The sequence below is a fragment of the Amnibacterium sp. genome, from assembly GCF_036559085.1.
GTDB lineage: Bacteria > Actinomycetota > Actinomycetes > Actinomycetales > Microbacteriaceae > Amnibacterium.
The window spans coordinates 1-54,554 of record NZ_DATBTU010000023.1 but is presented as its reverse complement, the minus strand read 5'-3'; the positions used below and the strand labels follow the sequence as shown (position 1 = coordinate 54,554).

The following is a 54,554-nucleotide window of genomic DNA, read 5'->3' as shown; positions in this document are numbered from 1 at the left end:
ACGCCGACGAGCCGACCGCGACCGAGAAGCGCGACCGCGGGCTGATCAACTACCTGATGCGCGACCGCCACGGCTCGCCCTTCGAGCACAACTCGATGACGTTCTACGTGCAGGCGCCGATCTTCGTCTTCCGGGAGTTCATGCGGCATCGCATCGCGTCCTACAACGAGGAGTCGGGCCGCTACCGCGAGCTGCGGCCGGTGTTCTACGTGCCGGGCCGCGACCGCGACCTCATCCAGGTCGGCAAGCCTGGCGCCTACGAGTTCCTGCCCGGCGACGACGCGCAGCACGAGCTCGTCGACCGCCTCACGCGGGAGCGCTCGCTCGCCGCCTATGAGGCGTACCGCAGCATGCTCGACGCGGGTGTCGCCCGTGAGGTGGCCCGCATCGTGCTGCCGCTGAACCTGTACTCCTCGATGTACGTGACGCTGAACGCGCGCAGCCTGATGAACTTCCTGTCGCTGCGCACGAAGCATCCGGCGTCGACGTTCCCGTCGTTCCCGCAGCGCGAGATCGAGCTCTGCGCGGAGGCGATGGAGGCGCACTGGGCGACCCTGATGCCGCACACCCACGCGGCCTTCACGGCGAACGGCCGCGTCGCGCCGTAGCCCCAGCCGAGCACTACGTCACTGCGCAAACGACGGAGCTTCTGCGCCGATCCGGCCCGGATCCGCATGAACCGGTCCGGTGGATGCGATTTCTCCGTCGTTTGCGCAGCGCGCTCGGCGCGTCACGCGGCGAGATGGTCGCCGCGGCTGATCGCGGCGAGGACCGCCTCCTCGACCTCGGGCCAGGACTCGTCGACCTGCTTGGCCATGAACCGGAGCACGCGGTACCCGAGCGCGGAGAGCAGCGCGTCCCGATGCCGATCAGCAGTGGGATCGCTGTGGTGCGCGATGCTGTCCAGCTCGATCACGAGCCGTTCCCCGATCAGGCAGTCGACGAATCCGACCCCCTCGATGGCCACCTGCTGCTGCACGAGCACGCCCAGCTTCGCCATCCGGTAGCGGAAGACGCTCTCCGTCCCGGAGTCCGAGGCACCCGATGCCTCCGGACCGCTCGAGGGAGGCGATCGAGCACGGCCCACCATTCGAGCAGGTCGATCCGGCCGCGGTTGAGGGCGGATTCCGCGACGGCGAGTGCGACCTCCGGCGGCGCGCATCGAGCCAGCTGTCGGAGGCAGCAACCGACGGACACGACGGTGCGGCTTCCGCCCGGATCGATGCCGGTCCAGTGGATCTCGACCCCGGCCACCCCCTGCAGACGCGTCCGGTAGCTTGACGGCGACCGGAGGCCGCGCGCATCCGGTTCGACGCAGACGTGGAAGCCCGGGATGACGGGCTCCCAGAGCCCGAGGGTCTTCGCGGCGCTTCCGCAGGCGAGCTGACCGCCGATGCGCGCGGCCCGAGCCTGGTCCGGCGGGAGGTCCGGGCGCGCGTACCAGCTCTGCCGGATGCGCTGGATCTCACCGTCGGCCAGCGCCCGCTCGATCCCCGTCCGGCCGATTCCGAAGGCGTGCAGCTCCGCGGTCTTGATGAGGTCGCCCTTGGCGAGGATGTGTCGCTGCAGTGGAGTCATGGCGCGGGACCGTGCCGGAGCCCGGCCCGGGAGGGCGCCGCTTCGTGCGTCGGAGGCGTCACGCCGGCCGCATCCGCCCCTGTGGAGGAGCGGATGCCGCGCGAACGACGGAGTTCTGGCGGGAACGGGCCCGAGATCCGTATGACTCGGGCCGGCGGATGGAGTTTCTCCGTCGTTCGCGCAGGGAGGGTGCGACGGGTGGGATGCGGCGACCCGGCTGAGGCGGTGGGCCTCGCCCGGTAGGGTTCTTCGGTGCCCGAGAACCCGTTCGGCCAGGTGCTGGTGGCCCTGGTCACCCCGTTCACCGCCGACGGCGAGGTCGACTGGCCGGGCGTCGAGCGGCACATCGACTCCTGCATCGTCGCGGGCGCCGATGGCATCGTCGTCTCCGGCACCACGGGGGAGACGAGCACCCTCACCGACCCCGAGAAGATCCGCCTCGTCGAGGTCGCGAAGTCGGTCGCGGACGGTCGCGCGAAGGTGATCCAGGGCGGCGGCTCGAACGAGACCGCGCACGCCATCGAGCTCTACCGGCACTCCGCGCACGCGGCCGACGGCGTGATGATCGTCACCCCGTACTACAACAAGCCGACGCAGGCCGGTCTGCTCACGCACTTCCGGATGGTCGCCGACGCCACGGATCTGCCGGTGATCCTCTACGACATCCCCGGCCGGACGGGCGTCCCGATCAGGTACGAGACGATCATCCGCGCGGCGAAGCACCCGAACATCGTCGGGATCAAGGACGCGAAGGGCGACTTCGCGGAGGTCAGCCGGGTGCTGAACCAGACCGACCTGCTCTACTTCTCGGGCGACGACGCGAACGTGCTGCCGCACCTCGCGATCGGCGCGTCCGGGCTGATCGGGGTGACGGCGAACATCGCCGCAGCCCCGTACCGCACCATCGTGGATGCGGTGAACCGCGGCGATCTGCACGCCGCGACCGCCCAGCACCGGCTGCTCGAGCCGCTGGTGCGGGCCGTGATGACGCACGTTCCCGGCACCGTGGCGGCGAAGTACGTGCTGCACGGGCTCGGGCGGATCGGCTCGCCGCGGGTGCGGCTGCCGCTGGTGGGACCTGAGGAGACGGAGGCCGCGATGATCGAGGACGAGCTGGCGCTCGTGCACGGCGTGGAGGGGGCGGACTTCAAGAACTTCCGCCCCGACCGGAACGCGGCGGCCGGCGGCGCGCTGCCGAAGGTCGCGGGGACCACCCGATGAGGCGCGCCCCGATCGCCGAGCCCGAGCCGCTGAAGCGCGGCGTGCTCCGCATCGTGCCGCTCGGCGGCCTCGGCGAGGTCGGCCGCAACATGACCGTCTTCGAGATGGACGGCAAGCTGCTCATCGTCGACGTCGGGGTGCTGTTCCCCGAGTCCGATCAGCCGGGCGTCGACCTGATCCTGCCCGACTTCGCCCCCATCAGGGATCGGCTCGACGACGTGCTCGGGGTCGTGCTGACGCACGGGCACGAGGACCACATCGGCGCCGTCCCGTACCTGCTGCGGCTCCGCAAGGACATCCCGATCCTCGGCTCGGCGCTGACCCTCGCCTTCGTCGAGGCGAAGCTGCAGGAGCACCGGATCAAGCCGTACACGCACACGGTGAAGGAGGGGCAGGTCGAGCGGCTGGGCCCCTTCGAGCTCGAGTTCGTCGCGGTGAACCACTCGATCCCGGATGCGCTCGCCGTCGCCATCCGCACGTCCGCCGGCACCGTGCTGCACACCGGCGACTTCAAGATGGACCAGCTGCCGCTCGACGGGCGGCTGACCGACCTGCGCGCCTTCGCGCGGCTCGGCGAGGCGGGCATCGACCTGTTCCTCGCCGACTCCACGAACGCCGACGTGCCCGGCTTCACCGCGCTCGAGCGGTCGATCGGGCCCGTGCTCGACGACGTGATCAGCCGCGCGCCGCGCCGCGTGATCGTCGCGAGCTTCTCGAGCCACGTGCACCGGGTGCAGCAGGTGCTCGACGCCGCGGCCCGGCACGGCCGCAAGGTCGCGCTGATCGGCCGCAGCATGGTGCGCAACATGGGCATCGCCGCGGACCTCGGCTACCTGAAGGTGCCGCAGGACGTGCTGATCGACGCGAAGCGGGCCGCCAACCTGCCCGACGCCGAGGTCGTCTACATGTCGACCGGGTCGCAGGGCGAGCCGATGGCCGTCCTGTCGCGGATGGCGAACCTCGAGCACCCGATCGAGATCGGCGAGGGCGACACGGTGATCCTCGCCTCGAGCCTCATCCCCGGCAACGAGAACGCCGTCTACCGCGTGATCAACGGGCTGACGAAGCTCGGCGCGAACGTCGTGCACAAGGGCAACGCGAAGGTGCACGTCTCCGGCCACGCCTCCGCCGGCGAGCTGATGTACGTCTACAACATCGTGAAGCCGAAGGGCGTCATGCCGGTGCACGGCGAGGTGCGGCACCAGGTCGCGAACGCTCGCATCGCGATCGACACCGGCGTGCCCGAGGACCGCGTGATCCTCGCGGACAACGGCACCGTCGTCGACCTGGAGAACGGTGTGCCCCGCATCGCCGGCCAGTACGACCTCGGCTTCGTCTACGTCGACGGCTCGAGCGTCGGCGCGATCACGGATGCGGACCTGAAGGACCGGCGGATCCTCGCCGAGGAGGGCTTCATCTCGATCTTCGTCGCGATCGACCCCTCCAACGGCAACGTCATCGTCGGCCCGGAGATCCAGGCCCGCGGGTTCGCCGAGGACGACGAGGTGTTCGAGACGGTGCGCCCGCAGATCGTGGCGGCGCTGTCCGACGCCGCCCGCAACGGCCCCGTCGACCTGCACACGTACCGGCAGGCCGTCCGCCGCACCGTCGGCCGCTGGGTGAACACGAAGCACCGACGCCGCCCGATGATCATCCCGGTGATCGTCAGCGCGTAGCCGCCCCTCGCCCGCCGTGCCATCCGCAGGACCGCGGGCGATGTGCAGGATGCATCACGGCGGGTCGTCCTGCAGACCGCTCGCGCTCCTGCGGAACGCACGGGGAGCAGCCCTTGTGCGCGCCGTCGTCCGGGTCTAACCTGAAACCAAATGGTTGCAGTTGTGGAGGCGGAGCCGTCGCGGGCGGAGATCGACCTGATCTTCCACGCGCTCGCGGACGCCACCCGGCGGGACATCCTCGCCCGGGTGATCGAGCGGGAGCGGTCGGTGTCGGCCCTGGCCGGCGCCTACCGGATGAGCCTCCCCGCCGTGCAGAAGCACGTCGCGGTGCTCGAGCGGGCCGGTCTCGTCGGCAAGGAGCGGATCGGGCGGGAGCAGCGCGTGCACGCCGAACCCGTCAGGATCCGCCAGGCGCGCGAGCTGCTCGACCGGTTCGAGCAGCTCTGGCGGCACCGGGTCGCAGCCATGGACGCCCTCCTCGCCGAGGAGCAGGCCCCACCGGAGAAGGAGTGAAGCGATGCCCGTCCTCGACGTCGAGAAGGACCTCGACAACCTGACCATGACCGTGACGGCCGAGTTCGCCGCGGACGTCGAGCGCGTCTGGGCGCTCTACGCCGACCCGCGCCGGCTCGAGCGCCACTGGGGCCCTCCCGGCTATCCCGCCACCTTCATCCAGCACGAGCTCGTGCCGGGCGCCCGCTCGCACTACTACATGACCGGACCGGCCGGCGAGCAGCCGCACGGGATCTGGATCGTGCGCGAGGTCGACGAGCCGCGCTCGTTCGTCGTCGACGACGCGTTCGCCGACGAGCAGGGCGAGCCGAACGAGGAGATGGGCTGGTCGCAGATGCGCGCCGAGCTCACCCCCGTCGACGGCGGCACCCGCGTGCGCTTCGTCACGACCTTCGCCTCGCGCGAGCAGCTGCAGCAGATGCTCGACATGGGCATGGAGCAGGGCCTCACCCTCGCCATGAACCAGATCGACGGGCTGCTCGCAGAGGAGTCCGCGGCCGTCTGAGTCGCGCCGAGGGGCCGCTTCGGGCGGAACGGGCGTCCGATGACGCCCGCAGACGCCCGAAACCGCCCGTCGCGGCCGAAACCGCGATCTGAGGCGCCCGTCGCGCGCGGCGCGGCCGGATCCGACAGGATGCTCCCTGATGGCACACCGGATCCGGCCCGCCGAGCAGACGGACGCCCCCTTCCTCGCCGACATGCTCGTCGAGGCCTTCGACTGGACCGCCACGCACGCGCGGTCCCGCGTCGAGCTGCTCGCGGATCCGAAGGTCAACCGCTACCTGCGCGGCTGGCGGCGGCCGGGCGACGGCGGGGTCGTCGCGGTCGACGATCACGGCGTGCCGCTCGGCGCCTGCTGGTACCGGGTGCTCCCCGAGCGCGACGCGGGCTACGGCTGGGTCGGCCCGGGCGTGCCCGAGCTGACGCTCGGCGTCCGGCCCATCCACCGCGCCCAGGGCCTCGGCCGCGCGCTGCTCGCCACCGCGTGCACCCAGGCCGCGGCGGCAGGCCACCAGCGCATCAGCCTGTCGGTCGAGCGGGCCAACTTCGCGTGGCGCCTCTACGTGAGCGAGGGCTTCGTCGTGACGGAGTCCGGCACCGACTCCGACACCATGGTGAAGACCCTGCGCTGACCCTCGTGCCCCCCGGATGAGGGGTGCCGGGCTGCCCCACCCCGACGGAGGGGCCGCCTAGCCTGGCCCGCATGGGGAATCCTCGGGGGAAGCCGCGCGCCACCGTCGCGCGGAGCGCCGGGACGACCACGCGCTCACGGCCGGCAGCGGCCAGGGCGACCCGCGGTCGGACCGGAACGAGTCGCACGAAGGCCTATCCGGCCGGACAGCAGCACGACACCGTCGTCGAGCGCGCCTGGCTCGGCGTCGCGCACGTCGCCGGCGGCGCGGCCCGCGCCTTCGGGCCGGAGACCCTCACGAAGGAGCAGCGCCGCGACGGCGTCCCCTTCGTGCTGCTCCTGCTCGCCGTCGCCGGCGGGGCCGTCGAGTGGTTCCTCCGCACCAACGCGGTCGCCAGGACCATCGAGCAGTACAGCTTCGGCGGCATGTTCGGCCAGGTGGCCGTCGCGCTGCCCGTCTTCCTCGCGATCCTCGCGCTCTGGCTCTTCCGCCATCCGGCGTCCGTGCACGACAACGGCCGCATCGGCATCGGGTCCGCCCTGCTCGTCGTCTCGGCCGCCGCGCTGTTTCAGGTGGGGGCGGACAACCCGCAGCCGGATGCCGGCGTCGGCGCCCTCCGCTCGGGCGGCGGCGTCGCCGGCTGGCTGCTCGCCTCGCCGCTGCTCGCCGTCGGCGGCGCGGCCGTGGCGGACTTCGTCGCGGTCCTCGTGCTCCTCCTCAGCCTCTTCGTCCTGACCCGCACGCCGCCGCACCGCGTCCCGCAGCGCCTCGGCGACCTCTACCGCTACCTCTTCGACGCCGGCCCCGCGCCCGAGCAGCCGGCCGTGGAGCCGAAGCCCCGCCGCAGCCGCAAGGCCGCCGCCGATCAGCCGGATGCGGCCCCCGATGCGGTCGCGGACGACCTGCACGCCGGTGACCTCGCCGACCTCGGCCTCGAGGCGGTCGACGTGCCCGTCGGCGGCGACCACGTGCCGTGGTGGCGCTTCGGCAAGGGCAAGCATGTCGACGCGGCCTACGACAACCCGCTGATCACGCCCGACCCGACGTCGGTCGACGGGGTCGTCGACCCGGCGAACGACCGGGGTGCCGATCTCGGAGCCGGCCTCGGCGAGGGCCTCCCCGCGCCGGCCCCCGTCGAGGACCTGGAGCCCGAGGGCGAGTTCTCCTTCGCCTCCTTCGACGAGCTGCTCCGCGACCCCACCGCTGAGGAGCGCGCGGCCGAGGAGCCCGAGCTCGACGACGAGCCGCACACCGGTGCGGCCTCGCCGCCGGCGCATGCTTCCGCCGACGAGCCCGAGGAGGAGGGGGAGTACTCCTCCCGCCCGCCCGCATCCGCGGCCGCCTACCGGCTGCCGCCCGACCATGCGCTCGCCGCCGGCGCTCCGCCCAAGAAGAGCACCGAGGCGAACCAGCAGGTCGTCGCGGCGATCACGAGCGTGCTCAGCCAGTTCAAGGTCGAGGCCGCCGTCACCGGCTACTCGCGCGGCCCGACGGTCACCCGCTACGAGGTGGAGCTCGGCCCTGGCGTCAAGGTCGAGAAGGTCACGGCCCTCAGCAAGAACCTCTCGTACGCCGTCGCCTCGAACGAGGTGCGCATCCTCTCGCCGATCCCCGGCAAGAGCGCCATCGGCGTCGAGATCCCGAACGCGGACAAGGAGATCGTCACCCTGGGCGACGTGCTCCGGTCGCCCGCGGCCACGAAGAGCACGCACCCGATGACGATCGGCGTGGGCAAGGACGTCGAGGGCGGCCACGTCGTGGCGAACCTCGCGAAGATGCCCCACCTCCTCGTCGCCGGCGCCACCGGCTCCGGCAAGTCGAGCTTCGTCAACTCGATGGTCACGAGCCTGCTCATGCGGGCGAAGCCGTCCGAGGTGCGGATGGTGCTGATCGACCCGAAGCGCGTGGAGCTCACCGCGTACCAGGGGGTGCCGCACCTGATCACGCCCATCATCACGAACCCGAAGAAGGCGGCGGAGGCGCTGCAGTGGGTCGTGAAGGAGATGGACATGCGGTACGACGACCTCGAGTCGTTCGGGTTCCGTCACGTCGACGACTTCAACAGCGCCGTCGCCAAGGGCGAGATCGTGCTGCCGGCCGGATCGCAGCGGAAGCTCGCGCCGTACCCCTACCTGCTCGTGGTCGTCGACGAGCTCGCGGACCTGATGATGGTCGCGCCGCGCGACGTGGAGGACTCGATCGTCCGCATCACGCAGCTGGCCCGCGCATCCGGGATCCACCTCGTGCTCGCCACGCAGCGCCCGAGCGTCGACGTCGTCACCGGCCTGATCAAGGCGAACGTGCCGAGCCGTCTCGCGTTCGCGGTCACGAGCGTCACGGACAGCCGCGTCATCCTGGACCAGCCGGGCGCCGACAAGCTCCTCGGCCAGGGCGACGGGCTCTTCCTGCCGATGGGCGTCTCGAAGCCCATGCGCGTGCAGGGCGCCTGGGTCAGCGAGGCGGAGATCGCCCGCGTCGTCGAGCACGTGAAGAAGCAGGCGCGCCCCGACTACCGCGAGGACGTGGCCGAGGAGGCCCCGAAGAAGCAGATCGACGGCGACATCGGCGACGACATGGAGCTGCTGCTCGCGGCCGTCGAGCTCGTCATCACCACCCAGTTCGGCTCGACCTCGATGCTGCAGCGCAAGCTCCGCGTCGGGTTCGCGAAGGCCGGCCGGCTGATGGACCTCATGGAGTCGCGCGAGATCGTCGGGCCCTCCGAGGGCTCGAAGGCCCGCGACGTGCTCGTCGGGCCGGACGGCATGGCGGATGCGCTCGCGAAGATCCGGGGGATGCCGGCCAACGGCGCGGCTTCCGGCGGCGGGGGAGCGGTCCCGGTGGCCCTCGACTACTTCGACGACGCCGAGGGCGGCGAGTCCGAGGACGCCTGGAGCCTCACGGGCCGCGACTGACGGCCCGGGCATCTGCGCGAACGACGGAGCTTCCGCTCTGAAGCGGCCCGGATCGGCATGGATCCGACCCGCGGATCCGGTCTCTCCGTCGTTCGCGCAGCGCGGCTACTGGACGACCGGATGGGCGCGGGCCGCGATCCGCTCGACCTCGTCGGCCGCCGGCGCGGCCCCGTCCTGGGCCTGCAGGTCGGCGGCGATCTCGCGGGCCGTCGCGGCGAAGGACGGCTCGGCGAGCAGCCGCTCGACGGCGGCGCCGATCGCCGCAGGCGCGGCCGTCTTCGGCAGCGTGAGGCCGGCGCCCGACGCCGCGACGGCCCGGCCGATCATCGGCTGATCGAGCATCGGATGCATCGGCAGCACGAGCACCGGGACGCCGTGGGCGAGTGCCCGCACCGTCGTCGCGTGACCGCCGTGACCGACCACCGCCGAGGCCCGCGCGAGCAGCGGCGCGTGGTCCGCGTACTCGTGCAGCACCGCGTTCGCCGGGGCCCGCATCGCCGCCGGCCGGATCGTGCGTCCGGTCGTGACCTCGACCCGGATGGCAAGCGGGCCCAGGCCGTCGAGCACCCGCTGCAGGGTCTCCTGCATCCCCGGGTACCAGATCGAGCTGAGGCTCACGAGCACGGTCGGCGGCGTCGTGGGCGCGGCCGCGGGAGCGGGCTCCTGCAGCACCGCGCCGACCCGGAGCGCGTTGCCCGGAAGCGGGGCGGCCGGGTCCAGCCCGCCACCGGTGAGCAGCAGCAGCCGGTCGGCCCGGTCGAGGACGGGCATCGGCGCCGCGCCGCGCAGTCGGAGCGCGGCGGTCACGGGGCCGCCGCCCCAGCTGCGGCGGAGGTACTCCCAGGTGGTGTGCCCGAGCAGGACGGTCGGCAGACCGGCGGCCTCCACCTCCGCCGCGGTGCCGGTCAGCAGGGCGTCGACGAGCACGACGTCGGCGCCGAGCGTCCTGGCCGCCGCGACGACGGAGTGCCCGCGCGCGCGGTCGGCGAAGAGTCGGGTGATGTCCCGCAGGGTGCGGACGGTGCCACGCGCCAGGAGGGGGTCGTACTCGGCGCCCTCCGCGACCAGGAGCTCGCATCCGGCATCCGCGGCTCGGCTTCGGACGGCTTCGTCGGCGTGCAGCACGACCCGGTGGCCGCGGCGGGCCAGCTCGGCCGCGACCCCGAGCACGGGCGGCACGTTGCCCCCGAGATCGACCGTGACGACGAGGACGGTGGACATGGCTGCTCCTTCAGGATCGATGCGACGCGAGGATCGCGTCGGTCATGGTGCGCATGCGGGCGACGACCGTCTCGGCCGGCAGCGCTCGGTCGAGATGCAGCAGCTTCCACGCGTAGACGTCGGTGGCCACGACGAGGAGATCGACGAGCGCGTCGCGCTGGTCCCCGCCGGGAAGCCGGTCCGCGAAGACCGTCTCGACCCACCGCCGGTGCAGGTGCTTGCCGCCGGTCGTGACCGCAGCGGCGCGGGCGTCGGTCCGCTCCCGCGCGAGCATCTCCAGCGCGAACGGGCCGCGCCGCTCGTAGTGGGCGACCAGGGCGGCGAGCGCTCCGACGGCGTCGCGGTCGGGCGTCACGCGCTCGGCCTCCACCTCCACCTGGCCGGTCTCGATCGCCGCGGCGAGGAGGGCGTCCCGCGTCCCGAAGTGCCGGAGGACCGTCTGCACGCTGACGCCGGCGCGGACCGCGATGCGCTCGAGCGTCGGATCGAGGTCGAGGTCCTCGTAGCCGAGTGCGATCACGGCAGCGAGGATCCGTTCGCGTGTGCGTGCGACCGCGGCGGACCGCGCCCGCATCGTGTACGTCCTCGTCGCAGCCATGTCGACGCAGGTCTACGCCCCTCCGGTATTCGTGTCAACGAGAATTGACACGAAATCTGCGCGGGAGCGGTGGGAGTGCGTCGGACGCTTCCGGATTACCCTGAGGTCGAGGCGCGCCGCCGACGGTGCGGCACGAGGGGGTCCGGGTGGGCGACGACCCAGCGGTGCGCACCGGCTACCAGGCGCGCGGGCGGATGATCTCGGCCGGCGAGGGCCCGGCGAGCACCTGGAACGCCGCCAACCTCATCACCATCGGGCGCATCCTGCTCGTCCCCGTGTTCCTGTGGCTGCTCGCCCTCGACGGCCACTCGTACGGGCCGTTGCGATGGCTGGCCACGCTCCTGTTCGTGGTCGCCATCGCCACCGACAGCGTCGACGGCCGGCTCGCCCGGGGCCGGGACCTCGTCACCGACCTCGGCAAGATCCTCGACCCGATCGCCGACAAGGCCCTCACCGGCGCGGCGCTCATCGCCCTCTCGGTGCTCGGTGAGCTGCCGATCTGGGTGACCGTGCTCATCCTCGTCCGCGAGGTCGGCATCACCGTCTACCGCTTCGCCGTGCTGTCGAAGCGGGTCATCCCGGCCTCGAAGGGCGGGAAGCTGAAGACGGTGCTGCAGTCCGTGGCGATCACCCTCGCCCTCGCGCCGTTCCCGCAGCTGCTGGGCACGTGGGTCGACTGGGTGAACACGGTCTTCATGGCCGCCGCCCTCGTCGTGACGCTCGTCACCGGGGTGCAGTACTTCCTCGACGACCGCCGGCTCAACCGGCGATGAGCGCGGCCGACGTGCTGGCGATGCTGCGCGAGTCCGACCGCACGCTCGCCGTCGCGGAGTCCCTGACCGGCGGACTGCTGACCGACGCCTTCGTGCAGGTGCCGGGCGCATCCGCAGTGCTCCTCGGCGGCGTGATCAGCTACGCCACCGACCTGAAGCACGAGGTGCTCGGCGTCGACGCCCGCCTGCTCGCGGACGAGGGTCCCGTGCATCCGGAGGTCGCCCGGCAGATGGCGGACGGGGTGCGCCGGGCGCTCGCCCTGCACGGCCGGATCGCCGACGTCGGCGTCGCGACGACCGGGGTCGCCGGCCCCGATCGGCAGGGCGGCCGTCCGCCGGGCACGGTCTACGTCGGCGTGGCGATCGGCAGCCGCCGCATCGCCGCATCCGGCGTCTTCGAAGGCGATCGGCAGGCGGTCCGCAGCGCGGCCGTCCGCCTGGCGCTCGAGACCCTCTCCGCGGTCCTCGACGCGGAATAGCGCAGGTTTCGATCCCGTTACTTCTCGCAGGTCGCACGCGGGGTGTCGGATGCGGGGCTTACCGTTGACCCCAACGCGGCGGGGTACAGTGGCCGTCCCTCGGGCGGACCCCGTGATCGGCCACCAGGATGGAGAAGGAGGGGGAGAGATGGTTCTCGTACGGCAAGAACTCGGCGACGTGCTGCGCGACTTCCGGTTGCAGAAGGGCCGCACCCTCCGCCAGGTGGCGAGCAAGGCGTCCGTCGCCCTCGGCTACCTCTCCGAGGTCGAGCGCGGGCAGAAGGAGGCCTCCTCGGAGATCCTCGCCTCCGTCGCCGACGCCCTCGACACCCCGGTCTCCGTGATCATGCGCGAGGTCGGCGACCGGCTCGCGGTCCTCGAGGGCCTCGAGGTCCCGGATGCGCTGCCCGCGGACTTCGGCGAGCGGTTCGGCCGTTCCGGCGACCGCCGCCCCGACCTGGTGGCGCACTGATCGGTCGGCCGCTGCCGCGATGAAGATCAGCGAGTTCCGGCGAGCCGTCGACGAGGAGTTCGGCGAGACGCACGGCCGCGTGCTGGTGAACGAGCTCGTCATCGACGTGCTCGACGGCCGCACCGCCGCCCGCGCCCTCGACGAGGGCGTGCCGGCCGCTGACGTCTGGGGCGCCCTCTGCAAGGCCAACGACGTGCCGCCGGAGCGTTGGCACGGCCGCGGGCGCGAGGTCGCACGCAGCAGGCGCTGAGCTTCGACTTCTCCATCCCGTCCACCTCACGCCGCACCCGGAATCGCGCCGTTCCGGAGTTCCTGCGCGACACGCCGCGATCCGCGGCGCGGCGCCGGTGTGTCGTCCGGTTTCTCCGGAACGGCGCGACAAGCGCTCTGCTCGACGCGACTGCAGGTCGCGACGACCGACGGGCGCGCTCGGTCCACTCGAACCTGTCTCCGCTTCGACGGCCGGTTCTCGGCGTGTCCCTCGAACCCCTGTTCGACGCGGCGTAGTCTCCTCCACAGGCGCTCCCGGAGGCCGGTTCTCCGGCGGGCGCCTGCGGCGCCGAAGCGCTGTCGGTGGCCGCACGTACTGTCGCTTCCGACCGGCGGACGCACCGCCAGCCCTGTCGCCCGACATGTCGGACCGACAGCCGATGGGCAGCCGACGGCGCGCTCAGCGCCACGAACGAGGAGACCTGCAATGCCATCCACCACCGACCGCGAGAAGTCCCTCGAGACCGCGCTCGCCCAGATCGACCGCCAGTTCGGCAAGGGCTCGGTCATGCGCCTCGGCAGCGACGAGCGCGCACCCGTCGCGGTCATCCCGACCGGATCGATCGCGCTCGACGTCGCCCTCGGCATCGGCGGCCTGCCGCGCGGGCGCATCGTCGAGATCTACGGCCCGGAGTCGTCCGGCAAGACCACGCTCACGCTGCACGCGATCGCCAACGCGCAGCGGGCCGGCGGCATCGCCGCCTTCATCGACGCGGAGCACGCCCTCGACCCCGAGTACGCGAAGAAGCTCGGTGTCGACATCGACGCGCTCCTCGTCTCCCAGCCCGACACGGGTGAGCAGGCGCTCGAGATCGCCGACATGCTGATCCGATCCGGGTCCATCGACCTGATCGTGATCGACTCCGTCGCGGCGCTCGTGCCGCGGGCCGAGATCGAGGGTGAGATGGGCGACAGCCACGTCGGCCTGCAGGCGCGCCTCATGTCGCAGGCCCTTCGCAAGCTGACCGGTGGGCTCAACCAGACGCAGACGACGATGATCTTCATCAACCAGCTCCGCGAGAAGATCGGTGTGTTCTTCGGCAGCCCGGAGACCACGGCGGGCGGCAAGGCGCTGAAGTTCTACGCCTCCGTGCGGCTCGACATCCGGCGCATCGAGACCCTGAAGGACGGCACGGACGCGGTCGGCAACCGCACCCGCGTCAAGGTCGTGAAGAACAAGATGGCCCCGCCGTTCAAGCAGGCCGAGTTCGACATCCTCTACGGCGTCGGCATCTCCCGCGAGGGCAGCCTGATCGACTTCGGTGTGGAGCACGGCATCGTGAAGAAGTCGGGCGCCTGGTACACCTACGACGGCGACCAGCTCGGGCAGGGCAAGGAGAAGGCCCGCGACTTCCTGCTGAAGAACCCCGAGGTCGCCCAGGAGATCGAGACGAAGATCCTCGCGAAGCTCGGCATCGGTGCGAACGCCCAGCAGGCGCAGGCCGCGCAGGCGGCGGCTCCGGTCGAGCCCATCGAGGCCAAGCTGCAGGCGCGCCGCGCGTAGCCGATGGGAGTCCTGCGCTACTTCCCCGGCAGCGAGCCGCCGGAGCAGGGGCCGTCGCCGGAACCGGCCGCGTCCGGTTCCGGCGAGCCCGGCTGGGCCGTCCCCGTGCTCGGGCCCGACGCCCCGGCGGCGGTCGAGCCCGAGCCGCCGGCGGCCGAGCGGCGGGCGTCGCGCCGGGCCGAGAACGTCGCCCTCGCGGCCTTGACGAGGCACGACGCCTCCGAGGGCGAGCTCCGCGCGAAGCTGCTCGCCCGCGGCCTCGACGAGGCCGACGTGGAGGCCGAGCTCGACCGCCTGAAGGGCGCCGGTCTCGTGGACGACGCCGCCCTCGCCGACCGCCTCGTGCGGTCACTCCGGGAGCGCAAGGGGCTCGGGGACGGCGCGCTGCGACCCGCGCTCCGTGCCCGCAACCTGCCCCAGGCCGTCATCGACGCCGCCATCGCGGCGAACGCCGAGGACGACGAGGCCGTCGACGAGCGGCTGCAGGAGGTCGCCGACGACCGCGCACGGCGGCTCGCCTCGCTGCCCGATGACGTCGCCGAGCGCCGGTTGACCGCCTACCTCATGCGGCGCGGCTACGGCGGCTCGTCGCTGCGCAGCGCCGCGCGGGACGCCCTCGAGCGCGCCCGCCGCGGCTGACGGCCGGGCCGGTTCCTACACTGCTGGCATGACCCTGACCGCGCCGGCCCGCACCTACGAGGTGCGGACCTACGGCTGCCAGATGAACGTGCACGACTCCGAGCGCCTCGCCGGCTCCCTCGAGGCGGCCGGCTACGTCGCCGCACCCGCCGGCGAGCAGGCCGACGTCGTCGTGATCAACACCTGTGCGGTGCGCGAGAACGCCGACAACCGGCTCTACGGCAACCTCGGCCACCTCGCCTCCGTGAAGCGGGAGCACGAGGGCATGCAGATCGCCGTCGGCGGCTGCCTCGCCCAGAAGGACAAGTCGGTGCTGCTCGAGCGCGCCCCCTGGGTCGACGTCGTCTTCGGCACCCACAACCTCGGGTCGCTGCCCGGGCTGCTCGATCGCGCGCGGCACAACGCGCAGGCCGAGATCGAGATCCTCGAGGCCCTCGAGGTGTTCCCCTCGACGCTGCCGACGAAGCGCGAGTCGACCTACAGCGGATGGGTGTCGATCTCCGTCGGCTGCAACAACACCTGCACGTTCTGCATCGTCCCGTCGCTGCGCGGCAAGGAGCAGGACCGCCGGCCGGGCGACGTGCTGGCCGAGATCCAGGCCCTCGTCGACGACGGCGCCATCGAGGTCACGCTCCTCGGCCAGAACGTGAACTCCTACGGCGTGCAGTTCGGCGACCGCCAGGCGTTCGGCAAGCTGCTCCGCGCCACAGGATCGATCGACGGCCTCCGCCGCGTGCGCTTCACCAGCCCGCACCCCGCCGCCTTCACGCCCGACGTGATCGACGCGATGGCCGAGACCGCCGTGGTCATGCCGCAGCTGCACATGCCGCTGCAGTCCGGCTCCGACCGGGTGCTGAAGGCGATGCGCCGCTCCTACCGCGCGGACCGCTACCTGCGCATCCTCGACGCCGTGCGCGAGCGCATCCCGCACGCGGCGATCACCACCGACCTCATCGTGGGGTTCCCCGGCGAGACGGAGGAGGACTTCCAGGCCACGCTCGACGTCGTCGAGGCATCCCGCTTCGCGTCCGCCTTCACCTTCCAGTACTCCATCCGCCCGGGCACGCCCGCGGCGACCATGGACGACCAGGTGCCGAAGGAGGTCGTGCAGGAGCGCTACGAGCGGCTGCTCGCCCTCCAGGAGCGGATGTCCGCGGAGGGCAACCGCGCCCTCGTCGGCACCGAGGTCGAGGTGCTCGTCGGTACCGGCGAGGGCCGCAAGGACGCGGCGACGTACCGCCTCTCCGGCCGCGCCGCCGACAACCGCCTCGTGCACGTCGGCCTGCCCGAGGGTGCCCGGGCCCCGCGGCCAGGCGACCTCGTCACCGCCCGCGTGACGGCATCGGCGCCGGCGTTCCTCATCGCCGACGTGCCGGCGGGGGAGCCCGTCCGCATCGAACGCACCCGTGCCGGCGACGCCTGGGACGCCAGGGAAGCCGCCTCCTGCGCGGTCCACGTCCCCGCGCCCGGCGGCCGGGCGATCTCCCTCGGCCTGCCCGCGCTGCGCCGCCCATGACGCGGCTGTGATCGTCCTGCTCGGCGGGGCGACGGGCACCGGCAAGACCTCGCTCTCCCTCGACGTGGCGGAGGCGATCGCCGCCGCCGGCGGCTCGGCCGAGGTCGTCAACGCGGACGCGATGCAGCTCTACCGCGGCATGGACATCGGCACGGCCAAGCTGCCGGTCGCCGACCGCCGCGGGATCCCGCACCACTGCTTCGACCTCTGGGACGTCACCGAGACGGCGTCGGTCGTCGCCTACCGGGACGCCGCACGCGCCGCCGTCCGTGACATCGAGGCCCGCGGCGCCGTCCCGCTGCTCGTCGGGGGCTCCGGCCTCTACGTGGAGGCGGTGCTGCGCGAGCTCGACTTCCCCGCGACGGACCCGGAGCTCCGAGCCGACCTCGAGCAGCAGGCCGACCAGCTCGGCCCCGACGCGATCTGGCGGCGGCTCGCGGAGGCGGATCCGGTCGCCGCCGGCCGCATCCCATCCGGCAACCTGCGCCGCGTCATCCGCGCGCTCGAGGTCGTCACCCTCACCGGACGGCCCTACGCGGCCTCCCTGCCCGACCAGGGCGCGTGGTGGGCGCCCGCCGTGCGGGTCACCGTCGATGCCGACGGGGCGGTGCTGCAGCAGCGGCTCGCCGAGCGCGCGCGGCGGATGTGGGCGGGCGGCCTGCTCGACGAGGTCCGCCACCTGCTTCCGAACGGCCTGGCCGAGGCGACCACCGCGGCCCGCGCGGTCGGCTACGCGCAGGCCCTGGCCGTGCTCCGGGGCGACCTGTCGGTCGAGGAGGGCCTCGAGGACACGATCAGGCTCACCTGGCGGATGGTCCGCCGGCAGCGCGCCTGGTTCGGCCGGGACGACGACGCGATCCGCGTCGACGGCGCCGATCCCGCCGCTGCCGGCGTCGTGCTGACGGCACTCGAGGCGGCCGGGACCGGTCCGGCCGCGATCTAGGCTGGCGGGATGGCCGGTCTCCGCTTCACCAAGGGTCACGGCACCGGCAACGACTTCGTGCTCATCGCCGACCCGGACGGCGAGCAGGACCTCGCGCCGAGCGAGATCGCCCGGCTCTGCGACCGCCGGTTCGGCGTCGGCGCCGACGGCGTGCTCCGGGCGGTCCGCGCCGCCGCCGACGCTGAAGGCGCTGCGATCGCCGTGGGCGACCCCGAGGTGGAGTGGTTCATGGACTACCGCAACGCCGACGGCTCCGCCGCGGAGATGTGCGGCAACGGCATCCGCGTGTTCACGGCGTTCCTGCTCGCGGAGGGACTCGCGACGCTGCCCGACGGCGGTGCCCTGAGGATCGCCACCCGCGGCGGCGTCCGCCCGGTGCGCCGCGACGGCACCGGGTTCGCCGTCGATCTCGGCGGATACGCGCTCGGCGGCCCCGAGGTCCTCGTGCAGGTGCCCGGCGTGCAGGTCGCGCGGCCCGGCCTCGCGGTGACGGTGCCGAACCCCCATGTCGTGGTCGCCCTCGCCGACGGCGACGAGCTCGACGCGGCGGACCTCACGCGTCCGCCCCGCCTCGAGCCGGAGCCGCCCGCGGGCGCGAACGTCGAGCTCGTCCATCCGGCCGACCCGCTCGTCCAGGAGGGCGTCGGCCGCATCCGCATGCGCGTGCACGAGCGGGGCAGCGGCGAGACGCTGTCCTGCGGCACCGGTGCGGCCGCGGCGGCCCTCGCCGCGCGCAGCTGGGCGGGTCTCGCCGCACCGTCCGTCTGGCGGGTCGCCGTGCCCGGCGGCGAGCTCGGCGTCCGGATGCTGGCCGCCGACGACGGCGAGCACGTGGAGCTGTCGGGCCCCGCGGAGCTCGTCTACTCGGGCGAGTGGCCCGGGCCGCTGCGCACCTCGAGCACCCGGTAGCCGCGGTCGGTCGCCGCGCGGCGCACCGTGAGGCCGTCGGCAGCGAACCGCTCGGCGATCCAGTCCTGCAACGAGTCGCCCCCGAGCTGCTTCGCGACGACGAGCCAGGCCGACGCGCCGGGCTCCAGCCGCGGCAGCCACTGCTCGAGGAGCGCGTGCAGGGCCGGCTTCCCGATGCGGATCGGGGGGTTGGACCAGATGGTGGCGAACCGCAGATCGTCCGGAATATCCTGGGGCGATGCGCTCTTGATACTGATGCCGGCGATTCGGGCGTTGTCGGCAGCGAGCGCGAGGGCGCGCTCGTTCACGTCCACCGCCCACACATCCGCCTGAGGAGAACGCAGCTTCATCGCGATCGCGATCGGACCCCACCCGCAGCCGAGGTCGAGCACGGCCCCGGCCGTCGGCGGCGCGGGCACGCGCGACAGCAGCACGGCCGTGCCGCTGTCGAGCCGCTCCGGGCTGAACACCCCGCCCTGGGTCCGCAGCTCCAGGTCCTTCCCCGCCAGCGTGACGCGGATCGTCCGCGGCCGCTCCTCCGAGCTCGGCTGGGCACTGAAGTAGTGCTCATCGGCCATGACATGGATTCAACCAACATCGAAAGGTCTTTCGTGACGGAAACCCTGAACACCACCGCCGACGGCGCGTTCGAGGCGCAGGACTTCGACGGCGAGCAGTTCGACCTCGAGGAGCGCCAGGCGCTGAAGCGCGTCACCGGGCTCTCCACCGAGCTCGAGGACGTCACCGAGGTCGAGTACCGGCAGCTGCGGCTCGAGCGGGTCGTGCTGATCGGCGTCTACTCGCGCGGGCAGGCCGACGCGGAGCAGTCGCTGCGCGAGCTCGCCGCGCTCGCCGAGACGGCCGGCGCGGTGGTGCTCGACGGGCTGATGCAGCGCCGCCCGCATCCGGACCCCTCCACGTACCTGGGCAGCGGCAAGGCGGAGGAGCTCCGCGACGTCGTGCGGCTCGTCGGCGCCGACACCGTGATCGCCGACACCGAGCTGGCCCCGAGCCAGCGGCGCGCGCTCGAGGACGTCGTGAAGGTGAAGGTGATCGACCGCACCGCGGTGATCCTCGACATCTTCAGCCAGCACGCGAAGAGCCGCGAGGGCAAGGCCCAGGTCGAGCTCGCGCAGCTGCAGTACCTGCTCCCGCGCCTGCGTGGATGGGGTGAGTCGATGTCCCGCCAGGCCGGTGGTCAGGTGGGCGGCGCGGGTGCCGGTATGGGCTCCCGCGGCCCCGGTGAGACGAAGATCGAGCTCGACCGGCGGCGCATCCACTCGCGGATGGCGAAGCTGCGCCGCGAGATCGGTGACATGGCCCCCGCGCGCTCGGTGAAGCGCCAGAACCGCGAGCGCACCGGCATCCCGTCGGTCGCGATCGCCGGCTACACGAACGCCGGCAAGTCGAGCCTGCTGAACCGGATCACCCGGGCCGGCGCGCTCGTCGAGAACGCCTTGTTCGCGACGCTCGACACCACGGTGCGCCGCACCGAGACGCCCGATGGGCGCCCCTACACGCTCACCGACACCGTCGGGTTCGTGCGGAACCTGCCGCACCAGCTCGTCGAGGCATTCCGCTCCACGCTCGAGGAGGTGGAAGGCGCGGATCTCGTGCTCCACGTCGTCGACGCCGGCACGCAGGACCCCGCGGGGCAGATCGCGACGGTCCGTCAGGTGATCGCGGAGGTCGGTGCGAACGACGTGCCCGAGCTCATCGTGTTCAACAAGGCCGACCTCGTCGACGACGCGACCCGGATGGTGCTGCGCGGCCTCGAGCCCACCGCGGCGTTCGTCTCGGCGCGCACCGGCGAGGGCATCGAGGAGCTGCTCGCCACCATCGGCGCGCTGATCCCGCTGCCCGCCCACGAGATCACCGCCGTCGTGCCCTTCGAGCGCGGCGACCTCGTGTCGCTGCTGCACGAGCGCGGGCGCGTGCTCGCGACCGTGTACGAGGAGGCCGGCACGCGGATCAACGCGCTCGTCGGCGACGGCGAGCGGGCCGCGCTCGAGCCCTACCTGGTCTGATCGCTCAGATCCACCGGCGCGAGGAGACGAACCGGTCCCCTCGCGCCGGCCGCGGCCCGTAGCCGTCCGAGCGGACGGCGACGATCGAGCCGGCGATCCCGGCGACGGTGAGCAGCAGGAGCACGAGCAGCAGGACGATCATGGCAGGAACGCTACGACCGCCATGATCCGGCCACGAGTGGCAGGAATGCCAAGTTCGTCGCCTTTCTGCCAGACTGGGTCGATGCTTCGTCGCGTCGCTGTGCTCGCCGTCCCCACCATGAGCCCGTTCGAGTTCGGGGTGCTCTGCGAGGTGTTCGGCGTCGACCGCACCGACGACGGCGTGCCGCCGATCGACTTCCGCGTCGTGACGGCCGACCCCGGCCCCATCCCCTTCCAGCACGGGCTCTCCATCACCGTGGAGCGCGGGCTCGAGGACGCGGCCGACGCCGACCTCGTGGCTGTGCCGGCCCTCGACGATCTGCGGCACGCGGACGAGCGCGTGCTCGACGTGCTGCGCGCCGCCCACGACCGAGGCGCCTGGGTGCTCAGCGTCTGCAGCGGAGCCTTCGTCCTCGCGGCCTCGGGGCTGCTCGACGGGCGGCCGAGCACGACGCATTGGCGCCACGCGGCCCGGCTGCAGGCGTTCCGGCCCGCGACCCGGGTCGATCCCGACGTCCTGTTCGTGGAGGACGAGAAGATCGTGACGTCGGCGGGCACCGCATCCGCCATCGACGCCTCGCTGCACATCGTGCGGCGCGAGCTCGGTGCCGCGGCGGCCAACGTCATCGCGCGGCGCATGGTCGTGCCGCCGCAGCGCGACGGAGGCCAGGCGCAGTACATCGCGCTGCCCGTGCCGGAGCGCGAGGCGGACTCGCTCGCCGCGCTGCTCGACTGGGCGCAGGCACACCTCGACGAGGACCTCTCCGTCGAGGTGCTGGCGCGCCGGGCGCTCATGTCGCCCCGCACCTTCGCGCGACGCTTCCGCGAGGAGACCGGGACCACCCCGGCGGCCTGGGTCGTCCGCCAGCGCCTGCGCCGCGCGCAGCACCTGCTGGAGACGGCGGACCTCCCGGTCGACGAGGTGGCGCGGACCGTGGGCTTCGGGACCGGCGGGGTGCTGCGTCATCACTTCACGACCGTGCTCGGCACGAGCCCGCAGGCCTACCGGCGCCGGTTCAGCCTCGCCGGCGCCTGAGGTGCACCAGGCGCGCCTCCGGCTGCCGTTCACGGCGCCGCTCGAGCCGTCGAACCTCTTCGGGCATCTCGCCGCGACGGCGGTCCCCGGCGTCGAGGAGTGGCGCGACGGCGCCTACCGGTCGGCGGTCCGGCTCGCGGGCGGTCCGGCCGTCGTCGCCGTGGCGCCGCCGGCCGGCGATGCGGTCGAGGTCGAGCTGCTCCTCACCGAGCCGGCGGACGCCGCGGATGCGGAGGTCCGCGTCCGCCGCCTGCTCGACCTGGACCTCGATCCGGCCCGGATGGGGTCGGTCCTGAGCGCGGATCCGGCGCTCGCACCGCTCGTGGCCGAGGCGCCGGGGCGGCGCGTGCCGGGCACGCTCGATCCCGCGGCGATGGTGCTGCGGGCCGTCCTCGGCCAGCAGATCGCGACGGCGGCCGCCCGCACCCTGACGGGCCGCCTCGTCGCCGCGGTGGGGGAGCCGCTGCCGGAGCCGGTCGGCGGCCTCACCCATCTCTTCCCCGAGGCGCCGGCGCTGCTCGCCCGCGCGGACGAGGCGCGCGAGGTGCTGCGGATGCCGGAGGCGCGGCGCCGCACGGTCCTCACGGTCGCCGCCGCCCTCGCGGACGGGTCGGTCGATCTCAGGCAGCCGGCGGCCGACGTCCGCGCCGCCATGCTGGCGTTGCCCGGCGTCGGGCCGTGGACCGCCGATACCGTCCGCATGCGGGCGCTCGCCGATCCGGATGCGTTCCTCGCCGGCGACCTCGGCGTGGTCCTCGCCGCCCGGCGCCTCGGCCTGCCGGACCGTCCCGCGGCACTCGAGCGGCGCTCGAGAGCCTGGTCGCCCTACCGCGCGCACGCGGTGCAGTACCTCTGGGCGACCGGCGTCCACGCCGTCAACACCTTGCCCGCATAGGCGGCCGGGCCGGTTCGCGCGCACCCGGGCGTCATCGGACCCCCGTGCTGCCCGAAGTGGCCCGGTGTCGAGGTCGGACCGGTGGCGTCAGACCGCGCGGAGGATGGCGACGACCTTGCCGAGCAGCTCGGCGTCGTCGCCGAGGATCGGCTCGAACGCGCTGTTGCGGGGCAGCAGCCAGGTGTGGCCGTCCCGCTGCCGCAGCACCTTGACCGTCGCCTCGCCGTCGAGCATCGCCGCGACGATCTCGCCGTTCTCGGCCGTCTTCTGCGTGCGCACGACGACCCAGTCCCCGTCGCAGATGGCGGCGTCGATCATCGACTCGCCGACGACCTTCAGCATGAACAGCTCGCCCTTGCCCACGAGCTGCCGCGGGAGCGGGAAGACCTCGTCGATCTGCTGCTCCGCGGTGATCGGCACACCGGCCGCGATGCGGCCGACGAGCGGCACCATGGCGGCGTCGCCGACCGGCACGGTCGACGGGACGTCGCTCTCCGACATCGGCACCCCGATGACGACCTCGAGCGCCCGCGGGCGCTTCGGGTCGCGGCGGAGGTAGCCGGACAGCTCGAGCTGCTTCAGCTGATGGGTCACGCTCGACAGCGACGCGAGGCCGACCGCGTCGCCGATCTCCCGCATGCTCGGCGGGTACCCCCTGCTCGCGACCGACCGCTGGATGACCTCGAGGATCGCCATCTGCTTGTCGCTCAGGGAGCGTCGGCGGCGGGTGCCTGCTGCGACGGCTCGGGTCTCGGGCTGCTCGGCCATCGGTCGTCCTCCAGGCGCTCGCGTGCGTGTCGGTGCACGCGGCTCGTCGTCTCCGATGGTACCGGGATCCGGGGGCGGTATCAAACGGATGTTCGACCCGTGTCGGGCGCTGTCCGACCCGTGTTCGAAGATGCTTGCATCAGCCCGGGTTCGAACCTATGTTCGATTCCAGGGGGACCGAGCGGAAGGGGATCGCCGTGATCACGGTGGAGAACGACTGGATCGAGTACGCGCCGGTGGCCGTCCGGCGCACCGCCGTCCGGGGCGGCGCCACGTGCGCCCAGCGCATCCCGGTGGCGTCCGCCCGGCCGGTCGCGGCGCCCGCTGCCTCTCGGACCGTCGTCGCCCACCGAGCGGCGTCGAAGCAGGGCCGGCTGCGGCTCACCCGTCGCGGCCGGATCGTCCTGGTCGTGCTCCCGGCGGTCCTCGCGCTCAGCTCCGCCTTCGTGGGCGTCTCGGCGCCGTTCGCCCAGGCCGACACCGCGACCACCCGCGGCTCGGTCGTCGTCGGGGACGGCGAGACGCTCTGGACGATCGCCGAGCGGCTCGCTCCCGCCGACGACCCGCGGGACACCGTGGCGCAGCTCGAGCAGGCGAACGGGCTCTCCGGCGCGCAGGTGGCCGCCGGCGCGCGCCTGGTGATCCCCGAGGGCCTCGGTCGCTGAGGTCCCGTCCGAGCGGTCTTGCCAGAATGAGGGGGTGACCACCCTCGCCGACCTGCCGCTCCGCTCCGACCTCGTCGGCCGCACGGCCTACGGCGCACCCCAGCTCACGGTCCCCGTCGCGCTGAACGTCAACGAGAACACCCATCCCGTGCCCGCGGACGTCGCCGACGACATCGTCGGTCGCATCCGCACGGCCCTGCTCGAGGTGAACCGCTACCCCGACCGGGAGTTCACCGCGCTGCGGGAGGCCCTCGCCGGCTACCTCGGCGCCGGCCTCGACGCCTCGTGGATCTGGGCGGCGAACGGGTCGAACGAGGTCATCCAGCACGTGCTGCAGGCCTTCGGCGGCCCGGGCCGCACCGTCCTCGGCTTCCCGCCCACCTACAGCATGCACTCGATCATCGCGGCCTCCACCTCGACGCGGTGGGTGACCGCGGAGCGTGACGCGGACTTCACGATCTCGCCCGAGACGGCTGTGGCCGCGATCGAGCGGGAGCGGCCCGACCTCGTCTTCCTCTGCGCGCCGAACAACCCCACCGGCACCCCCGTGCCCCTCGAGACGATCGCGGCCGCGTACGACGCCACCGACGGCATGGTGTTCGTCGACGAGGCGTACGGCGAGTTCATGCCGGCGGACGCGCCGTCCGCCCTCACCCTGCTGCCCGGACGGGAGCGCCTCATCGTCTCCCGCACGATGAGCAAGGCCTTCGCCTTCGCCGGCGCCCGTGTCGGCTACCTCGCCGCGGACCCGGCCGTCACGGATGCGATGCGGCTGGTGCGACTGCCGTACCACCTGTCCGCGCTCACCCAGGCGGCAGCGCTCGGCGCGCTCGCGCACGCCCCCGAGATGCTGCGGATGGTGGACGACATCTGCGTGCAGCGCGACCGCACGGCAGCGGGGCTCGCGGGACTCGGCTTCCGCGTGTGGCCGAGCTGGACGAACTTCCTGCTGTTCGGCGGCGTCGAGGACCCGGCCGGGCTGTGGCGCGCCCTCCTCGACCGCGGCGTGCTGATCCGCGACCTCGCCATCCCCGGCTGCCTGCGCGTCTCCGCAGGCACCGCTGCCGAGACCGACGCCTTCCTGACCGCCATCGCCGAGGTGTCCGGACGCGCGCCGGTAGGATCCAGGCCATGACCGGCGCCCGTACCGCCTCCGTGTCGCGCGCCACGAGCGAGTCGTCCGTCGAGCTGTCGCTCGACCTCGACGGCACGGGCCAGGCGCGGATCGACACCACGGTGCCGTTCCTCGATCACCTGCTCACCGCCTTCGCGAAGCACTCGCTGACCGACCTGACCGTCACCGCTTCCGGCGACACGGCGATCGACGTGCACCACACGGCGGAGGACGTCGGCATCGTGCTCGGCGACGCGATCCGCGAGGCCCTCGGCGACAAGCGCGGCGTCAGCCGGTTCGGCGACGCGACCGTGCCGCTCGACGACGCGCTCACGATGGCCTCCGTCGACCTGTCGGGACGCCCGTACCTGGTGCACGGCGGCGAGCCGGCCGGGTTCGAGCTCCACCTGATCGGCGGCCACTTCACCGGCTCGATGGTGCGGCACGTGCTCGAGTCGATCGTCGTGCACGCCGCGATCACCGCGCACATCCAGGTGCTCGCGGGCCGCGACCCGCACCACATCGCCGAGAGCGAGTTCAAGGCGTTCGCCCGCGCGTTCCGGGCCGCCAAGGCGCCCGATCCGCTGGTCTCAGGGGTGCCGTCGACGAAGGGGGCGCTGTGACGCGTCCCACCGTCGTGGTCCTCGACTACGGCAGCGGCAACGTGCACTCCGCGAGCAAGGCGCTCGAGGCCGCCGGGGCCGACGTGCGGCTCACCGGTGACCGCGCCGCGGCCGCCGCCGCGGACGGGCTGCTCGTGCCCGGTGTCGGCGCGTTCGGGGCCGTGATGGACGGCCTGCTCGCCGCCAGGGGACCCGAGGTGATCGAGCGCCGGCTGGCCGGCGGCCGCCCGGTGCTCGGCATCTGCGTCGGGATGCAGGTGCTCTTCGAGCGCGGCGTCGAGGGCGACGTCGAGCGGGAGGGGCTCGGCGAGTGGCCGGGCACCGTCGACCGCCTCGACGCGCCGGTGCTGCCCCACATGGGCTGGAACGAGGTGCGCGTGCCGGAAGGCTCCCGCCTGTTCGCCGGCATCGAGGCCGAGCGCTTCTACTTCGTGCACTCCTACGCGGCGCGCGAGTGGACGATGCCCGAGGATCCGCGCCGCGCGGCACCGCAGGTCACCTGGTCCGACCACGGCGGCCCCTTCATCGCCGCGGTCGAGAACGGGCCGCTCTCGGCCACGCAGTTCCACCCCGAGAAGTCCGGCGACGCCGGCGTCCGCCTGCTCGCCAACTGGCTGGAGACCCTGTGACCGACCCGCTCGCCCGACCCCTCGAGCTGCTGCCCGCCGTCGACATCGCGAACGGCCGGGCCGTGCGCCTCGTGCAGGGCGAGGCCGGCAGCGAGACCGGCTACGGCGACCCGGTCGAGGCCGCGGAGGAGTGGGCGCGGCAGGGCGCCGCCTGGATCCATCTCGTCGATCTCGATGCCGCCTTCGGGCGCGGCGAGAACGCGGCGGTGCTGCAGGCCGTGATCGACCGCGTGCCGGAGGTGCGGGTCGAGCTCTCCGGCGGCATCCGCGACGACGAGAGCCTGGAGCGCGCGCTCGGCACCGGCGCCGACCGCGTGAACATCGGCACGGCCGCGCTCGAGGACCCCGATTGGACCGCGGAGGCCATCGCGATCTACGGCGACCGGATCGCCGTCGGGCTCGACGTGCGCGGCACGACCCTCGCCGCCCGCGGCTGGACGAGCGAGGGCGGCGACCTCTACGACGTGCTGGCCCGGCTCGAGCAGGCCGGCTGCGCCCGCTACGTGGTGACCGACGTGCACAAGGACGGCACCCTCGGCGGCCCGAACATCGAGCTGCTGCGCAGCGTGCTGCAGGCCACCGGCAAGCCGGTCGTCGCCTCCGGTGGGGTGTCGAGCCTCGAGGACCTCCGCGTGCTGCGCTCGCTGACGGACGAGGGCCTCGAGGGTGCGATCATCGGCAAGGCCCTCTACGCCGGGCGGTTCTCGCTCGTCGAGGCGCTGGCGGTCGCCACGGAGTGAGGTCCGACTCCGCAGGGCGGCCCTTCGCGGGCCGCACGTTCGAGGCGAGCGGCAGCCCCTTCGCCGGGGACGACGGCACCGCGCCGGCGGCGTTCCTCGCCGCGCATGCGGCCTTCGCCGCGGGCGACGTCGGGCCCGAGGCGGTGGTCGACGCGCTCCGCGACGTGCGCCTGCTCGTGCCGCTGCTCGCCGACCTCGGCGAGGCGGGGGTGCAGGACGGGCGCACGGTCGACAAGAAAGCGGAGCTCGCGCTCGTGACGGTCGCGGGGCCGGACGGCCGCCGGGTGCTGCCGGCCTTCTCGTCCGCCGCCGCGATGTCGCGCTGGAACTCCGCTGCGCGGCCGGTGCCGGCGCCCGCCCGTCAGGTGGCGCTCGGTGCTGCGAGCGACGGGACGGAGCTCGTGATCGTCGATCCCGCGTCCCCGACGCAGTTCGGGCTGCGCCGGAGCGCCCTCGAGGCGCTCGCCCGTGGACTGCCGTGGTCGCCGCCTTGGCTGGATGCGGGCGTGGTGCGGGCGCTGCAGGCCCCCGCGGAGCAGGAGGGTGCGATCACCGGCGCGGCCGTGACGACGGACGATCCGGCGTCGACCCTCGAGGGTGCCGAGGTGCGGGTGGTGCTGGCCGTGCGGGGAGGCCTCCACCCGGCGGAGCTCGATGCGCTGCTGCAGCGGCTGCAGGCCGCCTGGGCGGCGGATCCGCTCGTGCGGGACCGCGTCGACTCGCTCGCCGTGAAGGTGCAGGCCGCCTGAGGCCCGGTCCCGTCGCCGTCCCGCGGGGAGGGGATCGTGCCGGGTGGAGGCCCGAGTCCGGCGTGTCGGCCTACGGCCGGCCCGGATGCCTACGCCCGGGACGGCGCCGGGCGCCGGGCGCGCCTCAGACGGGCTGCGGGGTGCGCAGCGGGGCGTCGGGGCGGGCCGCGGCGAGCAGCCGCTCGAGCGCGCCGACGGCCTGCTCCAGCGCATCCGCGTCGGCCGGATCGATGCCCTCGAGGAGCTCGGCGACCCAGGCCGATCGGGAGGCGCGCGCCGTGAGCAGCTCCTGCTCGCCGGCATCCGTGATGCGGAGCAGCGTCGAGCGCCGGTCGTTCGCATCCGCGCGGCGCTCGACGAGGCCGCGCTGCTCGAGGTCCGCGACGAGCCGTGTCATGCCGGGTGCGGCGATCCCCTCGATGCGGGCCAGGTCTCCCGGGCGGACGGCGCCCGCCCGGGAGATCGAAGCCAGCGCGGACAGCGCCACGAACGTGAGCCCGTCGGCCGGTGGCCGCAGCCGCCGGTTGATGGTGCCGACGACGAACGCCAGCCGCGCGGCCAGGTCGTGGCGATCCGCCTCGGTCATCGGCTCGGCTGCCGCTCGCCGGCCTCGGCCCTCGCCGGCTCGTCCGTGCGGGGGAGCCGGGCGTGGGCGACGGCGACGTGGTGGGCGTGGTCCTCGGCCTCGGGGGCCGCGGTCGGGCCGGCCTCGACATCGTCCGCGTAGACGAACTTCTTGCCACCGACGAACGACGCGACCGCACCGATGACCGACATGATCGCCGCGGCGAGGAACACGATCACGAGACCCTCGTGGAACGGACCCGAGATCAGGTTCGGGAAGAACTCCTTGCCCGTGAGCGCGGCGGTGTCCGCCTTCGGCAGCTGCGACAGGATCCCGGTCGGGCCGAGCAGCGTCGCGATCGGGTTGTAGCCGAGGAAGGCCGCGAACAGGCTGCCGACCGGCGGCACGTTCGCGATCTTGTCCGCGGCGGCCGCCGGCACCGAGTGGCTGGTCAGCCCCTGGCTGAGGGCGGTCGGCAGGGAGTTCGACAGGCCCGCGATCATCAGCGAGAAGAAGATCCCGATCGAGAGCGACGAACCCGCGTTCAGGACCGTGCCCGCCATGCCCGACGCCGCGCCGCGCTGGTTCGACGGGACGCTGTTCATGATCGTCGCCCGGTTCGGGGCGCCGAACATGCCGGATCCGATGCCGTTCAGGAACGTGATGACCGCGAAGACCGGGTAGCTGAAGTCCACGGGGATGATCAGCAGGCCGATGAAGGTGGCCGCGGTCAGGAGCAGGCCGCCGGTCGCGAGCAGCCGGGCGCCCCAGCGGTCGGACAGCGTGCCGGAGATGGGGCCGGAGATCAGGAAGCCGACCGTGAGCGGCAGCAGGTAGATGCCGGCCCAGAGCGGGGTGTCCTCGTAGGAGTAGCCGTGCAGCGGCAGCCAGATGCCCTGCAGCCAGATGATCAGCATGAACTGGAGCCCGCCGCGGCCGATGGAGGCGAGGAGCCCCGCGAAGATCGCGGAGGCGAAGCTGCGGATCTTGAACAGCCGCAGCTCGAACATGGGGCTCTTGACCCTCAGCTCGATGACGACGAACACGCCGAGCAGCACGAGGCCGCCGATGATCGAGCCGAGCACCCACGGGTTCAGCCAGCCGGTGGAGGAGTCGCCGTAGGGCTGGATGCCGTACGTGATGCCCGTGAGCAGCGACGTGAGGCCGAGCAGGAAGGCGAGGTTGCCGGGGAGGTCGAGGCTGCCGGGGTTGCGGGTGCCGACCTCGTGCAGCGACTTGAACGACCAGATGGTGCCGATGATGCCCACCGGGACGCTCACGATGAACACCGCGCGCCAGTCGATGACGGCGAGCACGCCGCCGAGGATCAGGCCGATGAAGGAGCCCGCGATCGCGGCGATCTGGTTGATGCCGAGCGCCATCCCGCGCCGGTGCGTCGGGAACGCGTCGGTGAGGATCGCGGTCGAGTTGGCGAACAGCATGGCGCCGCCGACGCCCTGCACGACCCGCCAGAGGATGAGCCACAGCGCGCCGGCCCCGGCGGTGAAGGGGTCGAGCGAGAGGGCGATCGCCGCGAGCGTGAAGATCACGAAGCCGTAGTTGTAGATCTTCACGCGGCCGACCATGTCGCCGAGGCGGCCGAAGCCGACCACGAGCACCGCGGTGACGAGCATGAAGCCCATCAGCATCCAGAGCAGGTAGCTCGTGTTGCCGGCGTCGAGCGGGTTCAGCTTGATGCCCTTGAAGATCGCGGGCAGCGAGATCAGGACGATCGACGCGTTGATGGTGGCCATCAGCATGCCGAGGGTGGTGTTGCTGAGGGCCACCCACCTGTAGTGCGGGTGGTCCTTGTCGAACATGCCCGTGCGGGGGCGGGCGTCCTTCGTGGTGGTCATGGTGCTCCAGGCGACGTGTGTCGGTGATCGGACGCCCTCGGCCGGTTCGTTGCTTGCTGGTAAGCAACTCTACGTCCGGGCCGACCTATTCCTCCGAATCGCCTGGGCGAGGCGGCGGATGCGGTCAGGTGACGACGATGCCGAGCGCCTCCGCGAGCAGGGCGGCGAAGCGCGGCAGCTGCTCCTCGGCGAGGATCGCGCCAGCGAGGGAGCTGCCGCCATCGATCCGCTCGAGCTCCGCACCGCGGAGGTCGAGGGCGGTGAGCCGCGCCTCGGCCAACGAGAGCGTGCCGATGCGGCAGCCGGTCAGGGACATCCGCTGGACGGTGCTGCCGCGCAGGTCGAGGTCACCGATCGTGCAGTCCGTGATGGCGACGTCGTCGAGCCGTCCCCCCGACAGGTTGAGGTAGTCGATGCGGCTGCCGTCGATCGCGACCCGCTGCCACTCGGGATGGAAGAGCTCGGCCGCGCCGATGCGGCTGCCGGTGATGTGCACGTCGCGGAGCACCGCGCCCGCCGCCCGCAGCGCCGGGGCGGTGAGGCGGCTGACGACGCAGCCGAGCAGCCGGGCGCGGTCGAGGTGCGCGTCACCGGCCGTGCAGCCGTCGAGGGCGCAGCCGTCGAGCACGAGCCGCTCCAGCCCGAGCCCGTCCAGGGCGACGCCGGTGAACCGCAGCCCGTCGAGGTTCGCCCCGGCCTCGAGGTCGCCGGCGAGCCCCTCAGCGAGCTCGCCGAGCACCACCGGCTCGATCCGCGGGGTGGTCGCGTCGGGGCGTCTGACCATGCTCAGACGCTATCGCCGACCCCTCATCCGCCGGTCAGGTCGTTCCCCGGCGTGCGTCGTAGCGTCCGGCCATGAGCGAGCAGCAGGGTGGCGACCGCCTGAAGGCGGCGGCGGACGACGGGGCGGTGGCGGAGCCGTTCGACCAGACGAACGGCATGGCCGGAGGCCTCGACGGCGACTCGGACGAGACGGCCGTGAGCGACACGGCGAGCGGCGCGGAGCGGGACGACGGCGACGGCGCCGGGATCGACGGCACGGACGACGTCGCCGGCCAGGGCGCCATGGGGGCCGGCTTCATCGTCGGCCGCCAGCAGTAGCGCTCAGCCGAGGATGCGGTAGCGGCGGTACGCCGCGCCCGAGCCGAACCGCCGGTCGTCCACGAGCTCGAGGTCGGCGCGGATCCCCTCTGGCAGCCATCTGGTGCCGCCGCCGACGACCACGGGCACGGTGATCCAGCGGAGCTCGTCGACGAGTCCCGCGGCGAGGGCCGCGGCCGCGAGCCCCGGTCCGCCGATGCTGAGCGGGGCCGTTGCGGCGAGCTTCCAGCGGCGCACCTCGTCGGGCTCGAACCGGGGCACCAGTCGGGTTCTCGGCGCGGTCACGCCGTCGAGGGTGCTCGAGAACACCACCTTGTCCGCCGCGCGCCAGATCCCGGCGTAGTCGCGCGAGATCGGCGAGGAGTCGATCTCGCGGGAGTCCTGCTCCCAGAACCGCATCGTCTCCCACATCCGCCGCCCGTAGAGGTAGGTGCCGGCGCCGCGCTCCAGATCGTTGACGAAGGCGTGCACCTCCTCGTCGGGGGCGGCCCAGTCGAACCGGCCGTCGGCGTCGGCCACGGAGCCGTCGAGCGACGTGATGGCGGTGTAGACGAGGTCGGCCATGCCCGCTCCTTCGCGGTGGGGTGCCCCCATCCTGCCCCGTCGTGCGGACGAACGGTCAGCTGCGGGCCTGCGCCGCTTCCCCTGCCGGGACCGGCTTGCCCTCCTTCGGCAGCAGGGCGGCGAACACCACCCCGACCAGGCCTCCGACCATCAGGACCGTCATCGCCGCTCCGTACCCGCCACCGCTCAGGCCGGCGACGAGGATCGTGCCCGCGATCGCCGTGCCGAGCGACGAGCCCAGGTTCGACACGCTTCGGGAGAGGCCCGAGATGTCGCCCTGCAGCGAGTCCGGGAAGGCGCCCTGCACGATGTTCACGGATGGGGTGAGCATCAGGCCGAGACCCAGCCCCACGACGAGGAGGCCCGGTACGAACGCCCACGGCGTCGAATGGGTGCCGACCAGCAGGATCAGGATCGCGATGCCGATCGCCGTCATCGCGAACCCGGCGATGATCAGCGTCTTCTGCGTCCGGTGCTGCGCGAACCGCCCCGCGAGCAGCGAGGAGCCGAGCAGGCCCACGGTCGAGGCGGTGAAGACGACGCCCGTCTGGATGGGGTCGTACCCGCGCACGACCTGGAGGTAGGTCGCCACCGTGAACGAGGTGCCGAGCAGCATCAGCCACTGCAGGTTCTGCGTGACCAGCCCGAGGTTGGACGCGCGGCTGCGGAACAGCTTCGTCGACAGCAGCGGCTCCACACCGGCGCGCTCCTTGGCCCGCACGGTGGCGAAGAACCAGACGAGCACCAGCGCGCCGGCGACCACCAGGATCACGGTCAGCCAGCCGTTCACGCTCGCGGCGAGGATGCCCGTCACGATCAGGACCAGCCCGGCCGCGGACAGCACCGCCCCGACCACGTCGAAGCGGCGGCCCGGCTCCGCCGGCAGCGGGTCCTTCAGGCGCCGCGACAGCAGCACGATGACGACCACCACGAGGGCCTGGAAGACGAACGCCGCGCGCCAGCTGATCGCCGAGGCGATGAGGCCGCCGATCAGGGGGCCTGCGGCCGCCCCGACGCCGCCGGCGGCGCTGATCGTCCCGAACGCCTTCGCCCGCGAGGTCACGCTCGTGAAGTAGAGCGTCGTCAGGATGTAGACCGGGGGGATGAGCAGCGCCGTGCCGATGCCCTGCAGCAGCGAGTAGCCGAGGATGAGCACCCCGAGGCCGGGGGACAGCGCGGCGATCAGCGCCCCGGCGCCGTAGACCGTCAGACCGATCGTGAGCAGCCGCGTCCGGCCGAACTTGACGGTGAGCTTGCCGCCGGGGATCATCAGCGCCGCCATCACCAGCAGGAAGATCGTGATGGCGGTCTGGACGCCCTTCACGTCGGTGCCGAGATCCTTGCTGATCGAGTCGATCATCACGTTCATGTTCGAGCCGGCGAAGCTGCAGATGAACTGCGCCAGCGCGAGCGGGGCGAGCACCGCCCCCAGCCTGCTGGTCGCCTCGGTGGTCGCATCGCTTCGGGCCACGGTGAACCTGCTTCCGTATCAGGGCGGGGCGCTTCCCCGGCGACGCTCCGGCGAGCCGGCCGATCGGCGCGCCCACTCTCCCCGGCGGGCTCAGGTGCCGCACCACCCCCACCGGGTGACCCGGCCGGCGCCGGGAGGTGTCCCAGGAAGGCCAGGTGGACCCGAAGGCCTGCAACACCTTCTCGGCCTCGACGCTCTCACCTCGGAACACCGCGGTCGCTCGCGTGGTTGATGTGTCCATGAAGCGGATCGGATTCCTGTCCTTCGGTCACTGGTCGCAGGCGCGCGGCTCGCAGACCCGCAGCGCCGCCGACACCCTCCTGCAGACGATCGAGCTCGCCGTCGCCGCCGAGGAGATCGGCATCGACAACGCCTCCGTCCGCGTGCACCACTTCGCGCCGCAGCTCTCGAGCCCGTTCCCGCTGCTCGCCGCGATGGCGGCCCGGACGAGCCGCATCGAGCTCGGCACCGGCGTGATCGACATGCGCTACGAGAACCCGCTCTACATGGCCGAGGAGGCCGCCGTCGCGGACCTCATCAGCGGCGGCCGCCTGCAGCTCGGCGTCTCGCGCGGCTCACCCGAGACCGCGCTGAACGGCTCGCACGCCTTCGGCTACGTGCCGCCGGAGGGCGTCTCCGACACCGACCTCGCGCGGGAGAAGCTCCGCATCCTCCTCGCCGCGATCGACGGCGCCGGCGTGGTCGCGTCCGACCCGCGGATGACCGGCGTCTCGCAGGCGCTCGCCGTCCAGCCGCAGTCGCCGGGCCTCCGGCAGCGGATCTGGTGGGGCAGCGGCACCCGCGCCACCGCGGAGTGGGTCGCCCGCGAGGGGCTGAACATGCAGTCCTCGACCCTGCTCACCGAGGACACCGGCGTGCCCTTCGACGAGCTGCAGGCGGAGCAGATCGCGGTCTACCGCGCCGCCTGGGCGGAGGCGGGCCACGACTGGACGCCGCGGGTGTCCGTCAGCCGCTCCGTCATCCCGATCACCACCGACGTCGACCGGATGTACTTCGGCGGCGAGGCGGGTTCCGAGGACCAGGTCGGCTGGCTCGACGGCGGCAACGCCCGCTTCGGGCGCAGCTACGTGGGCGAGCCCGACCGCATCGCCGAGGAGCTCGCGCGGGACGCGGCCGTGCAGGCGGCCGACACCCTGCTGCTCACCGTGCCGAACCAGCTCGGCGTCGAGTACAACGCCCACCTGCTCGCGGTGATCGCGGAAGACGTCGCGCCCGCCATCGGCTGGGTCCACCCCGCCCGCAGGGAGGCCGTCTCCGCCTGAGGGCCTAGGTGACGGGCCCGGTCCACTTCTCGCCGGGCCCGAGCCCGATCGCGTCCGGGATGGGGGAGGCCTCCCGGAACGCGAGCTGCAGGGTGCGCAGGCCGTCGCGGAGCGGCCGGGCGTGCGCGTCGCTGAGATCGGGTGCCGCGGCCGTCAGCAGGCCGGCGAGCGCCGTGATGAGCTTGCGCGCCTCGTCCAGGTCCAGCTGCTCGCCGGGGTCGTCGGCGAGCCCGCACTTCACGGCCGCCGCGCTCATCAGGTGCACCGCCGCGGTCGTGATGATCTCGACCGCCGGCACCTCGGCGATGTCGCGCAGCGCATCCGCCACCTCGTCGGGGGAGTCGGTCGCCTCCGCCTCGCCCGGCAGCTCCGGGTCGTCGGAGCCGGGCACGTCGATCGGGCCCGGGAAGTCGTTGCTCGCCGCCATGAGCCCATCATCGGTCCCGCCGCGCCTCCGGCGGCTCTGCTACGATGCTGCGGTTCCGGGCATCGCCCGGCGAGCAAGTGGAGCGATCCCACCTGCGCATCCGCTTCACCAGGGTGCACGGGTCAGTGCGCACTCCCTCTCCGGGTTCTGGGGAGCGTCAGGGTGCGGGAACGGTACGGCCTCGCCGTGCCGTCGAGGAATCCTTCTGCCTGCCCGTCGGTTGATACCAGGGAACGCACGGCTCGATCCGTGCCCACCATCCCCGTCTGTCAGGAGCAGCGCATCAGCGATCCCCGTACCAACGACAAGATCCGCGTCCCGGAGGTCCGACTCGTCGGCCCCGCCGGCGAGCAGGTCGGCGTCGTCCCCATCGAGATGGCCCTCAGGCTCGCCCAGGAGGCCGATCTCGACCTCGTCGAGGTGGCCCCCAACTCGCGCCCGCCGGTGGTCAAGATCATGGACTACGGGAAGTTCAAGTACGAGACGGCGCAGAAGGCCAAGGAGGCGCGGCGCAACCAGGCGAACACGGTCCTCAAGGAGGTCCGCTTCCGCCTGAAGATCGACAGCCACGACTACGAGACCAAGCGCAAGCGTGCCGAAGGCTTCCTCAAGGCCGGCGACAAGGTCAAGGCCATGATCCTGTTCCGCGGCCGTGAGCAGTCGCGTCCGGACCAGGGCGTGCGCCTGCTGGCCCGGTTCGCGGAGGACATCCGCGAGTACGGCACCGTCGAGTCGAACCCCACGATCGACGGCCGCAACATGGTGATGGTGATCGGCCCGCTGAAGAGCAAGGTCGACGCCAAGGCGGAGCAGAACGCCCGCCGCGCGGCCGCCAAGACTCCCGCATCCGCCGATGCGGAGACCGCCCCAGCAGCCCCGGCTGCCCCGAAGGAGCAGTAATGCCGAAGCAGAAGACCCATTCCGGCGCCAAGAAGCGCTTCAAGATCACCGGTAGCGGCAAGGTCATGAAGCAGCAGGCCGGTATGCGCCACAACCTCGAGAGCAAGTCGAGCGTGCGCACCCGCCGCCTCAACCAGGAGGCCACGCTGTCCGGCTCGGACGCGAAGAACATCAAGAAGCTGCTCGGCAAGTAGTCCGCGCCCTCTTTCGACACCAGCAGGAGAACAGTCATGGCCAGGGTCAAGCGCGCCGTCAATGCGCACAAGAAGCGTCGGGTAATCCTCGAGCGCGCCGAGGGGTACCGCGGCCAGCGGTCCCGCCTCTACCGCAAGGCGAAGGAGCAGGTCACCCACTCCCTCGTCTACGCGTACCGCGACCGCCGTCAGCGCAAGGGCGACTTCCGTCGCCTGTGGATCCAGCGGATCAACGCCGCGTCCCGCGCGAACGGCCTCACGTACAACCGCTTCATCCAGGGTCTCGGCCTCGCCGGGGTCGAGGTGGACCGCCGCATCCTCGCGGAGCTCGCGGTGAACGAGCCCGCCACGTTCGCGGGCCTCGTCGCCACAGCGAAGGCGGCCTTGCCCGCCGACACGTCGGCACCGGTCGCCACCGCGTGATCGACAGCCCGCGCAGCGCCGCAGTCAAGCGCGTCGCGGGCCTCAAGCAGAAGCGAGCCCGGTCGGAGACCGGGCTCGCGCTGTTGGAGGGGCCGCAGGTCGTGCGCGAGGTGCTCGCCCACGCGCCCGAGAGCGTGACCGAGGTGTTCTTCACCTCGGAGGCGTTCGGTCGGTTCCCCGACCTCGCGGCCGCCGCGGACGCCGCCGGCGTCCAGGTGGAGCTCGCGAGCGAGGAGGCCCTCGCCGCGATGGCCGACACCCGCACGCCGCAGGGCGTCGTCGCCGTCGCGCGGCAGACGCCCGTGCGGCTGCGCGACGCGGTGCCGCCCGGCGCGCGCCTCGTCGTCGTGCTCGACGAGGTGCAGGACCCGGGCAACGCGGGCACGATCATCCGTGCCGCGGATGCCGCGGGCGCGGACTCGGTGATCCTCACCGGCGCCTCCGTCGATCCCTACAACCCGAAGGTCGTGCGCTCGACGACCGGGTCGCTGTTCCACCTGCGGATCGCGACGGGCGCGTCGCTCGCCGACGCCCTCGCCGTCGTCCGCGAGGCGGGCCTCGCCGTGCTCGCCGCCGACATGGGGGGCGAGCCGCTGCCGTCGCTCGGCGCCGCGCTCGCCGCGCCCACCGCGTGGCTGTTCGGTAACGAGGCGCACGGGCTGTCGAAGCCGGCGCGGGCGCTCGCCGACCGCACCGTCGCGGTGCCGCTCTACGGCCCGGCGGAGTCGCTCAACCTCGCGACGGCCGCGGCGGTCTGCCTCTACGCCTCCGCCTTCGCGCAGCGCGCCTGACCGTCCGTCAGGCGCGGGCGACGGCCAGCAGGGCGACGCCCGCGATCGCGAGGACCATGCCTGCCAGCTGGAACGGGCGCACGCGCTCGCCCAGCACCCCGATGCCGAGCGCGACCGTGCCGACGGGGTACAGGGCCGACAGCGCGCCGACGATCGCGAGCGCGGGCAGGTGCAGCGCGAAGACGAGCAGCACGCCCGCGACCGCCTGGGAGAGTCCCGCGGCCAGGATCAGCAGCGCCCCCGGCCGGTCGATCGGCACCCCGCGGTCCGCCCGGCGCAGGCGCTGGACACCCACGATCGCGAGCAGCAGCAGCGTGCCGACGACGAGATCCGCCATCAGGGGCACCGCACCGGAGTCCGTGGGCGAGAGCCCGATCACCACGAGGTAGAGCCCGTACGGGATGCCCGCGGCGAGGATCAGCAGCACCGTGGTGCGGTCGGGGCGGAGGTGCGCCTGCCGCTCGACCGACAGCAGGGCGCCGGCCACGACGACCGCGACGAGCGCCACCCCGGTGAGCGGCCCGATCGGCTCGCCGCGCAGGAGTCCGACGAGTGCGGGGAGCACGGCGGCGATCAGGGCGACCGCCGGCGCGACGACGCCGACCGGGCCGCGGGCGAGCGCGGCGTAGAACAGCCAGGTGCCGATCCCGCCGCAGAGGCCGCCGAGCGCGCCGGTGATCAGGGCAGGCACCGACCACACCGGAGTGCCGACGGCCAGCACCGGGAGGTCCAGCACCGCGGCGATCGCGAGGGCGCCGATCGTCACCCGCAGCGCCGGCTGCGTGCGCGAGGCCGCGCCGCCGAAGAAGTCGCTCACGCCGTACAGCAGGGCGGATCCGGTTCCGAGGAGCACGACGAGCACGCGCCAAGTCAACTGGACGGCGGCGACGGTGCCCCCGACACTGCGAGGCGGGCGGTTCCGGACACTCATGGGCGTCATCGGACGCCCGGAACGCCCGAAGTAGCCCGTCGCCCCTGCACTGACGGGCCGGGGCCGATCGGACCGCCTCGGCGCGCTCCCTAGACTTGCTGACCGTGTCGAACGCCCTTGCCCTCGACGAGTCCACGGTGCAGTCCGCCGTCGCCGACGCCCTCGCCGCGATCGAGGCGGCCGCGACCGGCGCCGAGCTGAAGGCCGCGCGGCTCGCGCACACCGGCGAGTCCTCGCCGCTGGCGCGCCTGAACGCCGGCATCCGCGACCTCCCTCCCGTCGACAAGCCCGCCGCCGGCAGGCTGATGGGCGCCGCCCGTGGCCGCGTCAACCAGGCGCTCGCCGCCCGCGAGGCGGAGCTCGAGCAGACCGAGCGCGCCGCGCGCCTCGAGGCCGAGCGGGTCGACGTGACCGCGGCCCCGGTGCGCCGCGTGCCCGGCGCGCGGCACCCCCTCACGCTCGTGCGGGAGCACGTCGAGGACGTCTTCATCGCGATGGGCTGGGAGATCGCGGAGGGCCCGGAGCTCGAGCACGAGTGGTTCAACTTCGACGCCCTGAACATCGACCCCGACCACCCGGCGCGCAGCCCCCAGGACACGCTCTTCGTCGAGCCGGAGGGCGCGCACCTCGTGATGCGCACGCAGACGTCGCCGGTGCAGGTGCGGTCGCTGCTCGAGCGCGGCGCCCCGCTCTACGTCCTCGGGCCCGGCCGCGTGTACCGCACCGACGAGATCGACGCCACGCACCTGCCGGTGTTCAACCAGTTCGAGGGCCTCGCGATCGACCGCGGCCTCACGATGGCGCACCTCCGCGGCACGCTCGAGCACCTCGCGCGGCTCATGTTCGGCGACGCGGCGCGCATCCGGCTGCGTCCCAACTTCTTCCCGTTCACCGAGCCGTCCGCGGAGATGGACGTCTGGCACCCGAACGCGCGCGGCGGCGCCCGGTGGATCGAGTGGGGCGGATGCGGCATGGTCCACCCGAACGTGCTCCGCGCCGCGGGGCTCGACCCCGACGAGTTCCAGGGCTTCGCCTTCGGTCTCGGCATCGAGCGGACCCTGCAGTTCGAGGAGGGGCTGACGGACATGCGCGACATGATCGAGGGCGACGTGCGCTTCGCGCGCCAGTGGGGGCTGGTCCGCCGATGAGGATCCCGCTGTCCTGGCTCGCCGAGTGGGCCGACCTCCCCGCCGACTCCACCCCCGAAGCGCTGCACGCCGCGCTCGTGCGGGTGGGCTTCGAGGAGGAGACCGTGCACGGCGGCGACCTCTCCGGTCCCGTCGTCGTCGGCGAGGTGCTCGAGCTCGCGGAGGAGCCGCAGAAGAACGGCAAGACCATCCGCTGGTGCTCCGTGCGCGTCGCGCCCGACGGGCAGCAGGCAGCGGACGGCGGCGAGGCGGTGCGCGGCATCGTCTGCGGCGCCCGCAACTTCTTCGTCGGCGACAAGGTCGTCGTGACCCTGCCGGGCACGATCCTGCCCGGGCCGTTCCCCATCGCCGCGCGCAGGACCTACGGGCATGTGTCGGACGGCATGATCGCCTCCGCCCGTGAGCTCGGCCTCTCCGACGAGCACGAGGGCATCCTCCGGCTCACGGAGCTCGGCCTCGACCCCGAGGTCGGCACGGACGCCATCCGGCTGCTCGGCCTCGACGACGCCGCCGTCGAGATCAACGTGACGCCCGACCGCGGCTACGCCCTCTCGATCCGCGGCATCGCCCGCGAGTACGGCGCCTCGACCGGCGCCACCTTCCGCGACCCGGCCGAGGCCGTGACGCCGCCCGGCGACCGGGACACCGGCGCGGTCGGCGTGACCGTCGACGACGCCGCGCCGATCCGCGGCCGCTCGGGCTGCTCCGTGTTCGTCACCCGGGTGGTCCGCGGCATCGATGCGGCGGCACCGGTGCCCGGCTGGCTCGCCGCACGCCTGCGCCTCGCCGGCATCCGCTCGATCTCCCTGCCCGTCGACATCACGAACTACGTGATGCTCGAGCTCGGCCAGCCCCTGCACGGCTACGACCTCGCCCGCCTCGACGGCGGCCTCGTCGTCCGGCGTGCGAAGCCGGGCGAGCGGCTCGTCACCCTCGACGACCAGGAGCGCACGCTCGACCCCGAGGACCTCGTCATCGCGGACGGCAGCGGTGCCGTCGGCCTCGCCGGCGTCATGGGCGGCGCGCGGACCGAGCTCTCCGCATCGAGCCGCGACGTCGTGATCGAGGCGGCGAACTTCGACCCCGTGTCGATCGGCCGCACCGCCCGCCGGCACCGGTTGCCGAGCGAGGCGAGCCGCCGCTTCGAGCGCGGCGTCGACCCGGCCGTCGCCCCCGCCGCCGCGGAACGGGCCGTCCAGCTGCTCGTCGAGCTCGCCGGCGGCACCGCCGACCCGGGACAGACCTGGCTCGACACCGCCGAGCCCCTCCCGCCGGTCGTGCTGCCGGACGGCGCGGTGCTCGGACGCACCGGCGCGTCGATCTCGGAGGAGGAGACGCGCGCCGCGCTCATCGCGCTCGGCTGCGTGCTCGAGCCCGTCGACGGCGGCCTCGTCGTCACGCCGCCGAGCTGGCGCGCCGACCTCAAGGAGACCGCGGACCTCACCGAGGAGGTCGTCCGTGTCGTCGGCTACGACCGCATCCCCTCGGTGCTGCCCGTGGCCCCGCCCGGCCGTGGCCTCACCCGCGCCCAGCGGCTCAGCCGCGCCGTCGGCACCGTGCTGGCGGCCAACGGCGCGGTCGAGGTGCAGTCCTACCCGCTCGTCTCGACCGCGGAGCAGGACGCCTTCGCGCCCGGGCCGTCGATGCGGATCGCCAACCCGCTCGACGGCACCGCGCCGCTGCTGCGGCGCAGCGTGCTGCCCGGCCTGCTGGCGGCCGCCCGCCGCAACCGCGGCCGAGGGCTCACGGACCTCGCGCTCTTCGAGGCCGGCGCGGTCTTCCTGCCCGTCGACGGCGCCTCGTACGGCACCGCCGAGCTCCCGCCCATCGGGCAGCGGCCGGCGACGGAGCTGCTCGCGCGCCTCCGTGACGACCTGCCCCCGCAGCCGACCCACGTCGGCGTCGTGCTGCTCGGCGAGCGCGTGCCGAAGCAGCCGGGACAGCCGCCCGTGCCCACCGACTGGACGGATGCGATCGAGGCCGCCGTCGCGATCGGCGCGGCGGTCGGTGCGGTGCTCGACCGGCGGCAGGCCACTGCGTCGGGCTTCCACCCCGGGCGCACGGCCGAGCTGCTCGTCGGCGGGACCGTGGTCGGCGTCGCGGGAGAGCTGCACCCGCAGCTCACCGACGACGTCCCCGGTCGCGTGGCGGCGGTGGAGATCGACCTCGACGCCCTGATCGCGGCGGCGCCCGCCGCGATCGACGTGCGGCCGATCTCGGCCATGCCCGCGGCGACCCAGGACCTCTCCCTCGTGGTCGGGGTGCCGGTGCCTGCGGCCGAGGTGCTGGCGGCGGTGCGGGAGGGCGCCGGCGAGCTGCTCGAATCCGTCGCGCTCGTCGACGACTACCGCGGCAGCGGCCTGCCGGACGGGACCAAGTCGCTGACCTTCGCCCTGCGGTTCCGCGCCGACGACCGCACGCTGACCGCAGCCGAGGCGACGGCCGCCAAGGAGCGGGGCGCCGCGCTCGCGGCGAGCCGCACCGGCGCCGCCATCCGCGAGTAGCCGGCCGCGAGGCGGCCGAGCGGGCGCCGGGAGGAGGCTCCAGCCGCCCTGGGTAGGCTTGGCGGATGGTCCTGTCGGTCGCGGTCGCCGGTGCGAGCGGCTACGCCGGCGGCGAGGTCGTGCGCCTGCTCGCCGGGCATCCGGACCTCGAGGTCCTCACGGTCACCGGGCACGGGAGCGTCGGCAAGCGGCTCGGCGAGGTGCAGCCGCACCTCGCATCCGCCGGCCGTCTCGTGCTGCAGGACACCACGCCCGAGGTGCTCGCCGGCCACGACGTGGTCTTCCTCGCGCTGCCGCACGGCGCCTCCGGGGCGCTCGCCGAGGCGCTCGGCGACGACGTGCTCGTCGTGGACGCGGGCGCCGACCACCGGCTCGAGTCCGAGGCCGACTGGAGAGCGTTCTATCCCGGGCAGTGGCACGGCGCCTGGGCGTACGGGGTGCCCGAGCTGCTCACCCAGGACGGCAAGCAGCGCGAGCAGCTGCGCGGCGTCCGCCGCATCGCCGCCCCGGGCTGCAACGCCTCCACCGTGGCCCTCGCCCTCGCACCGGCGGTCGCGGCCGGGCTCGTCGAACCGGCGGACCTCGTCGCCGTGCTCGCCGTCGGCCCCTCCGGCGCGGGCCGCACGCTTCGCACCGATCTGCTCGCATCCGAGCTGCTCGGCTCCGCGCACGCCTACGCCGTCGGCGGCACGCATCGGCACGTGCCCGAGGTGCTGCAGGCCCTCCGCCACGCGGGCGGGGTCGCCGGCACCCTCTCCTTCACCCCGGTCCTCGTGCCGATGTCGCGGGGCATCCTCGCCACCTGCACGGCCAGGCTCGCGCCCGGCGCCACCGCCGACGCGATCCGCAGGGCGTACGAGGCGGCCTACGGCGACGAGCGCTTCGTCCGCCTGCTCCCGCAGGGAGGCTTCCCCGCGGTGCAGCACGTGATCGGCTCCAACGCGATCGCCCTCGGCCTCGGCGCGGACGCCGCCGCCGGGCGGCTCGTCGTCGTCGCGGCGATCGACAACCTGGTGAAGGGCACCGCCGGCGCCGCGATCCAGTCCGCGAACATCGCCCTCGGCCTCGACGAGGCCGCCGGGCTCCCCATCGATGGAGTCGCACCGTGAGCGTCACAGCAGCAGCCGGGTTCGAGGCCGCGGGGGTCGTCGCCGGCCTCCGCTCCGGTGAGGGCCCGGATCTCGCCCTCGTCGTCAACCGCGGCCCGTCCGCATCCGCCGCAGCGGTCTTCACGTCGAACCGCTGCACCGCGAACCCGATCATGTGGAGCAAGCAGGTCATCCGCGACGGCGTCGTCTCGGCGATCGTCCTGAACTCCGGCGGCGCCAACTGCTACACCGGCGTGCTCGGCTTCCAGACCGTGCACGCCACCGCGGAGGCGGCCGGGGAGGCGCTCGGGCTCTCCGCCGGCGACGTGCTCGTCTGCTCGACGGGCCTCATCGGCGAGCAGCTCGACACCACGAGGATGGTCGACGGGGTCGGCCTCGCGGTCGGCGCGCTGACGGCGCAGGGCGGCGACGCGGCGGCCCGCGCGATCATGACGACCGACACCCGGCCGAAGCAGGCGGTCTCCGCCGGCGACGGCTACACGATCGGCGGCATGGCGAAGGGCGCCGGCATGCTCGCCCCCGGCCTCGCCACGATGCTCGTCGTGATCACGACGGATGCCGACCTCGAGTCGGCGGACCTCGACGCGGCCCTCCGCACCGCCACCCGGGTGACCTTCGACCGGCTCGACTCCGACGGCTGCATGTCGACCAACGACCAGGTCACCCTGCTCGCCTCCGGCGCCTCCGGCGTCACGCCCGACCTCGCCTCGTTCACGAAGCGCCTCGCCGACGTGTGCCTCGACCTCGCGCTGCAGCTGCAGTCCGACGCGGAGGGCGCGAGCCACGACATCGCGATCGAGACGGTGCACGCCGCGAGCGAGGAGGACGCCGTCGAGGTGTCCCGCGCCGTCGCGCGCAGCAACCTCTTCAAGGCCGCCGTCTTCGGCAACGACCCCAACTGGGGCCGGGTGCTCGCCGCCGTCGGCACCACCGGCGCCGACTTCGACCCCTTCGGCATCGACGTCACCATGAACGGCGTGCGCGTCTGCGCGCAGGGCCAGCCCGACCAGCCGCGCGACCTCGTCGACCTGACGGCGCGCGCGGTGCACGTCGTCATCGACCTGCACGCGGGCGACGAGTCGGCGACGATCCGGACGAACGACCTCACCCACGACTACGTGCACGAGAACAGCGCGTATGCCTCCTGAGGTGCGCGCCGTCGACGAGTCGGTCTCGGACGCCGCCGCCGCGAAGGCGGCCGTGCTGATCGAGTCGCTGCCCTGGATCACGAGCTACGCGGGCCGGATCGTCGTCGTGAAGTTCGGTGGCAACGCGATGGTCGACGACGCCCTGATCGCGTCGTTCGCCGAGGACGTCGTCTACCTCCGCACCGTCGGGGTACGACCCGTGGTCGTGCACGGCGGCGGCCCGCAGATCTCAGCGATGCTCGACCGGCTCGGCATCGAGAGCGAGTTCCGTGGCGGCTACCGCGTGACGACGCCCGAGGTGATGGACGTCGTGCGGATGGTGCTGACCGGCCAGGTGGGCCGCGACCTCGTCGGGGCGATCAACCGGCACGGCCCGCTCGCCGCCGCGATCTCCGGCGAGGACGCGGGGCTCTTCGGCGGCCGGCGCCGCACCGCGCTCGTCGACGGCGTCGAGGTCGACCTCGGCCAGGTCGGCGACGTCGTCGAGGTCGACCCCGCGGCCGTGCTCGCCCAGATCGAGGCCGGCGGCATCCCCGTGGTCTCGACCATCGCGCCCGACCTCGACGACCCCGGCGCCTCCCTGAACGTGAACGCGGACAGCGCCGCAGCGGCGCTCGCGGTCGCGCTCGGCGCCGCGAAGCTCGTCGTGCTCACCGACGTCCCCGGCCTCTACGCCGACTGGCCCCGCCGGGACCGCATCCTCGGCTCGCTCACCACCGCGGAGCTGACGGCGATGCTGCCGTCGCTCGAATCCGGCATGATCCCCAAGATGACCGCCTGCCTCGAGGCGGTCGCAGGCGGGGTGCCGAAGGCGGCGATCATCGACGGCCGGGTGCCCCACTCGGTCCTCCTCGAGATCTTCACGGGCGCCGGGATCGGCACGGAGGTGGTACCGGGATGACGGACACGACGACGGATACGACGACGCGGGACTGGCGGGAGCGCCAGGCCGACGATCTGATGGCGAGCTACGCGCCCGCGCTCCGGCTGCTGGTGCGCGGCGAGGGCTGCTGGGTGTGGGACGACGAGGGCACCGCCTACCTCGACTTCCTCGGCGGCATCGCGGTGAACTCGCTCGGCCACGCGCATCCGGTGGTCGTCGCCGCGGCGTCGAGCCAGGCAGCGACGCTCGTGCACGTCTCGAACTACTTCACGACGCCGTCGCAGCTCGAGCTCGCCGAGCGCCTGAAGCGGATCACCGGGGCGGGGGAGGGCGGCCGCGTCTACTTCGGCAACTCCGGCGCCGAGGCGAACGAGGCGGCGTTCAAGCTCGCCCGCCGCAACGGCGGCCGCACCCGCATCCTCGCGCTGAAGAACGCCTTCCACGGCCGCACGATGGGGGCCCTCGCCCTCACCGGCAAGCCCGCGCTGCAGCAGGCCTTCGAGCCGATGGTGCCCGGCGTGGAGCACCTCGATTCGACGGTGGAGGCGCTCGAGGTCGCGATGCGCGACGACGTGGCGGCGCTGATCGTCGAGCCGATCAAGGGCGAGACCGGCGTCGTGCCGCTGCCGGAGGGTTACCTCGCGGCGGCGCGGCGGCTCACGGAGCGCCACGGCGCGCTGCTGATCGTCGACGAGATCCAGACCGGGGTCGGCCGCACCGGTGCCTGGTTCGACTACCAGCACGCCGGGATCGTGCCCGACGCGGTGACGATCGCGAAGGGCATCGCGGGCGGCGTGCCGCTGTCCGCGCTCGTCACCTTCGGCCGGGCGAGCTCCCTGTTCCAGCGCGGCGACCACGGCAGCACGTTCGGCGGCAACCCGTTCTCGACGACCGTCGCGAACGCGGTGCTCGAGGAGATCGAGACGAGGGATCTGCTCGGCAACGCCGCACGCCGGGGCCCGCAGATCCGGGACGCCGTGCTCGGGATGGGATCGTCGCTCGTCACCGAGGTGCGCGGCCGGGGGCTGCTCCTCGGGATCGGCGTCGTCGAGGGCGCCGCCCAGCCGATCGCCGACGCGGCGCTCGAGCGCGGGCTGATCGTGAACGCGATCAACTCGACCTCGATCCGCATCGCGCCGCCGCTCATCGTCGGCGACGCCGAGATCGCCGAGTTCGCGGACCGCTTCGGCGCCGCCCTCGCCGCCTGCTGACGCCGAACGCGACTGGAGAACCCGTGACCCGCCACTTCCTCCGCGACGACGACCTCACCCCCGCCGAGCAGGCCGAGGTGCTCGACCTCGCGGTCCGGATGAAGCAGGACCGCTGGGGCGCGAAGCCCCTCGCGGGCCCGCAGACCGTCGCCGTCATCTTCGACAAGTCCTCGACCCGCACGCGGGTGAGCTTCGCGGTCGGGATCGCCGACCTCGGCGGCAGCCCGCTGATCATCTCGACGGCGAACAGCCAGCTCGGCGGCAAGGAGACCCCGTCCGACACCGCACGGGTGCTCGAGCGGATGGTGTCGGCCATCGTCTGGCGCACCTATGCCCAGGCGGGCCTCGACGAGATGGCCGCCGGCACGACCGTGCCCGTGATCAACGCCCTGTCGGACGACTTCCACCCGTGCCAGCTGCTCGCCGACCTGCTCACGATCCAGGAGCACAAGGGGCGGCTGAAGGGCCTCACCGTCGCCTTCGTCGGCGACGGCGCGGACAACATGGTGCACAGCTACCTGCTCGCCTGCACGACCGCGGGCATGCACGTGCGCATCGGGTTCCCCGAGCAGTACCCGCCGCATCCGGAGGTCGTCGCCGACGCCGAGCGGATCGCGGCCGGCACGGGCGGCTCGGTGACGCTCACCCACGATCCGTCCGACGCCGTCCGCGGCGCGGACGTGGTCGTCACCGACACGTGGGTGTCGATGGGCCGCGAGGACGAGAAGGAGCAGCGGGTCGCCGCCCTCGCCACGTACAAGGTGACCGAGGCGCTGATGGCCGAGGCCGCCGACGACGCGATCTTCCTGCACTGCCTGCCGGCCGACCGCGGCTACGAGGTGGCGCCCGAGGTCATCGACGGACCGCAGTCCGCGATCTGGGACGAGGCGGAGAACCGCCTGCATGCCCAGAAGGCGCTGCTCGCCTGGCTCCTGAAGGCCTGACTCCGCGGCCTCGATAGGCTGGAGGCCACTTGCAGCACTCGGAGGGAGTCGCGTGGCGGATCGGGTCGTGCTCGCCTACTCGGGAGGTCTCGACACCTCCGTCGGCATCGGCTGGCTGAAGGACGCCACCGGCAAGGACGTGGTGGCTCTCGCGGTCGACGTGGGCCAGGGCGGCGAGGACATGGCCGACATCCGGCAGCGTGCCCTCGACTGCGGCGCGGTCGACGCGGTCGTCGTCGATGCGAAGGACGAGTTCGCGGACGAGTTCCTGATGCCGGCGCTGAAGACGAACGCGCTGTACCAGAAGCGCTACCCGCTCGTCTCCGCGCTCTCGCGCCCGCTGATCGCCCGGCACCTCGCGCGCACCGCCCTCGAGCTCGGCGCCGACTCGGTGGCCCACGGCTGCACCGGCAAGGGCAACGACCAGGTGCGCTTCGAGGCGGCGGTCGCCGCGATCGCGCCGGAGCTGACGTCCATCGCGCCGGTCCGCGACCTCGCGCTCACCCGCGACAAGGCGATCGTCTACGCGGAGGAGCACGGGCTGCCGATCCAGCAGTCGAAGAAGAGCCCCTACTCGATCGACCAGAACGTGTGGGGCCGGGCGGTCGAGACCGGGTTCCTCGAGGACCCCTGGAACGGCCCGATCGAGGACCTCTACGCCTACACCGAGGACCCGACCGTCCCGCGCGACGCCGACGAGGTGACGATCACCTTCACCGCCGGCGTCCCGACCGCGATCGACGGCGAGGCGGTCACCCCGCTGCAGGCCGTGCAGCGGATGAACGAGCTCGCCGGCCGCCACGGCGTCGGGCGCCTCGACATCGTCGAGGACCGCCTCGTCGGCATCAAGAGCCGCGAGGTCTACGAGGCGCCGGGCGCCATCGCGCTGATCGCCGCGCACGAGGAGCTCGAGAACCTCACCATCGAGCGCGACCTCGGCCGGTACAAGCGCGATGTCGAGAACACGTGGGCGCAGCTCGTCTACGACGGCCTCTGGTTCTCCGAGCTGAAGCGGGCGCTCGACGCGTTCGTCGACAAGAGCCAGGAGCACGTGACCGGCGACATCCGGCTGCGCCTCTGGGGCGGCAGCGCGGTCGTCACCGGCCGCCGCAGCGCCGAGAGCCTCTACGACTTCTCGCTCGCCACCTACGACACCGGCGACACGTTCGACCAGTCGCTCTCCAAGGGCTTCATCGAGCTCTGGAGCCTGCCGAGCAAGATCTCCGCCCGGCGCGACCTCGGCCGTCCCTGACATGGCGAAGCCGGACGGCACCGTCGCGGGCGCGCTCTGGGGCGGCCGGTTCAGCGCCGGCCCCTCGGACGAGCTCGCGGCGCTCAGCCGCTCGACCGACTTCGACTGGGTGCTCGCCCCGTACGACATCGCCGGGTCGAAGGCGCACGCCGAGGCGCTCGCCGTGGCCGGCTACCTGACCGCGGCCGACCACGAGACGTTGCAGGCGGGCCTCGACGCCCTCGCCGAGCGCGTCGCCGACGGCACGCTCGTGCCCCGGCCCACGGACGAGGACGTGCACGGCGCCCTCGAGGAGGCGCTCCTGCGTCAGGTCGGGCCGGAGCTCGGCGGCCGCCTGCGCGCCGGCCGGTCGCGCAACGACCAGATCGCCACGCTCATCCGGCTCTATCTCAAGGACCACGCGCGGGTGATCGCGCTGCAGCTGATCGACCTCGTCGACGCGCTCGCCGGCCAGGCGGATGCGACCTTCGGTGCGATCCTGCCGGGCCGGACCCACCTCCAGCACGCGCAGCCGGTGCTGCTCGCGCATCACCTGCTCGCGCACGCCTGGCCGCTCGTGCGGGACCTCGACCGGCTCGCCGACTGGGAGCGACGGGCGGACGCCTCGCCCTACGGCTCCGGGGCGCTCGCCGGATCGAGCCTCGGGCTCGACGACGAGCTCGTCGCCCGCGTGCTCGGCTTCGACCGGGTCGTCGAGAACTCGATCGACGGCACCGCGGCCCGCGACGTGGTCGCGGAGTTCGCCTTCGTCGCCGCGATGATCGGCGTCGATCTCTCCCGGCTCGCCGAGGACGTCATCCTCTGGTCGACCCGCGACGTCGGCTTCGCGACGCTGCACGACTCGTGGTCGACGGGGTCGTCGATCATGCCGCAGAAGAAGAACCCCGACATCGCCGAGCTCGCCCGCGGCAAGGCCGGCCGGCTGATCGGCGACCTGACCGGGCTGCTGACCACCTTGAAGGGCCTGCCGCTCGCCTACAACCGTGATCTGCAGGAGGACAAGGAGCCCGTCTTCGACCAGGTGGCCACCCTCGAGGTGCTGCTGCCCGCGGTCACCGGGCTGGTCGCGACCCTCCGCTTCGACGCCTCGGCGATGGCCGCCTCGGCGCCGCAGGGCTACTCGCTCGCGACGGACGTGGCGGAGTGGCTCGTGAAGCAGGGCCTCCCGTTCCGTGACGCCCACGAGGTCACCGGCGCGCTGGTGCGGGCCGCCGAGCAGCGGGGGATCGGGCTCGACGAGCTGTCCGACGACGACCTGGCCGCCGTCTCGCCGCGGCTCACCCCCCAGGTGCGGGAGGTCCTCACGGTCGAGGGGTCCGTGGCGTCGCGCACCGGGGTCAGCGGCACCGCGCCCGACCGCGTCCGCCAGCAGCTCACGAGGCTCACCGAGCGGGTCCGCGTCCTCCGACGGGCGATCGATGGCTGACCGCCGGCGCTTCCTGCCGCCCGCGAAGACGAAGCCGGAGCGGCGCGAGTCCGCGCATCCGTGGATCATCCCGGTGATCGTCGTCGTCGCGGTCGTCGTCGTGATCGGCGGCATCGTCTGGGCCTCGGCCCTGGGGCACCTCTTCTGATCCCGCGGGCCGTGTTCGAGGCGCCGGTGCTCGAGGTCGCGCCCCGGCTGCTCGGCGCGCTGCTGACCCACCGCACGGCGGAGGGCGACGTGACCCTGCGCCTCACCGAGGTCGAGGCGTACTCCGGCGAGGGGGAGGACCCCGGCTCGCACGCGCACCGCGGGCGCACGGCGCGCAACGCGGTGATGTTCGGGCCTGCTGGGCACCTGTACACCTACTTCACCTACGGGATGCACACCTGCGCGAACGTGGTCTGCCTGCCCGAGGGGCGGGCGGCGGGGATCCTGCTGCGCGGCGGCGAGGTGGTGGCGGGGGAGGACCTCGCCGTGCAGCGACGGCGCGGCGCACGCCACAGGGACCTCGCGCGCGGCCCGGCCCGGCTCGCGACGGCGCTCGGGATCACGCTCGCCGACGGCGGTGCCGACCTGCTCGATCCGGCGGGCGACTTCGTGCTCGAGCTCTCCGCCGCGCCTGCGGGCCCGGTCGCACGGGGACCGCGCACCGGTGTGAGCGGTGCCGGCGGCGACGGCGGGCGCTTCCCGTGGCGGCTCTGGCTGGACGGCGATCCGACGGTCTCGCCCTACCGGCCGTCGGTGCCCCGCCGCCGCGCACCGGGCGAGGGCTGAGCCGTCAGGCGCGGACGGCGCCCGCGGTGAGACCCGACACGATCCGCTTCTGGAAGAGCAGCACCAGGACGATCAGCGGCACGGTGACGATCGCCCCGGCGGCCATCGTCACCGTGAAGCCGGTGAGCTCGCCGGCGAAGTTCCCGATCGCGACGGTCACGGTGCGCGTGCGGTCGCCGGTCAGCACGCTCGCGAGCACGTACTCGTTCCAGGTCGCGAGGAAGGCGAGGATCGCGGCGGTGAACACCGACGGCGCCGCGAGCGGCAGGATCACGTGCCGGAACGCCTGCGCCCGCGTGCAGCCGTCCACCCGGGCGGCGTCCTCGAGCTCCCACGGCAGGCCCTGGAAGAACGACTGCAGCACGAAGACGGTGAGCGGGAGGCTGAGCGCCAGGTACGGCAGGCCGATCGCGAGATAGGAGTACGACCAGTTCAGCGCGGCGTACACCCCGTAGAGCGGCGTGGCGAGCGAGGCGCCCGGCAGCATCGACGCCGCCAGCAGGGCGCCGAGCAGCAGGTTCTGGCCCCGGAACCGCCATCGGGCGAGGCTGTAGGCGGCCGTCGCGCCGATGAGCAGCGACACCGCGGTGACGACGCCGCTGATCAGGGTGCTGTTGACGAGGCCGCGCACCAGGAAGTTGTCGGGCTCGAGGGCGACCGCGAAGTTCTCGAGGGTCGGATGCGTCGGCAGCAGGGTGAGCTCGAAGGTGTCGCCCGGGTCCCGGAAGGCGCCGACGAGCAGCCAGTACACCGGCCCGAGGCACCAGAGGAGGATGATCGCCGCCTGGATCCCGGTGCGGATGGACCGGCCCCGCCGACGGCGCCGCGCGACTCCGACGGGAGCCGCGACGAGCGCCGCGCGCGCGGTGACGGGCCCCGCGGTCGCGGTCATCGGGACCACCTCATCGCACCAGCAGCACGATGCCGGCAGCGGCCGCGGCCCAGATCCAGCTGGCGAGTGTGCCGACGATGAAGCGCTCCCGCACCGCACCGGTCTCGAGCTCGGTGAAGCGGCCGACGCCCTTGATGGCGATGACGACGGCGAGGGCGTCCGGGAAGCCGGCGATGATCGCGCCCGCCACCGCGAACCGCTCCAGCAGGCCGATGACCTCGCCGCCGCGGAGCAGCTCGCGTCCGTCGGAGGCGAGCAGGCCGCCGTGCGCGCCCTCCGGCTCGTCGAAGGTGACCCGGTCGAGCACGGCGCGGGTCACGGGGCTGCCGCCGGCGACCGCGATCACCAGCGCGGCGAGCGTGATCGCCGTCGCGAACGCGGCGGGCGCGCCGGACGGCGGGAGGGCCGCGACGATCAGGGCGAGCACCGTCAGCCCGACCGCGGCGGACAGCACGGCGGTCCGTCGGCTGCGGCGGGCGAGCACGGCCGCCACCGCCGCCGCGACGACCAGCAGGGTGAGGAGGCTCCAGCCGACCACCGCGAGCGCGAGCAGGGGGCCGGATGCGTTCACCGGGACAGCCTAGGCGGGGGGTCCGTCGAGCCGTTCGAGCGCGCGGACGAGGGCGGGCAGCGCCCGCGACTCGAGCCGCACCCCGGCGGCCCGCGCGCGGAGGCTGACGGCCTGCGGCGTGATCCCGAGCTCGTGGGCGACCGCGACCTGCGTCGTCTCCCCGCCCAGGCGGTCCGCGACGGCCCAGCCCTCCGCCGACCGGCGGGCGCGCACCTCGAGCAGGAGGTCGGCCAGCGCCTCGACGTCGCCCGCCTCCTCGGCGGCCGCCTCCCGATCGGGCTCGAGCGCGAACCGGTGGGGCGCCCGCTTCGCGCGGTCGACCGCGGTGCGCGCCGCGACGAACGCCCCGCCCGCCGCCTCCCGGGTCGTGGCCGGCAGCGGGTCGGAGACCTGGCCGACCCCGAGCCCGACGCTCCACCGCTCGGTCCTCGTGAGCTGGAGCACGATGCCGAGAGCCGCATCGGCGGGGCCGACGACGAGCTGGAACTCGTCGCCCGCGGTCCGGTCGGGACCGAGGAGGATCCGGGATCCCCATCGGTCCGCAAGCGTGGGCAGCAGCGCGGCGACGCGGTCACCCGTGCCACGGCTGTCGACCTGGTCGACCGTCAGCACGAACATCCTTCAAGCCTAGCGACTTGATATCGGAACATCAAGCCCAGCGGATTGATCCGATGGGGGCGGGGGCCGCTGCTAGCGTGGCGAGGTGCCGACGCAAGCCCTCGCGCGCCAGCGCAACGACCGCGAGTTCCCGACGATCTGGGACGAGCTCACGTGGCGCGGGCTCGTCCACGTCTCGACCGACCCGGAGGCCCTGGCCGCCGCCTTGGCGACCGGCCAGGTCACCGCGTACTGCGGCTTCGATCCCACGGCCCCCAGCCTCCACCTCGGGCACCTCACCCAGCTCCTCGTCCTCCGGCGCCTGCAGCTCGCGGGGCATCCGCCGATCGGCCTGGTCGGGGGATCCACGGGGCTCATCGGCGACCCACGCCCGAGCGCCGAACGCACGCTCAACAGCCGCGAGACGGTCGCGGCCTGGGTCGAGCGGCTCACCGGGCAGGTGGGGCGCTTCCTCGACTTCGAGGGACCGGCGCCCGCCCGGATGGTGAACAACCTCGACTGGACGGCCGGGCTGTCGGCGATCGACTTCCTGCGGGACATCGGGAAGCACTACCGCGTCGGCACGATGCTGAAGAAGGACGCGGTCGCCGCCCGGCTCAACTCCGACGCGGGCATCAGCTACACCGAGTTCAGCTACCAGATCCTGCAGGGCTTCGACTTCCTCGAGCTCTACCGGAAGCACGGCTGCACGCTGCAGACCGGCGGCAGCGACCAGTGGGGCAACCTCACCAGCGGGATCGACCTCATCCACCGGGTCGAAGGCGTCTCGGTGCACGCCATCGGCACCCCGCTGATCACGAACAGCGACGGGCGGAAGTTCAGCAAGAGCGAGGGGACGGCGATCTGGCTCGACCCCGAGTCGACGACGCCGTACGCGTTCTTCCAGTTCTGGCTCAACACCGCCGATGCCGACGTGGTCGGACGCCTGAAGGTGTTCACGTTCCTGACGCGGGCGGAGATCGAGGCGCTCGCGGAGTCGGTCCGCGATCGGCCGGGCGCCAGGGAGGCGCAGCGCCGGCTGGCGTGGGAGGTGACGGCGCTCGTCCACGGTGACGAGGCGGCCGACGCCGCCCGTGACGCATCGGCCGCGCTCTTCGGATCCGGTGACCTCGCGTCGCTGCCGCCGGCGATGCTCGAGGCCGCGCTGGCGGAGCTGCCGACGGTCGACGCGGCGCCGGGGGATGCGATCGCCGGGCTGCTGGTCGCCACCGGCCTGACGGCATCCGCAGGGGAGTCGCGTCGGGCGATCGCCCAGGGCGGCGTGTACGTGGACAACGAACGGGTGACCGACGCGGAGGCCGTGCTCGGCCCGCTGCTGCACGACCGGTTCGCGGTCCTGCGGCGCGGGAAGCGCACCCTCGCGGCCGTGGTCCGGCCCGCCTGACGGGCCGCCGCGGGCGACACGCCCGAGGTGTCCGCTGCGCTTGCACCGGCCGCCGGACGCACGTAATGTCTTCCCTCGTTCCCCCAAAGGTTCGGATGAGCGAAGCTCTCCCACCTCAAGCGGGGACCGCCCCTCTCCAGCACAGCGCCTGAGGCTCTCGAAGCCTCGGACGAAGGTGCAGGACCCGGGCATCGATCGCCTCAGGTCGGCGGACGCGAGTCCGGCGGGTGATGTGCGGCCGATCCTTGAGAACTCAACAGCGTGCACAATTGTCAATGCCAATAAACCTCGTCGGCCGTTTTTTCGGTCGTTGAGATTCCTTTGGATTGAACGGATTGTCAGTAGACATCCATCAGTCTGGTTCGAACTCGCGTCTGGTCCACTCCTTTTCCCGGGGTGGCTGGTCGCATCCGATGTGCCCGGGGCTTTGCGGTCTCGTG

Annotated in this window: 59 protein-coding genes (1 of these 59 running past the window's edge); 43 read left to right on the top strand and 16 right to left on the bottom strand. The window is 73.2% G+C overall.

Annotated elements, in window-relative coordinates; genetic code table 11:
* Positions 1 to 608, top strand: partial view of an FAD-dependent thymidylate synthase gene (thyX, locus tag VIG76_RS04040; protein ID WP_331951534.1) — the 3' portion only. 103 nt of this gene lie to the left of the window's left edge; 608 of the gene's 711 nt are visible here — the last part of the coding sequence; its start codon lies beyond the left edge, outside the window; it ends in the stop codon at positions 606 to 608.
* A 122-nt stretch (positions 609 to 730) separates the two neighbouring features.
* Here the strand turns inward: thyX and VIG76_RS04035 are convergent, their stop codons facing one another.
* A complete protein-coding gene (locus VIG76_RS04035) occupies positions 731 to 1,000 on the bottom strand; it encodes an endonuclease domain-containing protein (RefSeq protein WP_331951298.1) in 270 nt (89 codons plus the stop codon).
* A gap of 830 nt (positions 1,001 to 1,830) precedes the next feature.
* Between VIG76_RS04035 and dapA the strand changes: the two genes are divergently transcribed.
* The 6 genes from dapA to VIG76_RS04005 all read left to right on the top strand — a co-directional run bounded on the left by dapA (position 1,831) and on the right by VIG76_RS04005 (position 9,033).
* Entirely contained in the window at positions 1,831 to 2,799 is a 969-nt protein-coding gene (dapA, locus tag VIG76_RS04030) for a 4-hydroxy-tetrahydrodipicolinate synthase (RefSeq protein WP_331951296.1), read from the top strand.
* Complete coding sequence (locus VIG76_RS04025; protein WP_331951294.1) at positions 2,796 to 4,475, top strand: ribonuclease J; 1,680 nt, start codon at positions 2,796 to 2,798, stop codon at positions 4,473 to 4,475. Before dapA ends, VIG76_RS04025 begins: the two co-directional genes overlap by 4 nt.
* A 150-nt stretch (positions 4,476 to 4,625) precedes the next feature.
* A complete protein-coding gene (locus VIG76_RS04020; RefSeq protein WP_331951292.1) occupies positions 4,626 to 4,988 on the top strand; it encodes an ArsR/SmtB family transcription factor in 363 nt (120 codons plus the stop codon).
* 4 nt (positions 4,989 to 4,992) lie between these two features.
* Positions 4,993 to 5,493, top strand: a complete 501-nt coding sequence (locus VIG76_RS04015; protein ID WP_331951290.1) for an SRPBCC family protein — start codon at positions 4,993 to 4,995, stop codon at positions 5,491 to 5,493.
* Between the two features lie 139 nt (positions 5,494 to 5,632).
* Entirely contained in the window at positions 5,633 to 6,121 is a 489-nt protein-coding gene (locus VIG76_RS04010; protein ID WP_331951288.1) for a GNAT family N-acetyltransferase, read from the top strand.
* Positions 6,122 to 6,192: 71 nt separating this feature from the next.
* Positions 6,193 to 9,033, top strand: a complete 2,841-nt coding sequence (locus tag VIG76_RS04005; RefSeq protein ID WP_331951286.1) for an FtsK/SpoIIIE family DNA translocase — start codon at positions 6,193 to 6,195, stop codon at positions 9,031 to 9,033.
* A gap of 105 nt (positions 9,034 to 9,138) precedes the next feature.
* Here the strand turns inward: VIG76_RS04005 and VIG76_RS04000 are convergent, their stop codons facing one another.
* Positions 9,139 to 10,254 (bottom strand): glycosyltransferase, encoded by a 1,116-nt coding sequence (locus VIG76_RS04000; protein WP_331951284.1) that lies wholly within the window; start codon positions 10,252 to 10,254, stop codon positions 9,139 to 9,141.
* 10 nt (positions 10,255 to 10,264) lie between these two features.
* Entirely contained in the window at positions 10,265 to 10,774 is a 510-nt protein-coding gene (locus VIG76_RS03995) for a TetR/AcrR family transcriptional regulator (protein ID WP_331951282.1), read from the bottom strand.
* 224 nt (positions 10,775 to 10,998) lie between these two features.
* On the opposite strand from VIG76_RS03995, the gene pgsA reads away from it, so the two are divergent.
* The 9 genes from pgsA (at position 10,999) to dapF (ending at position 18,357) form a co-directional block, all read left to right on the top strand.
* Positions 10,999 to 11,625 (top strand): CDP-diacylglycerol--glycerol-3-phosphate 3-phosphatidyltransferase, encoded by a 627-nt coding sequence (pgsA, locus tag VIG76_RS03990; RefSeq protein ID WP_331951280.1) that lies wholly within the window; start codon positions 10,999 to 11,001, stop codon positions 11,623 to 11,625.
* Positions 11,622 to 12,104, top strand: coding sequence for a CinA family protein (locus VIG76_RS03985; protein WP_331951277.1), 483 nt, complete (start codon positions 11,622 to 11,624; stop codon positions 12,102 to 12,104). Before pgsA ends, VIG76_RS03985 begins: the two co-directional genes overlap by 4 nt.
* A 148-nt stretch (positions 12,105 to 12,252) precedes the next feature.
* Positions 12,253 to 12,576 (top strand): helix-turn-helix domain-containing protein, encoded by a 324-nt coding sequence (locus tag VIG76_RS03980; RefSeq protein WP_331951275.1) that lies wholly within the window; start codon positions 12,253 to 12,255, stop codon positions 12,574 to 12,576.
* A 19-nt stretch (positions 12,577 to 12,595) separates the two neighbouring features.
* Complete coding sequence (locus VIG76_RS03975; RefSeq protein WP_331951273.1) at positions 12,596 to 12,826, top strand: DUF3046 domain-containing protein; 231 nt, start codon at positions 12,596 to 12,598, stop codon at positions 12,824 to 12,826.
* Positions 12,827 to 13,273: 447 nt separating this feature from the next.
* Positions 13,274 to 14,350, top strand: a complete 1,077-nt coding sequence (gene recA / locus VIG76_RS03970; RefSeq protein ID WP_331951271.1) for a recombinase RecA — start codon at positions 13,274 to 13,276, stop codon at positions 14,348 to 14,350.
* A 3-nt stretch (positions 14,351 to 14,353) separates the two neighbouring features.
* A complete protein-coding gene (locus VIG76_RS03965; protein WP_331951269.1) occupies positions 14,354 to 14,989 on the top strand; it encodes a regulatory protein RecX in 636 nt (211 codons plus the stop codon).
* Positions 14,990 to 15,017: 28 nt separating this feature from the next.
* Positions 15,018 to 16,505 carry a tRNA (N6-isopentenyl adenosine(37)-C2)-methylthiotransferase MiaB gene (gene miaB / locus VIG76_RS03960; protein ID WP_331951267.1) on the top strand — a complete coding sequence of 496 codons (1,488 nt, stop codon included), beginning with the start codon at positions 15,018 to 15,020 and terminating at the stop codon, positions 16,503 to 16,505.
* Positions 16,506 to 16,512: 7 nt separating this feature from the next.
* Positions 16,513 to 17,448, top strand: coding sequence for a tRNA (adenosine(37)-N6)-dimethylallyltransferase MiaA (gene miaA / locus VIG76_RS03955; protein WP_331951265.1), 936 nt, complete (start codon positions 16,513 to 16,515; stop codon positions 17,446 to 17,448).
* Between the two features lie 9 nt (positions 17,449 to 17,457).
* Complete coding sequence (gene dapF / locus VIG76_RS03950) at positions 17,458 to 18,357, top strand: diaminopimelate epimerase (RefSeq protein ID WP_331951263.1); 900 nt, start codon at positions 17,458 to 17,460, stop codon at positions 18,355 to 18,357.
* On the opposite strand, the gene VIG76_RS03945 is transcribed toward dapF, so the two are convergent.
* Positions 18,309 to 18,935, bottom strand: a complete 627-nt coding sequence (locus tag VIG76_RS03945; protein WP_331951261.1) for a class I SAM-dependent methyltransferase — start codon at positions 18,933 to 18,935, stop codon at positions 18,309 to 18,311. The genes dapF and VIG76_RS03945 overlap by 49 nt on opposite strands.
* A 3-nt stretch (positions 18,936 to 18,938) precedes the next feature.
* Here VIG76_RS03945 and hflX point away from each other — a divergent pair, with 3 nt between their 5' ends.
* Positions 18,939 to 20,384 carry a GTPase HflX gene (gene hflX, locus VIG76_RS03940; RefSeq protein ID WP_414640604.1) on the top strand — a complete coding sequence of 482 codons (1,446 nt, stop codon included), beginning with the start codon at positions 18,939 to 18,941 and terminating at the stop codon, positions 20,382 to 20,384.
* A gap of 4 nt (positions 20,385 to 20,388) precedes the next feature.
* On the opposite strand, the gene VIG76_RS03935 is transcribed toward hflX, so the two are convergent.
* Entirely contained in the window at positions 20,389 to 20,526 is a 138-nt protein-coding gene (locus tag VIG76_RS03935; RefSeq protein WP_331951257.1) for a hypothetical protein, read from the bottom strand.
* A gap of 81 nt (positions 20,527 to 20,607) precedes the next feature.
* Here VIG76_RS03935 and VIG76_RS03930 point away from each other — a divergent pair, with 81 nt between their 5' ends.
* The gene (locus tag VIG76_RS03930; protein ID WP_331951255.1) at positions 20,608 to 21,561 is read left to right on the top strand and encodes a GlxA family transcriptional regulator; all 954 of its coding nucleotides are present in this window, start codon (positions 20,608 to 20,610) and stop codon (positions 21,559 to 21,561) included.
* 1 nt (position 21,562) lies between these two features.
* Positions 21,563 to 22,456 carry a DNA-3-methyladenine glycosylase 2 gene (locus tag VIG76_RS03925; protein ID WP_331951253.1) on the top strand — a complete coding sequence of 298 codons (894 nt, stop codon included), beginning with the start codon at positions 21,563 to 21,565 and terminating at the stop codon, positions 22,454 to 22,456.
* 87 nt (positions 22,457 to 22,543) lie between these two features.
* Here VIG76_RS03925 and lexA read toward each other — a convergent pair whose 3' ends face one another.
* Positions 22,544 to 23,224, bottom strand: coding sequence for a transcriptional repressor LexA (gene lexA, locus VIG76_RS03920; RefSeq protein ID WP_331951251.1), 681 nt, complete (start codon positions 23,222 to 23,224; stop codon positions 22,544 to 22,546).
* Between the two features lie 197 nt (positions 23,225 to 23,421).
* Here lexA and VIG76_RS03915 point away from each other — a divergent pair, with 197 nt between their 5' ends.
* The 6 genes from VIG76_RS03915 to VIG76_RS03890 are packed head-to-tail and all read left to right on the top strand — an operon-like array spanning position 23,422 to position 27,744.
* Complete coding sequence (locus tag VIG76_RS03915; RefSeq protein ID WP_331951249.1) at positions 23,422 to 23,889, top strand: LysM peptidoglycan-binding domain-containing protein; 468 nt, start codon at positions 23,422 to 23,424, stop codon at positions 23,887 to 23,889.
* 34 nt (positions 23,890 to 23,923) lie between these two features.
* Positions 23,924 to 25,024: a histidinol-phosphate transaminase gene (locus VIG76_RS03910; RefSeq protein ID WP_331951247.1), complete on the top strand. Its 1,101-nt coding sequence runs from the start codon at positions 23,924 to 23,926 to the stop codon at positions 25,022 to 25,024.
* Positions 25,021 to 25,626, top strand: a complete 606-nt coding sequence (hisB, locus tag VIG76_RS03905) for an imidazoleglycerol-phosphate dehydratase HisB (protein WP_331951245.1) — start codon at positions 25,021 to 25,023, stop codon at positions 25,624 to 25,626. Before VIG76_RS03910 ends, hisB begins: the two co-directional genes overlap by 4 nt.
* Positions 25,623 to 26,255 carry an imidazole glycerol phosphate synthase subunit HisH gene (gene hisH, locus VIG76_RS03900; protein ID WP_331951243.1) on the top strand — a complete coding sequence of 211 codons (633 nt, stop codon included), beginning with the start codon at positions 25,623 to 25,625 and terminating at the stop codon, positions 26,253 to 26,255. The genes hisB and hisH overlap by 4 nt, the downstream gene beginning before the upstream one ends.
* A complete protein-coding gene (priA, locus tag VIG76_RS03895; RefSeq protein WP_331951241.1) occupies positions 26,252 to 26,995 on the top strand; it encodes a bifunctional 1-(5-phosphoribosyl)-5-((5-phosphoribosylamino)methylideneamino)imidazole-4-carboxamide isomerase/phosphoribosylanthranilate isomerase PriA in 744 nt (247 codons plus the stop codon). The genes hisH and priA overlap by 4 nt, the downstream gene beginning before the upstream one ends.
* Positions 26,992 to 27,744 carry an SseB family protein gene (locus VIG76_RS03890; RefSeq protein ID WP_331951239.1) on the top strand — a complete coding sequence of 251 codons (753 nt, stop codon included), beginning with the start codon at positions 26,992 to 26,994 and terminating at the stop codon, positions 27,742 to 27,744. Before priA ends, VIG76_RS03890 begins: the two co-directional genes overlap by 4 nt.
* A 124-nt stretch (positions 27,745 to 27,868) precedes the next feature.
* On the opposite strand, the gene VIG76_RS03885 is transcribed toward VIG76_RS03890, so the two are convergent.
* The 3 genes from VIG76_RS03885 to VIG76_RS03875 form a co-directional block, all read right to left on the bottom strand.
* The gene (locus tag VIG76_RS03885) at positions 27,869 to 28,330 is read right to left on the bottom strand and encodes a MarR family winged helix-turn-helix transcriptional regulator (RefSeq protein WP_331951237.1); all 462 of its coding nucleotides are present in this window, start codon (positions 28,328 to 28,330) and stop codon (positions 27,869 to 27,871) included.
* Entirely contained in the window at positions 28,327 to 30,165 is a 1,839-nt protein-coding gene (locus VIG76_RS03880; protein WP_331951235.1) for an MFS transporter, read from the bottom strand. Before VIG76_RS03880 ends, VIG76_RS03885 begins: the two co-directional genes overlap by 4 nt.
* Positions 30,166 to 30,289: 124 nt before the next feature.
* The gene (locus tag VIG76_RS03875) at positions 30,290 to 30,949 is read right to left on the bottom strand and encodes a pentapeptide repeat-containing protein (RefSeq protein WP_331951233.1); all 660 of its coding nucleotides are present in this window, start codon (positions 30,947 to 30,949) and stop codon (positions 30,290 to 30,292) included.
* Positions 30,950 to 31,020: 71 nt separating this feature from the next.
* Here VIG76_RS03875 and VIG76_RS03870 point away from each other — a divergent pair, with 71 nt between their 5' ends.
* Complete coding sequence (locus VIG76_RS03870) at positions 31,021 to 31,266, top strand: hypothetical protein (protein ID WP_331951231.1); 246 nt, start codon at positions 31,021 to 31,023, stop codon at positions 31,264 to 31,266.
* A gap of 3 nt (positions 31,267 to 31,269) precedes the next feature.
* Here VIG76_RS03870 and VIG76_RS03865 read toward each other — a convergent pair whose 3' ends face one another.
* A complete protein-coding gene (locus VIG76_RS03865; protein WP_331951229.1) occupies positions 31,270 to 31,830 on the bottom strand; it encodes a dihydrofolate reductase family protein in 561 nt (186 codons plus the stop codon).
* Positions 31,831 to 31,885: 55 nt separating this feature from the next.
* Positions 31,886 to 33,301, bottom strand: a complete 1,416-nt coding sequence (locus tag VIG76_RS03860; protein WP_331951227.1) for an MFS transporter — start codon at positions 33,299 to 33,301, stop codon at positions 31,886 to 31,888.
* A gap of 239 nt (positions 33,302 to 33,540) precedes the next feature.
* Here VIG76_RS03860 and VIG76_RS03855 point away from each other — a divergent pair, with 239 nt between their 5' ends.
* On the top strand, positions 33,541 to 34,584 hold the full coding sequence (locus VIG76_RS03855) for an LLM class flavin-dependent oxidoreductase (protein ID WP_331951225.1): 1,044 nt from the start codon (positions 33,541 to 33,543) through the stop codon (positions 34,582 to 34,584).
* Positions 34,585 to 34,588: 4 nt separating this feature from the next.
* Here the strand turns inward: VIG76_RS03855 and VIG76_RS03850 are convergent, their stop codons facing one another.
* On the bottom strand, positions 34,589 to 35,011 hold the full coding sequence (locus tag VIG76_RS03850; RefSeq protein ID WP_331951223.1) for a DUF1844 domain-containing protein: 423 nt from the start codon (positions 35,009 to 35,011) through the stop codon (positions 34,589 to 34,591).
* Between the two features lie 249 nt (positions 35,012 to 35,260).
* On the opposite strand from VIG76_RS03850, the gene infC reads away from it, so the two are divergent.
* From infC to VIG76_RS03830, 4 genes are read left to right on the top strand one after another with little or no spacing between them, the layout of a single operon-like run.
* Entirely contained in the window at positions 35,261 to 35,911 is a 651-nt protein-coding gene (infC, locus tag VIG76_RS03845; protein ID WP_331951221.1) for a translation initiation factor IF-3, read from the top strand.
* Entirely contained in the window at positions 35,911 to 36,105 is a 195-nt protein-coding gene (gene rpmI, locus VIG76_RS03840; protein ID WP_331951219.1) for a 50S ribosomal protein L35, read from the top strand. Before infC ends, rpmI begins: the two co-directional genes overlap by 1 nt.
* A gap of 36 nt (positions 36,106 to 36,141) precedes the next feature.
* Entirely contained in the window at positions 36,142 to 36,528 is a 387-nt protein-coding gene (rplT, locus tag VIG76_RS03835; RefSeq protein ID WP_331951217.1) for a 50S ribosomal protein L20, read from the top strand.
* The gene (locus VIG76_RS03830) at positions 36,525 to 37,319 is read left to right on the top strand and encodes a TrmH family RNA methyltransferase (protein ID WP_331951215.1); all 795 of its coding nucleotides are present in this window, start codon (positions 36,525 to 36,527) and stop codon (positions 37,317 to 37,319) included. The genes rplT and VIG76_RS03830 overlap by 4 nt, the downstream gene beginning before the upstream one ends.
* A 7-nt stretch (positions 37,320 to 37,326) precedes the next feature.
* Here the strand turns inward: VIG76_RS03830 and VIG76_RS03825 are convergent, their stop codons facing one another.
* Entirely contained in the window at positions 37,327 to 38,181 is an 855-nt protein-coding gene (locus VIG76_RS03825; RefSeq protein ID WP_331951213.1) for a DMT family transporter, read from the bottom strand.
* Between the two features lie 173 nt (positions 38,182 to 38,354).
* Between VIG76_RS03825 and pheS the strand changes: the two genes are divergently transcribed.
* From pheS to VIG76_RS03770, 11 genes are all read left to right on the top strand, one after another.
* On the top strand, positions 38,355 to 39,398 hold the full coding sequence (gene pheS / locus VIG76_RS03820) for a phenylalanine--tRNA ligase subunit alpha (RefSeq protein WP_414640603.1): 1,044 nt from the start codon (positions 38,355 to 38,357) through the stop codon (positions 39,396 to 39,398).
* Entirely contained in the window at positions 39,395 to 41,902 is a 2,508-nt protein-coding gene (gene pheT / locus VIG76_RS03815) for a phenylalanine--tRNA ligase subunit beta (RefSeq protein ID WP_331951211.1), read from the top strand. The genes pheS and pheT overlap by 4 nt, the downstream gene beginning before the upstream one ends.
* Positions 41,903 to 41,967: 65 nt before the next feature.
* Positions 41,968 to 43,011 carry an N-acetyl-gamma-glutamyl-phosphate reductase gene (gene argC / locus VIG76_RS03810; RefSeq protein WP_331951209.1) on the top strand — a complete coding sequence of 348 codons (1,044 nt, stop codon included), beginning with the start codon at positions 41,968 to 41,970 and terminating at the stop codon, positions 43,009 to 43,011.
* On the top strand, positions 43,008 to 44,159 hold the full coding sequence (gene argJ / locus VIG76_RS03805; protein WP_331951207.1) for a bifunctional glutamate N-acetyltransferase/amino-acid acetyltransferase ArgJ: 1,152 nt from the start codon (positions 43,008 to 43,010) through the stop codon (positions 44,157 to 44,159). The genes argC and argJ overlap by 4 nt, the downstream gene beginning before the upstream one ends.
* Positions 44,149 to 45,060, top strand: coding sequence for an acetylglutamate kinase (gene argB / locus VIG76_RS03800; RefSeq protein ID WP_331951205.1), 912 nt, complete (start codon positions 44,149 to 44,151; stop codon positions 45,058 to 45,060). Before argJ ends, argB begins: the two co-directional genes overlap by 11 nt.
* Entirely contained in the window at positions 45,057 to 46,253 is a 1,197-nt protein-coding gene (locus tag VIG76_RS03795) for an acetylornithine transaminase (RefSeq protein WP_331951203.1), read from the top strand. Before argB ends, VIG76_RS03795 begins: the two co-directional genes overlap by 4 nt.
* A 23-nt stretch (positions 46,254 to 46,276) precedes the next feature.
* Entirely contained in the window at positions 46,277 to 47,197 is a 921-nt protein-coding gene (gene argF / locus VIG76_RS03790; protein WP_331951201.1) for an ornithine carbamoyltransferase, read from the top strand.
* Between the two features lie 52 nt (positions 47,198 to 47,249).
* A complete protein-coding gene (locus VIG76_RS03785) occupies positions 47,250 to 48,449 on the top strand; it encodes an argininosuccinate synthase (protein ID WP_331951199.1) in 1,200 nt (399 codons plus the stop codon).
* A gap of 1 nt (position 48,450) precedes the next feature.
* Positions 48,451 to 49,875, top strand: a complete 1,425-nt coding sequence (gene argH, locus VIG76_RS03780; RefSeq protein WP_331951197.1) for an argininosuccinate lyase — start codon at positions 48,451 to 48,453, stop codon at positions 49,873 to 49,875.
* The gene (locus VIG76_RS03775; protein ID WP_331951195.1) at positions 49,868 to 50,023 is read left to right on the top strand and encodes a hypothetical protein; all 156 of its coding nucleotides are present in this window, start codon (positions 49,868 to 49,870) and stop codon (positions 50,021 to 50,023) included. Before argH ends, VIG76_RS03775 begins: the two co-directional genes overlap by 8 nt.
* Entirely contained in the window at positions 50,020 to 50,649 is a 630-nt protein-coding gene (locus VIG76_RS03770) for a DNA-3-methyladenine glycosylase (RefSeq protein ID WP_414640605.1), read from the top strand. The genes VIG76_RS03775 and VIG76_RS03770 overlap by 4 nt, the downstream gene beginning before the upstream one ends.
* Before the next feature lie 4 nt (positions 50,650 to 50,653).
* Here the strand turns inward: VIG76_RS03770 and VIG76_RS03765 are convergent, their stop codons facing one another.
* The 3 genes from VIG76_RS03765 to VIG76_RS03755 are packed head-to-tail and all read right to left on the bottom strand — an operon-like array spanning position 50,654 to position 52,730.
* A complete protein-coding gene (locus tag VIG76_RS03765) occupies positions 50,654 to 51,541 on the bottom strand; it encodes a carbohydrate ABC transporter permease (RefSeq protein WP_331951191.1) in 888 nt (295 codons plus the stop codon).
* A 10-nt stretch (positions 51,542 to 51,551) separates the two neighbouring features.
* Positions 51,552 to 52,112, bottom strand: a complete 561-nt coding sequence (locus VIG76_RS03760; RefSeq protein WP_331951189.1) for a hypothetical protein — start codon at positions 52,110 to 52,112, stop codon at positions 51,552 to 51,554.
* A gap of 9 nt (positions 52,113 to 52,121) precedes the next feature.
* Positions 52,122 to 52,730: a DNA-binding protein gene (locus VIG76_RS03755; RefSeq protein ID WP_331951187.1), complete on the bottom strand. Its 609-nt coding sequence runs from the start codon at positions 52,728 to 52,730 to the stop codon at positions 52,122 to 52,124.
* Between the two features lie 85 nt (positions 52,731 to 52,815).
* Between VIG76_RS03755 and tyrS the strand changes: the two genes are divergently transcribed.
* Complete coding sequence (gene tyrS / locus VIG76_RS03750; RefSeq protein ID WP_331951185.1) at positions 52,816 to 54,114, top strand: tyrosine--tRNA ligase; 1,299 nt, start codon at positions 52,816 to 52,818, stop codon at positions 54,112 to 54,114.
* The last annotated feature ends 440 nt before the right edge of the window (positions 54,115 to 54,554 follow it).

What these genes read in the sequence shown, in the direction of transcription:
- rplT (WP_331951217.1), top strand. Translation starts at nt 36,142, where the DNA reads ATGGCCAGGGTCAAGCGCGCCGTCAATGCGCACAAGAAGCGTCGGGTA.
- VIG76_RS03965 (WP_331951269.1), top strand. Translation starts at nt 14,354, where the DNA reads ATGGGAGTCCTGCGCTACTTCCCCGGCAGCGAGCCGCCGGAGCAGGGG.
- argB (WP_331951205.1), top strand. Translation starts at nt 44,149, where the DNA reads ATGCCTCCTGAGGTGCGCGCCGTCGACGAGTCGGTCTCGGACGCCGCC.
- VIG76_RS04020 (WP_331951292.1), top strand. Translation starts at nt 4,626, where the DNA reads ATGGTTGCAGTTGTGGAGGCGGAGCCGTCGCGGGCGGAGATCGACCTG.
- VIG76_RS03855 (WP_331951225.1), top strand. Translation starts at nt 33,541, where the DNA reads ATGAAGCGGATCGGATTCCTGTCCTTCGGTCACTGGTCGCAGGCGCGC.
- recA (WP_331951271.1), top strand. Translation starts at nt 13,274, where the DNA reads ATGCCATCCACCACCGACCGCGAGAAGTCCCTCGAGACCGCGCTCGCC.
- lexA (WP_331951251.1), bottom strand. Translation starts at nt 23,224, where the DNA reads ATGGCCGAGCAGCCCGAGACCCGAGCCGTCGCAGCAGGCACCCGCCGC.
- rpmI (WP_331951219.1), top strand. Translation starts at nt 35,911, where the DNA reads ATGCCGAAGCAGAAGACCCATTCCGGCGCCAAGAAGCGCTTCAAGATC.
- VIG76_RS03980 (WP_331951275.1), top strand. Translation starts at nt 12,253, where the DNA reads ATGGTTCTCGTACGGCAAGAACTCGGCGACGTGCTGCGCGACTTCCGG.
- dapF (WP_331951263.1), top strand. Translation starts at nt 17,458, where the DNA reads ATGGCCGGTCTCCGCTTCACCAAGGGTCACGGCACCGGCAACGACTTC.
- VIG76_RS04035 (WP_331951298.1), bottom strand. Translation starts at nt 1,000, where the DNA reads ATGGCGAAGCTGGGCGTGCTCGTGCAGCAGCAGGTGGCCATCGAGGGG.
- VIG76_RS04005 (WP_331951286.1), top strand. Translation starts at nt 6,193, where the DNA reads ATGGGGAATCCTCGGGGGAAGCCGCGCGCCACCGTCGCGCGGAGCGCC.
- VIG76_RS03930 (WP_331951255.1), top strand. Translation starts at nt 20,608, where the DNA reads ATGCTTCGTCGCGTCGCTGTGCTCGCCGTCCCCACCATGAGCCCGTTC.
- VIG76_RS03935 (WP_331951257.1), bottom strand. Translation starts at nt 20,526, where the DNA reads ATGATCGTCCTGCTGCTCGTGCTCCTGCTGCTCACCGTCGCCGGGATC.
- argH (WP_331951197.1), top strand. Translation starts at nt 48,451, where the DNA reads ATGGCGAAGCCGGACGGCACCGTCGCGGGCGCGCTCTGGGGCGGCCGG.
- VIG76_RS03880 (WP_331951235.1), bottom strand. Translation starts at nt 30,165, where the DNA reads ATGACCACCACGAAGGACGCCCGCCCCCGCACGGGCATGTTCGACAAG.
- VIG76_RS04010 (WP_331951288.1), top strand. Translation starts at nt 5,633, where the DNA reads ATGGCACACCGGATCCGGCCCGCCGAGCAGACGGACGCCCCCTTCCTC.
- VIG76_RS03975 (WP_331951273.1), top strand. Translation starts at nt 12,596, where the DNA reads ATGAAGATCAGCGAGTTCCGGCGAGCCGTCGACGAGGAGTTCGGCGAG.
- argC (WP_331951209.1), top strand. Translation starts at nt 41,968, where the DNA reads ATGGTCCTGTCGGTCGCGGTCGCCGGTGCGAGCGGCTACGCCGGCGGC.
- pheT (WP_331951211.1), top strand. Translation starts at nt 39,395, where the DNA reads ATGAGGATCCCGCTGTCCTGGCTCGCCGAGTGGGCCGACCTCCCCGCC.
- hflX (WP_414640604.1), top strand. Translation starts at nt 18,939, where the DNA reads ATGGATTCAACCAACATCGAAAGGTCTTTCGTGACGGAAACCCTGAAC.
- VIG76_RS03985 (WP_331951277.1), top strand. Translation starts at nt 11,622, where the DNA reads ATGAGCGCGGCCGACGTGCTGGCGATGCTGCGCGAGTCCGACCGCACG.
- VIG76_RS03795 (WP_331951203.1), top strand. Translation starts at nt 45,057, where the DNA reads ATGACGGACACGACGACGGATACGACGACGCGGGACTGGCGGGAGCGC.
- miaB (WP_331951267.1), top strand. Translation starts at nt 15,018, where the DNA reads ATGACCCTGACCGCGCCGGCCCGCACCTACGAGGTGCGGACCTACGGC.
- VIG76_RS03765 (WP_331951191.1), bottom strand. Translation starts at nt 51,541, where the DNA reads ATGACCGCGACCGCGGGGCCCGTCACCGCGCGCGCGGCGCTCGTCGCG.
- VIG76_RS03850 (WP_331951223.1), bottom strand. Translation starts at nt 35,011, where the DNA reads ATGGCGGCGAGCAACGACTTCCCGGGCCCGATCGACGTGCCCGGCTCC.
- hisB (WP_331951245.1), top strand. Translation starts at nt 25,021, where the DNA reads ATGACCGGCGCCCGTACCGCCTCCGTGTCGCGCGCCACGAGCGAGTCG.
- VIG76_RS03870 (WP_331951231.1), top strand. Translation starts at nt 31,021, where the DNA reads ATGAGCGAGCAGCAGGGTGGCGACCGCCTGAAGGCGGCGGCGGACGAC.
- VIG76_RS03775 (WP_331951195.1), top strand. Translation starts at nt 49,868, where the DNA reads ATGGCTGACCGCCGGCGCTTCCTGCCGCCCGCGAAGACGAAGCCGGAG.
- VIG76_RS03865 (WP_331951229.1), bottom strand. Translation starts at nt 31,830, where the DNA reads ATGGCCGACCTCGTCTACACCGCCATCACGTCGCTCGACGGCTCCGTG.
- VIG76_RS03885 (WP_331951237.1), bottom strand. Translation starts at nt 28,330, where the DNA reads ATGACCGAGGCGGATCGCCACGACCTGGCCGCGCGGCTGGCGTTCGTC.
- VIG76_RS04000 (WP_331951284.1), bottom strand. Translation starts at nt 10,254, where the DNA reads ATGTCCACCGTCCTCGTCGTCACGGTCGATCTCGGGGGCAACGTGCCG.
- VIG76_RS03755 (WP_331951187.1), bottom strand. Translation starts at nt 52,730, where the DNA reads ATGTTCGTGCTGACGGTCGACCAGGTCGACAGCCGTGGCACGGGTGAC.
- VIG76_RS03875 (WP_331951233.1), bottom strand. Translation starts at nt 30,949, where the DNA reads ATGGTCAGACGCCCCGACGCGACCACCCCGCGGATCGAGCCGGTGGTG.
- VIG76_RS04025 (WP_331951294.1), top strand. Translation starts at nt 2,796, where the DNA reads ATGAGGCGCGCCCCGATCGCCGAGCCCGAGCCGCTGAAGCGCGGCGTG.
- VIG76_RS04015 (WP_331951290.1), top strand. Translation starts at nt 4,993, where the DNA reads ATGCCCGTCCTCGACGTCGAGAAGGACCTCGACAACCTGACCATGACC.
- VIG76_RS03945 (WP_331951261.1), bottom strand. Translation starts at nt 18,935, where the DNA reads ATGGCCGATGAGCACTACTTCAGTGCCCAGCCGAGCTCGGAGGAGCGG.